The sequence below is a fragment of the Novosphingobium mississippiense genome, assembly GCF_044029535.1.
Classification (GTDB): Bacteria; Pseudomonadota; Alphaproteobacteria; order Sphingomonadales; family Sphingomonadaceae; genus Novosphingobium.
In genome coordinates, this window is the sequence record NZ_CP147001.1 from 3,566,264 (window position 1) to 3,622,129 (window position 55,866).

Annotated in this window: 54 protein-coding genes and 1 tRNA gene (1 of these 55 running past the window's edge); 28 read left to right on the plus strand and 27 right to left on the minus strand. The window is 65.5% G+C overall.

Features of this window, described 5'->3' with window-relative positions; all coding sequences use genetic code 11:
- Positions 1–56: 56 nt before the first annotated feature.
- Positions 57–902: an SDR family NAD(P)-dependent oxidoreductase gene (locus WBP06_RS16970; RefSeq protein WP_395330100.1), complete on the plus strand. Its 846-nt coding sequence runs from the start codon at positions 57–59 to the stop codon at positions 900–902.
- A 65-nt stretch (positions 903–967) separates the two neighbouring features.
- Here WBP06_RS16970 and WBP06_RS16975 read toward each other — a convergent pair whose 3' ends face one another.
- Entirely contained in the window at positions 968–2,167 is a 1,200-nt protein-coding gene (locus WBP06_RS16975) for a cation:proton antiporter (protein WP_395330102.1), read from the minus strand.
- A gap of 276 nt (positions 2,168–2,443) precedes the next feature.
- Between WBP06_RS16975 and WBP06_RS16980 the strand changes: the two genes are divergently transcribed.
- A complete protein-coding gene (locus tag WBP06_RS16980; RefSeq protein ID WP_395330104.1) occupies positions 2,444–2,746 on the plus strand; it encodes a hypothetical protein in 303 nt (100 codons plus the stop codon).
- A gap of 14 nt (positions 2,747–2,760) precedes the next feature.
- On the opposite strand, the gene metH is transcribed toward WBP06_RS16980, so the two are convergent.
- Genes metH through WBP06_RS17005 form a run of 5 tightly spaced genes read right to left on the minus strand, consistent with a single transcriptional unit; the run spans position 2,761 to position 8,936 of the window.
- Complete coding sequence (gene metH / locus WBP06_RS16985) at positions 2,761–5,412, minus strand: methionine synthase (RefSeq protein ID WP_395330106.1); 2,652 nt, start codon at positions 5,410–5,412, stop codon at positions 2,761–2,763.
- Between the two features lie 29 nt (positions 5,413–5,441).
- A complete protein-coding gene (locus WBP06_RS16990) occupies positions 5,442–5,975 on the minus strand; it encodes a GNAT family N-acetyltransferase (protein WP_395330108.1) in 534 nt (177 codons plus the stop codon).
- Between the two features lie 8 nt (positions 5,976–5,983).
- Positions 5,984–7,033 carry a homocysteine S-methyltransferase family protein gene (locus WBP06_RS16995; RefSeq protein WP_395334237.1) on the minus strand — a complete coding sequence of 350 codons (1,050 nt, stop codon included), beginning with the start codon at positions 7,031–7,033 and terminating at the stop codon, positions 5,984–5,986.
- A complete protein-coding gene (metF, locus tag WBP06_RS17000; protein ID WP_395330110.1) occupies positions 7,033–7,935 on the minus strand; it encodes a methylenetetrahydrofolate reductase [NAD(P)H] in 903 nt (300 codons plus the stop codon). The genes WBP06_RS16995 and metF overlap by 1 nt, the downstream gene beginning before the upstream one ends.
- A complete protein-coding gene (locus WBP06_RS17005; protein WP_395330112.1) occupies positions 7,932–8,936 on the minus strand; it encodes an ArsR/SmtB family transcription factor in 1,005 nt (334 codons plus the stop codon). Before WBP06_RS17005 ends, metF begins: the two co-directional genes overlap by 4 nt.
- Positions 8,937–9,103: 167 nt before the next feature.
- Here WBP06_RS17005 and WBP06_RS17010 point away from each other — a divergent pair, with 167 nt between their 5' ends.
- Positions 9,104–9,280, plus strand: coding sequence for a hypothetical protein (locus WBP06_RS17010; RefSeq protein ID WP_185928626.1), 177 nt, complete (start codon positions 9,104–9,106; stop codon positions 9,278–9,280).
- A 204-nt stretch (positions 9,281–9,484) separates the two neighbouring features.
- Complete coding sequence (locus WBP06_RS17015) at positions 9,485–11,140, plus strand: NAD+ synthase (protein ID WP_395330115.1); 1,656 nt, start codon at positions 9,485–9,487, stop codon at positions 11,138–11,140.
- 37 nt (positions 11,141–11,177) lie between these two features.
- Here the strand turns inward: WBP06_RS17015 and WBP06_RS17020 are convergent, their stop codons facing one another.
- A complete protein-coding gene (locus WBP06_RS17020) occupies positions 11,178–12,743 on the minus strand; it encodes a S10 family peptidase (RefSeq protein WP_395330117.1) in 1,566 nt (521 codons plus the stop codon).
- 166 nt (positions 12,744–12,909) lie between these two features.
- Here WBP06_RS17020 and gltX point away from each other — a divergent pair, with 166 nt between their 5' ends.
- The 4 genes from gltX (at position 12,910) to WBP06_RS17040 (ending at position 17,949) form a co-directional block, all read left to right on the plus strand.
- Complete coding sequence (gltX, locus tag WBP06_RS17025) at positions 12,910–14,241, plus strand: glutamate--tRNA ligase (RefSeq protein ID WP_395334239.1); 1,332 nt, start codon at positions 12,910–12,912, stop codon at positions 14,239–14,241.
- Positions 14,242–14,395: 154 nt separating this feature from the next.
- Positions 14,396–15,667, plus strand: coding sequence for an MFS transporter (locus WBP06_RS17030; RefSeq protein ID WP_395330119.1), 1,272 nt, complete (start codon positions 14,396–14,398; stop codon positions 15,665–15,667).
- Positions 15,668–15,784: 117 nt separating this feature from the next.
- Positions 15,785–16,855, plus strand: a complete 1,071-nt coding sequence (locus WBP06_RS17035) for a VOC family protein (RefSeq protein ID WP_395330121.1) — start codon at positions 15,785–15,787, stop codon at positions 16,853–16,855.
- Between the two features lie 116 nt (positions 16,856–16,971).
- Positions 16,972–17,949 carry a nucleoside hydrolase gene (locus tag WBP06_RS17040; RefSeq protein ID WP_395330123.1) on the plus strand — a complete coding sequence of 326 codons (978 nt, stop codon included), beginning with the start codon at positions 16,972–16,974 and terminating at the stop codon, positions 17,947–17,949.
- A 6-nt stretch (positions 17,950–17,955) separates the two neighbouring features.
- Here WBP06_RS17040 and WBP06_RS17045 read toward each other — a convergent pair whose 3' ends face one another.
- The 7 genes from WBP06_RS17045 to hisD form a co-directional block, all read right to left on the minus strand.
- Positions 17,956–18,942 (minus strand): MBL fold metallo-hydrolase, encoded by a 987-nt coding sequence (locus tag WBP06_RS17045; RefSeq protein WP_395330125.1) that lies wholly within the window; start codon positions 18,940–18,942, stop codon positions 17,956–17,958.
- 63 nt (positions 18,943–19,005) lie between these two features.
- Complete coding sequence (locus WBP06_RS17050) at positions 19,006–19,293, minus strand: antibiotic biosynthesis monooxygenase family protein (RefSeq protein ID WP_395330127.1); 288 nt, start codon at positions 19,291–19,293, stop codon at positions 19,006–19,008.
- Entirely contained in the window at positions 19,290–19,697 is a 408-nt protein-coding gene (locus tag WBP06_RS17055; protein WP_395330129.1) for a VOC family protein, read from the minus strand. The genes WBP06_RS17050 and WBP06_RS17055 overlap by 4 nt, the downstream gene beginning before the upstream one ends.
- Positions 19,690–20,736, minus strand: coding sequence for a Rieske 2Fe-2S domain-containing protein (locus WBP06_RS17060; RefSeq protein ID WP_395330132.1), 1,047 nt, complete (start codon positions 20,734–20,736; stop codon positions 19,690–19,692). Before WBP06_RS17060 ends, WBP06_RS17055 begins: the two co-directional genes overlap by 8 nt.
- Before the next feature lie 46 nt (positions 20,737–20,782).
- Entirely contained in the window at positions 20,783–21,934 is a 1,152-nt protein-coding gene (locus WBP06_RS17065; protein ID WP_395330135.1) for an alpha/beta hydrolase, read from the minus strand.
- 24 nt (positions 21,935–21,958) lie between these two features.
- Entirely contained in the window at positions 21,959–22,714 is a 756-nt protein-coding gene (locus WBP06_RS17070; protein WP_395330137.1) for an SDR family NAD(P)-dependent oxidoreductase, read from the minus strand.
- 2 nt (positions 22,715–22,716) lie between these two features.
- Entirely contained in the window at positions 22,717–24,048 is a 1,332-nt protein-coding gene (gene hisD / locus WBP06_RS17075; RefSeq protein WP_395330139.1) for a histidinol dehydrogenase, read from the minus strand.
- Positions 24,049–24,221: 173 nt separating this feature from the next.
- Between hisD and WBP06_RS17080 the strand changes: the two genes are divergently transcribed.
- Genes WBP06_RS17080 through WBP06_RS17090 form a run of 3 tightly spaced genes read left to right on the plus strand, consistent with a single transcriptional unit; the run spans position 24,222 to position 26,460 of the window.
- Positions 24,222–25,166: a fumarylacetoacetate hydrolase family protein gene (locus WBP06_RS17080; RefSeq protein ID WP_395330141.1), complete on the plus strand. Its 945-nt coding sequence runs from the start codon at positions 24,222–24,224 to the stop codon at positions 25,164–25,166.
- A complete protein-coding gene (locus WBP06_RS17085; RefSeq protein WP_395330143.1) occupies positions 25,163–25,711 on the plus strand; it encodes a cupin domain-containing protein in 549 nt (182 codons plus the stop codon). The genes WBP06_RS17080 and WBP06_RS17085 overlap by 4 nt, the downstream gene beginning before the upstream one ends.
- Positions 25,711–26,460: an SDR family NAD(P)-dependent oxidoreductase gene (locus WBP06_RS17090; RefSeq protein ID WP_395330145.1), complete on the plus strand. Its 750-nt coding sequence runs from the start codon at positions 25,711–25,713 to the stop codon at positions 26,458–26,460. Before WBP06_RS17085 ends, WBP06_RS17090 begins: the two co-directional genes overlap by 1 nt.
- A 221-nt stretch (positions 26,461–26,681) precedes the next feature.
- Here the strand turns inward: WBP06_RS17090 and WBP06_RS17095 are convergent.
- Positions 26,682–26,755, minus strand: a tRNA-Gln gene (locus WBP06_RS17095).
- A 142-nt stretch (positions 26,756–26,897) separates the two neighbouring features.
- On the opposite strand from WBP06_RS17095, the gene WBP06_RS17100 reads away from it, so the two are divergent.
- The 3 genes from WBP06_RS17100 to WBP06_RS17110 are packed head-to-tail and all read left to right on the plus strand — an operon-like array spanning position 26,898 to position 29,220.
- Positions 26,898–28,337 carry a Ppx/GppA phosphatase family protein gene (locus WBP06_RS17100; protein ID WP_395330147.1) on the plus strand — a complete coding sequence of 480 codons (1,440 nt, stop codon included), beginning with the start codon at positions 26,898–26,900 and terminating at the stop codon, positions 28,335–28,337.
- Entirely contained in the window at positions 28,334–29,005 is a 672-nt protein-coding gene (locus WBP06_RS17105; RefSeq protein WP_395330149.1) for an RlmE family RNA methyltransferase, read from the plus strand. Before WBP06_RS17100 ends, WBP06_RS17105 begins: the two co-directional genes overlap by 4 nt.
- Positions 28,960–29,220: an alpha/beta hydrolase gene (locus tag WBP06_RS17110; RefSeq protein WP_395330151.1), complete on the plus strand. Its 261-nt coding sequence runs from the start codon at positions 28,960–28,962 to the stop codon at positions 29,218–29,220. Before WBP06_RS17105 ends, WBP06_RS17110 begins: the two co-directional genes overlap by 46 nt.
- 226 nt (positions 29,221–29,446) lie before the next feature.
- Here the strand turns inward: WBP06_RS17110 and WBP06_RS17115 are convergent, their stop codons facing one another.
- Positions 29,447–30,094 carry a c-type cytochrome gene (locus tag WBP06_RS17115; protein ID WP_395330153.1) on the minus strand — a complete coding sequence of 216 codons (648 nt, stop codon included), beginning with the start codon at positions 30,092–30,094 and terminating at the stop codon, positions 29,447–29,449.
- A 121-nt stretch (positions 30,095–30,215) separates the two neighbouring features.
- On the opposite strand from WBP06_RS17115, the gene WBP06_RS17120 reads away from it, so the two are divergent.
- From WBP06_RS17120 to WBP06_RS17165, 10 genes are all read left to right on the plus strand, one after another.
- Complete coding sequence (locus WBP06_RS17120; RefSeq protein WP_395334241.1) at positions 30,216–31,109, plus strand: prephenate dehydratase; 894 nt, start codon at positions 30,216–30,218, stop codon at positions 31,107–31,109.
- Positions 31,110–31,198: 89 nt separating this feature from the next.
- On the plus strand, positions 31,199–31,894 hold the full coding sequence (locus WBP06_RS17125) for a hypothetical protein (protein ID WP_395330155.1): 696 nt from the start codon (positions 31,199–31,201) through the stop codon (positions 31,892–31,894).
- Entirely contained in the window at positions 31,891–33,216 is a 1,326-nt protein-coding gene (locus WBP06_RS17130) for a DUF4350 domain-containing protein (protein ID WP_395330157.1), read from the plus strand. Before WBP06_RS17125 ends, WBP06_RS17130 begins: the two co-directional genes overlap by 4 nt.
- Complete coding sequence (locus tag WBP06_RS17135; RefSeq protein WP_395330159.1) at positions 33,213–34,199, plus strand: AAA family ATPase; 987 nt, start codon at positions 33,213–33,215, stop codon at positions 34,197–34,199. Before WBP06_RS17130 ends, WBP06_RS17135 begins: the two co-directional genes overlap by 4 nt.
- 4 nt (positions 34,200–34,203) lie before the next feature.
- The gene (locus WBP06_RS17140) at positions 34,204–35,544 is read left to right on the plus strand and encodes a DUF58 domain-containing protein (RefSeq protein ID WP_395330161.1); all 1,341 of its coding nucleotides are present in this window, start codon (positions 34,204–34,206) and stop codon (positions 35,542–35,544) included.
- On the plus strand, positions 35,541–36,593 hold the full coding sequence (locus WBP06_RS17145; protein ID WP_395330163.1) for a stage II sporulation protein M: 1,053 nt from the start codon (positions 35,541–35,543) through the stop codon (positions 36,591–36,593). The genes WBP06_RS17140 and WBP06_RS17145 overlap by 4 nt, the downstream gene beginning before the upstream one ends.
- A gap of 11 nt (positions 36,594–36,604) precedes the next feature.
- On the plus strand, positions 36,605–37,531 hold the full coding sequence (locus WBP06_RS17150) for an RDD family protein (protein ID WP_395330165.1): 927 nt from the start codon (positions 36,605–36,607) through the stop codon (positions 37,529–37,531).
- On the plus strand, positions 37,528–37,995 hold the full coding sequence (locus tag WBP06_RS17155; RefSeq protein ID WP_395330167.1) for a GNAT family N-acetyltransferase: 468 nt from the start codon (positions 37,528–37,530) through the stop codon (positions 37,993–37,995). Before WBP06_RS17150 ends, WBP06_RS17155 begins: the two co-directional genes overlap by 4 nt.
- Positions 37,995–38,510, plus strand: a complete 516-nt coding sequence (locus WBP06_RS17160; protein WP_395330169.1) for a GNAT family N-acetyltransferase — start codon at positions 37,995–37,997, stop codon at positions 38,508–38,510. Before WBP06_RS17155 ends, WBP06_RS17160 begins: the two co-directional genes overlap by 1 nt.
- A gap of 9 nt (positions 38,511–38,519) precedes the next feature.
- Positions 38,520–39,371 carry a sulfurtransferase gene (locus WBP06_RS17165; protein WP_395330171.1) on the plus strand — a complete coding sequence of 284 codons (852 nt, stop codon included), beginning with the start codon at positions 38,520–38,522 and terminating at the stop codon, positions 39,369–39,371.
- A gap of 80 nt (positions 39,372–39,451) precedes the next feature.
- Here the strand turns inward: WBP06_RS17165 and WBP06_RS17170 are convergent, their stop codons facing one another.
- The 4 genes from WBP06_RS17170 to WBP06_RS17185 form a co-directional block, all read right to left on the minus strand.
- Positions 39,452–39,997 (minus strand): glutathione peroxidase, encoded by a 546-nt coding sequence (locus WBP06_RS17170; protein WP_395330173.1) that lies wholly within the window; start codon positions 39,995–39,997, stop codon positions 39,452–39,454.
- A 281-nt stretch (positions 39,998–40,278) separates the two neighbouring features.
- Positions 40,279–40,962, minus strand: a complete 684-nt coding sequence (locus WBP06_RS17175; protein WP_395330175.1) for a glutathione S-transferase family protein — start codon at positions 40,960–40,962, stop codon at positions 40,279–40,281.
- Between the two features lie 33 nt (positions 40,963–40,995).
- Positions 40,996–41,631, minus strand: a complete 636-nt coding sequence (locus WBP06_RS17180) for a CoA transferase subunit B (RefSeq protein WP_395330177.1) — start codon at positions 41,629–41,631, stop codon at positions 40,996–40,998.
- The gene (locus tag WBP06_RS17185) at positions 41,632–42,339 is read right to left on the minus strand and encodes a CoA transferase subunit A (protein ID WP_395330180.1); all 708 of its coding nucleotides are present in this window, start codon (positions 42,337–42,339) and stop codon (positions 41,632–41,634) included.
- An 87-nt stretch (positions 42,340–42,426) separates the two neighbouring features.
- On the opposite strand from WBP06_RS17185, the gene WBP06_RS17190 reads away from it, so the two are divergent.
- Positions 42,427–43,308 (plus strand): LysR family transcriptional regulator, encoded by an 882-nt coding sequence (locus WBP06_RS17190; protein ID WP_395330183.1) that lies wholly within the window; start codon positions 42,427–42,429, stop codon positions 43,306–43,308.
- Between the two features lie 120 nt (positions 43,309–43,428).
- On the plus strand, positions 43,429–44,211 hold the full coding sequence (locus tag WBP06_RS17195) for a universal stress protein (RefSeq protein ID WP_395330185.1): 783 nt from the start codon (positions 43,429–43,431) through the stop codon (positions 44,209–44,211).
- 124 nt (positions 44,212–44,335) lie between these two features.
- On the opposite strand, the gene WBP06_RS17200 is transcribed toward WBP06_RS17195, so the two are convergent.
- Complete coding sequence (locus WBP06_RS17200) at positions 44,336–44,527, minus strand: hypothetical protein (RefSeq protein ID WP_395330187.1); 192 nt, start codon at positions 44,525–44,527, stop codon at positions 44,336–44,338.
- 80 nt (positions 44,528–44,607) lie between these two features.
- Entirely contained in the window at positions 44,608–44,799 is a 192-nt protein-coding gene (locus WBP06_RS17205; RefSeq protein WP_395330189.1) for a hypothetical protein, read from the minus strand.
- Positions 44,800–44,893: 94 nt separating this feature from the next.
- Between WBP06_RS17205 and WBP06_RS17210 the strand changes: the two genes are divergently transcribed.
- On the plus strand, positions 44,894–47,206 hold the full coding sequence (locus WBP06_RS17210) for a CDC48 family AAA ATPase (protein WP_395330191.1): 2,313 nt from the start codon (positions 44,894–44,896) through the stop codon (positions 47,204–47,206).
- A 204-nt stretch (positions 47,207–47,410) separates the two neighbouring features.
- On the opposite strand, the gene WBP06_RS17215 is transcribed toward WBP06_RS17210, so the two are convergent.
- The 3 genes from WBP06_RS17215 to polA form a co-directional block, all read right to left on the minus strand.
- Positions 47,411–48,175 carry a glutaminyl-peptide cyclotransferase gene (locus WBP06_RS17215; protein WP_395330193.1) on the minus strand — a complete coding sequence of 255 codons (765 nt, stop codon included), beginning with the start codon at positions 48,173–48,175 and terminating at the stop codon, positions 47,411–47,413.
- Between the two features lie 41 nt (positions 48,176–48,216).
- A complete protein-coding gene (locus WBP06_RS17220; RefSeq protein ID WP_395330195.1) occupies positions 48,217–49,353 on the minus strand; it encodes a mechanosensitive ion channel family protein in 1,137 nt (378 codons plus the stop codon).
- Positions 49,354–49,576: 223 nt separating this feature from the next.
- Entirely contained in the window at positions 49,577–52,417 is a 2,841-nt protein-coding gene (gene polA, locus WBP06_RS17225; protein ID WP_395330197.1) for a DNA polymerase I, read from the minus strand.
- Between the two features lie 273 nt (positions 52,418–52,690).
- Between polA and WBP06_RS17230 the strand changes: the two genes are divergently transcribed.
- Entirely contained in the window at positions 52,691–53,017 is a 327-nt protein-coding gene (locus WBP06_RS17230) for a hypothetical protein (protein WP_395330199.1), read from the plus strand.
- 108 nt (positions 53,018–53,125) lie between these two features.
- Here WBP06_RS17230 and bla read toward each other — a convergent pair whose 3' ends face one another.
- Entirely contained in the window at positions 53,126–54,160 is a 1,035-nt protein-coding gene (gene bla / locus WBP06_RS17235; protein WP_395330201.1) for a class A beta-lactamase, read from the minus strand.
- Positions 54,161–54,502: 342 nt separating this feature from the next.
- Positions 54,503–55,866 carry the 3' portion of a chaperonin GroEL gene (groL, locus tag WBP06_RS17240; RefSeq protein ID WP_395330203.1) on the minus strand. The gene runs 280 nt beyond the window's last position, so the window shows 1,364 of its 1,644 coding nt (coding positions 281–1,644); the start codon falls outside the window, past its right edge — the gene reads right to left on this strand; the stop codon is at positions 54,503–54,505.

Sequence of the window (55,866 nt, forward strand, 5' to 3'; positions counted from 1 at the left end):
CTCGGGTAGTCGAGTTCGCAGTACAAAACGGCAATCGGATTGGTGGAGAGCAAGGCATGGCGCAGCGCGTGGCGGTGGTGACGGGGGCGAGTTCGGGGATCGGGCTGGAAACGGCGCGCGCGCTGGCGGCGCAAGGCTTCCGCGTGTTTGGCGTGGGGCGCGATGCTGCGCGGTGCGCGGCGGCGCAGGCCGAACTTGGCAAGGATGTCGAGATGCTGCGCGGCGATCTTTCGCTGCTGGCCGAGGCCGACCGGCTGGCGGACGAGATTGCCGGCAAGGTCGATCGCATCGACGTGCTGGTGAACAATGCCGGGGGCATGGCGCGCGAACAGGAAATGACGGCGGAAGGGTTCGAGGCGAACTACGTCGCCAATTTCCTGGCGCCGTTCGTGCTGACGGCGCGGCTGTTGCCGTTGCTGCGCAAGGCGGCATCCGATGCGCCAGCGGGCAGTGTGCGGATCGTCAACACCGCGTCCGATGGCAGCGAGATGATTCCCGGGATCAATCTGGGCGATCTGCAGAACCTGGGCAACTGGAGCCCCGGCGCGGCCTATTGCAGCGGCAAGCTGGCCAATGTGCTCCACGCCCGCGCACTGGCGCCGCGATTGGCGGCGGACGGGATCGTCGCCCATTCGGTCCATCCCGGCACCGTTGGCAGCAACTTCTTCTCGCACACGCCGGACAGCGTGCAGGCGGCCTATGGCGATGCGCCGAAGCTGACGAGCGAGCAGGGCGCGGATACGGTGATCTGGCTCGCTTCGGCGGATGAGCCGGGCCGGAGCAGTGGCGGCTACTGGTATGAACGGGCACCGCGAAAGCCGAACCCGCTGGTCGAGGATCCGGCCTTCGTCGGATCGTTCTGGACGGCGGCGGAGGCCCTGGCCGGACGCCCGGGCGTCTGATCGAAAAGAAAAAGGCCGCGTCCGAAGGTATTCCGGACGCGGCCTCTATCCTGCGGCGATCGGTATCAGCCCTCGTTCATGTCGATCTTCGCGAGGCGCGGCTTGACGATCGGCACGGTCATCATCGTGCTCATCACCGCCATCAGCAGCAGCGCGGTGAAGGTCTCCGCCGTGATGATCTTCTTGTCGAGCAGCACGTTGACGAAGATGATCATGATCAGGGCCTTGGTCTGGAGCATCCAGCCGATCACCGAGGCCTCACCCTTCTTCCAGCGCAGCAGTTTCCCGGCCAGATGCACGCCAGCCAGCTTGCCCACTACCGATGCGACCAGGAACAGCAGCGCGGCACCGATCACGGCGATGCCGGCCCCGCCGTCGGTTCCCCAGTTGGTACGCAGGCCGGTGCTGAGGAAGAACACCGGCATCACCGTCAGCAGCAGGAATTCGCGGAACCCGTCCAGCTTCTCACGCGTGAACCAATGCGCGTCGAGCACCACGCCGGCCAGGAAGGCGCCGACCATGAAGTGCAGGCCCGACCAGTCCGCCGCGAAGCCCACGGCTGACAGCCAAATCAGCGAGACGTACCAGCGGTCCTGTTCGCCGATGCGCTTGAACAGCGCGCGGATGACGAGCGAGGCGACCGCGAAGCCGACGAGGAACAGGCCCTGCCGGCTCACGCGTTCCCAGTCGACCAGGATCAGCGCCAGCACGCCCCAGATCGCCACGTCGTCCAGGCTGGCATAGCGCAGCAGGCGCTGGCCGAAGGGGGTGCGGAAGATCTCCAGCTTTTCCATCAGCAGCACCAGGATAGGCAGTGCGGTGACGGCGCAGGCCATGCCCACGCCCAGCACTGCCTGCGGATAGTTGCCGTTGGGGCCGATCCAGCCCGGCGAGCGGAGCAGCACGGCGGCCGCCGCCGCGCCGAACAGCAACGGGGTCAGCAGTGCGCAGGCGGCGGTCAGGCTGGTTTCTCCGCGCCGTTTCCACGCGTTCGACAGATCCAGTTCCACACCGGCGACGAACACGAACATCATCACCGCCCACCAGGCAACGCCGTTCAGTGCGGTCATCACTTGCGGGTTGAAGACGAAGGCATGAAAGTCGGGCGCGGCGCGGCCCAGCACGCCGGGCCCCAGCAGAATGCCGCCGATGATCTGCACGACCACCAGCGGCGCCCAGTGCTCGGTGCGGAGCAGGCGCCAGACCAGATAGGGCGCTGCGAGAATCACCGTCAGCGCGATCAGATAGATTTCAGTCAGGCCCATTGCGCCCGTGTTCCCCCATGGTTCTTTGGGCGAATGCATGACGCGCAGGCGATGCTTTCGCAATGGGGGCGCAAGGTCCGAAGCATCGGACTTGTGGACGCCTTTTCAAGACCATGCGCCCACGGCTGCGAAATTCCGTTGATCGCAGATGTTTAGGCTCTGCGCAGTTTTACACAGATCCGGCTTAGTGCCGCGTCGGAACTGATCGGCGTATTGGCAGTCCGGCAGCGGATACAAACGATTTCATGTCCGCGTTGCTTATAGGGAGAGCTTGTTATGGGACGGTACTTGCACGATGCGCCTGCCAGCCTCGAAGCCACGCTGGGCGCCAGCCCCAACGAATGCCGGATGGCGATGCTGAGCGAGTTGGAATTCGTCGATACCGCGCGCGTGTTGAAGACGCTGGCGCGCGATCGGGGGCATGATGAAGGCGCCGTGGTCGATCGGCTGGCTCGGTTCGGGCTGGACGCGGCGCTCGATCTTCTGGCGGGCGCGGAAGGCGCTGCCGTCAGCGACGCCTTTATGCGCCATCGCGCCCGCTGGCTGGGCGGCCGGTCAGCACGCGTCAAGGCGCACTGACCGGCGCGCGGCCATCAATCGAGGTTCGGACGCAGCCAGCGCTCGGCCGTGGGAAGCTCCACGCCGCGACGGCCGGCATAATCTTCCAGCTGGTCGCGGCCGATGCGGGCGACGCCGAAATACGATGCTTCCGGATGGCCGAAGTAGAAGCCGGAAACCGCCGCCGTCGGCAACATCGCCTGGCTTTCGGTCAGCACGATCCCGGCATTGTCCGAAGCCTTGAGCAGATCGAACAGGATCGGCTTCAGCGAATGGTCCGGGCAGGCGGGGTAGCCGGGGGCGGGGCGGATGCCGCGATATTCCTCGCGGATCAGGGCTTCGTTGGTGAACTGCTCGTCCGGCGCATAACCCCAGAGCGTGGTGCGCACGTGCTGGTGCAGACGTTCGGCAAAGGCTTCGGCGAAGCGGTCGGCCAGTGCCTTCAGCAGAATATCCGAATAGTCGTCGTGCCCGGCCTGGAAGCGTTCCAGGTGCGGTTCGATGCCGTGGATGCCCACGGCGAAGCCGCCCAGCCAGTCATTCTCGGTGTCGATGAAGTCGGCCAGGCAGAAGTTGGCGCGCCCTTGTCCATTTGGCCCGCGCGATTTCTTCACCTGCTGGCGCAGCATCGGGATGCGGGTGACGCCAAGATCGCCCGCCGCCAGCAGCACATCGTCGCCGTCGCGGTGGGCGGGCCAGAAGGCGCAGACGCCCTTGGCGGTCAGCCACTTCTCATCGATGATCTTTGCCAGCATGGCCTGGGCATCGGCATAGAGGTTACGCGCGCTTTCGCCGACCACTTCGTCGTTCAGGATGGCAGGGTAATTGCCTGCCAGTTCCCAGGCGCGGAAGAACGGCGTCCAGTCGAACGTCGCGGCCAGGTCGGCAAGGTCCCATTCCTCGAACACGTGCAGGCCCGGCTGCACCGGCGCGGCGGGCTTTTGCGCGAAGTCCGGCTTGAAGGCATTCGCGCGGGCATCGGCGATGGGCAGCAGATCGCTTTGCCCCTTGCCTTCGCGGGCGATGCGCACCTTCTCGTACTCGTCGGCGACCGAGGCCACGAAGGGCTCCGCCTGCGTGTCCGAAAGCAGCTGCGAGGCGACGCCGACCGCGCGACTGGCGTCGAGCACGTGGACCACCGGGCCCTTGTAGGCCGGATCGATGCGCAGCGCGGTGTGGACCTTGGACGTCGTGGCGCCGCCGATCAGCAGCGGGATGTTCATCTCCGCGCGCTGCATTTCCTCTGCCACGGTCACCATCTCGTCCAGCGAGGGGGTGATCAGGCCCGAAAGGCCGATGATGTCGGCATCGTTCTCGTTCGCGGATTCGAGGATCTTGCTCCAAGGCACCATGACGCCAAGGTCGATCACTTCATAACCATTGCACTGCAGCACGACGCCGACGATGTTCTTGCCGATGTCGTGCACGTCCCCCTTGACGGTGGCCATGATGATGCGGCCCTTGGCTTTGGTGCCCGCGTCCTTTTCCGCCTCGATGAAGGGGATCAGGTGGGCCACCGCCTTCTTCATCACGCGCGCGGACTTCACGACTTGCGGCAGGAACATCTTGCCGCTGCCGAACAGGTCACCCACCACGTTCATGCCGCCCATCAGCGGGCCTTCGATCACCTCGATCGGGCGACCGCCGCGCGCGGCGACCGCGGCGCGCGCTTCCTCGGTATCTTCCACCACATAGGCGTCGATGCCGCGCACCAGCGCGTGCTCGATCCGCTTCACCACGTCCCAGCCGCGCCATTCCTCGGCCGCCTTTTCGGCAACGGTTTCCTTGCCCTTGTAGCTTTCGGCGAGTTCGATCAGGCGTTCGGTGGAGGTCTTGCCATCCTCGCCCACGCCGGGGCGGCGCATCATGATGACGTCTTCGCAGGCCTCGCGCAGGGCCGGATCGATCTGGTCATAGACGTCGAGCTGGCCGGCGTTGACGATCGACATGTCGAGCCCGGCGGGGATCGCGTGGTAGAGGAATACCGAGTGCATCGCCCGGCGCACCGTCTCGTTGCCGCGGAACGAGAACGAGAGGTTGGAAAGACCGCCGGAGAAGTGGACGTGCGGGCAGGCGGCCTTGATCTCGGCCACTGCCTCGATGAAGTCCAACCCGTAGCGGTCATGCTCCTCGATGCCGGTGGCGACGGCGAAGACGTTCGCGTCGAAGATGATATCCTCGGGCGGGAAGCCGATGCCGGTCAGCAGTTCATAGGCGCGCTTGCAGATCTCGACCTTGCGTTCCTTGGTGTCCGCCTGGCCGGTTTCGTCGAACGCCATGACCACCACGGCAGCGCCGTAGTTCATGCACTTGCGGGCCTGCGCCAGGAACGGCTCCACGCCTTCCTTCATCGAGATCGAATTGACGATCGGCTTGCCGGACACGCACTTGAGGCCGGCCTCGATCACCTCCCACTTGGAACTGTCGACCATCACCGGCACGCGGGCGATATCGGGTTCGGCGGCGATCAGGTTGAGGTAGGTGGTCATGGCCTCGACCGCGTCCAGCAGGCCTTCGTCCATGTTGACGTCGATCACCTGCGCGCCGTTTTCCACCTGCTGGCGGGCCACTTCGATGGCGGCGGGATAGTCGCCGGCCATGATCAGCTTCTTGAACTTGGCCGAGCCGGTGACGTTGGTGCGCTCGCCGATATTGACGAAACGGGCGCCGGAAGCAGTCGAGGTCATGGGTCTGGTTCTCTGATTATGGGCCAGATTTACTGGGCAGCGGGCACGAGCGAGCGCGCCAGCACGAGGTCGTCATATGTCTTGCCGCCAACGTCGAACTGGCGGGTGCCGATCTGTTCGAAGCCATGCTTGGCATAGAAGGCGAGGGCGCGCAGGTTGTCGTCCTTGACGCCCAGCAGCAGGCGCTTTTGGCCTTCGGCCGCTTCCATCACGGTGCGCATCAGCGTGCCCGCCATCAGCGAGCCCTGAAAGCGCGAGAGGATATAGATGCGCTTCAGCTCGATATCGCCGTGCTCGGCCTGTTCGAGTTCCGGCGCGCAGATCATCGCATAGCCCACTGGCGCATCGCCCGGCTTCACTTCGGCCAGCCACGCCTTCGCGCCCTTGGCGAAATAGGCGCGGTAGGTCTCCGCCGAATGCGCGGTACGGCAATGTTCGATGATGCCGCCGCCATGGACCATCCCGGCGAAGGCTTCGAGAAACGTCGCCGCGCCGACCAGGGCCAGCGCCTCGGCATCGTCGGGGCCGGCCTGACGGATGCGCCAGAGGGGAATGTCGTTCATGATCCGTCTCAGTCCGCCGGCACCGCGAAGGGTTCCAGGCCGGCAAGCTTGGTTTCGGGCTTGAGGTCCGGAACCTGGCGCGGGGCCATGCCGGCAACCTTTTGCGCGATGGCGCCGATATGCGCCGGGGTGGAGCCGCAGCAGCCGCCCAGCACGTTGACCTGTCCCGCCACGGCCCATTCGCCGACGAAGCCCGCAGTCGTCTCGGGCATTTCGTCATAGGCGCCTAGTTCGTTGGGCAAGCCGGCGTTGGGGTAGATCATGATCAGGGTGTCGGCGATTTCCGACAGCGTCTTCACATGCGGGCGCAACTGGGTGGCGCCGAACGAGCAGTTGAGCCCGATCGTCACCGGATTGGCGTGGCGCACCGCGTACCAGAACGCCTCGACCGTGTGGCCGGAGAGGTTGCGGCCCGAAAGGTCGGTCAGCGTCATCGACAGCATGATCGGCACTTCACGGCCCAGGTCCGCCTCAAGCTGGCGCACGGCCATGATGCCGGCCTTGGCGTTCAGCGTGTCGAACACCGTCTCGATCAGGATGAAATCCGCCCCGCCTTCGACGAGGGCGGCGGCCTGTTCCTTGTAGACATCGACCAGCGTGTCCCAGTCGATCTCGCGGTAGCCGGGATCGTTGACGTCGGGGCTGAGCGAAAGCGTCTTGTTGGTCGGCCCGATGGCGCCGGCAACGAAGCGCGGGCGCCCGTCTTTCGCCTGATACTCGTCCGCTAGACGGCGGGCCAGCTTGGCCGATTCGACATTGATCTCGCGCACGAGATGTTCGGCGCCGTAATCGGCCTGGCTGATGCGGTTGGCCGAGAAGGTATTGGTTTCGGCAATATCGGCCCCGGCCTCGAAATAGGCGCGATGGATCGATTCCGGCACCTCGGGCTTGGTCAGCGCGAGGATGTCGTTGTTGCCCTTCTGGTCGTGGCTCAGGCCCAGGTCGCCGGCATAGTCGGCTTCCGACAGCTTCCAGTTCTGGATCTCGGTGCCGAAGGCGCCGTCGGTGATGAGGACGCGCTTGGCCGCCTCTTCAAGAAATGTCTTACGCGCGCTCATCATGCGCCCTCCGTGGGCCTCAGGCCGAGCAGCTGGCAGATCGCATAGGCCTGCTCCGCGCGGTTGAGGGTGTAGAAATGAAAATCGCGAACGCCGCCCTCGTAAAGCTTTCGACACAAGTCGGCGGCGGCAACCGCGGCGACCAGTGCGCGCGGACCCGGCCGCTCGTCAAGGCCTTCGAACATCGCTTCCAGCCAGACCGGAATCTCGGTGTTGCCGGACATGCGGCGGATCGCGGCGAAGCTGGTCACCGGCATGATGCCGGGCAGGATCGGTGCGGTGATCCCTGCGGCCTGCGCCTTGTCGAGGAAGCGGAAATAGGCATCGGCCGAGAAGAAGAACTGCGTGATCGCGCGGTTGGCACCGGCGTCGATCTTGCGCTTCAGATTGTCCAGATCGCTCTGGGCGCTCGCGGCCTCGGGATGCACTTCGGGATAGGCGGCGACTGAAATGTCGAAATCGTGGCGCGCCTTCAGGCCGGCTACCAGCTCGGCGGCGCTGGCATAGCCCTGCGGATGCGGGGTGAAGACGCCGCCCTGGCTTGGCGGCGGGTCGCCGCGCAGGGCGACGATGTGGCGGACGCCGGCTTCCCAGTACTGGTCGACGATCTTGTCGATCTCGCCCTTGCTGGCGCCCACGCAAGTCAGATGCGCGGCGGGGACCAGGCTGGTCTCGCGGACCAGGCGGGCGACAGTCGAATGGGTACGCTCACGCGTGGAGCCGCCGGCGCCATAGGTCACCGAGACGAACGAGGGGGCCAGCGGGGCGAGCTGGGTGATCGCGTCCCAAAGCTGCTCCTCCATCTTCTCCGTCTTGGGCGGGAAGAATTCGAAGGAGACGGAAATGTCGCCCGGCAGGCACCCGATTGCGGGGGCATGCGTCGGTCGTGAGGCAGACGTCATGGGGTCGCGGTCTTTCTGTCGTTGGATTCGGTGTCGTTTGCAGGTGTCGGCTGGTCGTTCCGGCGCGCTGTCCAAATTTTAACCGTCAGCGGATCGCCGGGCAGCGTGACCGGCGCTTCGGGCGCGAAGCCCGCATCTTCCAGCAGCGCGGCCATCTGATCGTCGGCAAAGCCAAGGCGTGCGTGGGCGTGACGCTCGCGCAAATCCTCGCGCTCATGCGCGGCAAGATCGACCACGGCGATTCGCCCGTCCTTGCGGGTGACGCGGGCGGCTTCGGCCAGCACGGAGGCAGGCTCCTGCGCATAGTGGAGCACCTGATGGAACAGCAGGGTATCGAAGGCCCCATCGGCGAACGGCAGCGCGGTGAAGTCGCCCTGCACCAGCGCGAGCCGTTCCGGTGGCAAAGATTGCAAGCGAGCGCGCGCAATGCGCAACATTTCCGGACTCTTGTCGAGCGCGGTGACGTGGCTGGACTTGCCGGCCAGAAGCTCGGCAATCCGGCCGGTTCCGGTGCCGACATCGAGCAACGCGCCCAGCTTGCTGCGGCCCAAGGCGGCCAGAAGCGCGGATTCGACCGGGCCATCGGCGCCGGTCAATTGGCGCAGCGTGTCCCATTCTTCGGCGTGACGCGCGAAGTACGCTTGGGCGTTTGCTTCGCGCGCGTCGCGGATGGCGGCCAGCTGGCGGCGATCTTCGCTGCAACGCGCCGCAAACGCGGGATCGTCGCGTTCGGCCACGGCCAGCAGGCGTGCGGCGGCGGCGGCCATCGGCGGTTCGCCACTTTCCTTTATGGCGCTGCGCAGGAAGACCCAGCTGCCTTCCTTGCGCCGCGCCGCAAGGCCGGCCTCACACAGGATTCGGATATGGCGCGAGACGCGCGGCTGGCTCTGCCCCAGCACTTGCGCCAGTTCGCCCACCGCCAGTTCCATATGTGCAAGCAGACGCATCATGCGCAGGCGCGTCGGCTCCGAAAGGGCCCTCAGAAGGGGGTCGATTTGCATGGGAGGTCATATAAAGATATCTTTATATGTGCGCAAGCCTGAGGAATTCCGGCGGTTTTGGCCCCCTTACTTCCTATTTGCGTTGCACAAACGTCTCGTCTAAAGAATGCCCCGCAGGCTTGCCTGCAAGCGTTGGCCTGTGCGCCAAACAATGCAAGGGGATTCGCATGAAGAAGATTGCTTTTGCCGCGTTCGCGTCGGCTGCCGCTCTGTCGCTCGCTGCTTGCGGTGGCAACAAGCCCGCCGCTGATGCGACTTCGGAATCGGTTGAAACCGTTCCTGAAGAAACCATGGCCGCTACCACCGACGGTGCGACCGACGCTGCTACCGCGGCTGCCGAGTAATCCGGCCGGGGGCTCGGCAATCGCCATTTCTGGCGAGGCGCCGGCCCCCAGTTGCTTTCCGCCCAAGGTTGCAAGCAACCGAAGGATCATCGGAAAGTCCGTTGAAAAACGGAAAAAGCCCTCCCCGATGGGAGGGTTTTTTATTGCCTGGAATACAGGCATCCCCTGTTGCCGAAGGGCCGGGGCAGGCGCATCAGACATGTGATGCCGGATACGCTCAAGATCACGCTGGCGCAGCTCAACCAGTCCGTCGGCGATCTCGACGGTAACGCCGAAGGCGTTCTGGCTGCCCGCGCAAAGGCGAAGGACGCCGACCTCGTCGTCTTTCCCGAACTGCACCTGGTCGGTTATCCACCGGAAGATCTGATCCTCAAGCCCGCGCTGATCGAGCGCGCCGCTGCGCGCCTGCAGACGCTGGCCGAAGCCACCGCGGCGGATGGCCCGGCGATGCTGGTCGGATCGGCCTTCGTGCTTGATGGTGCGCTGCACAACGGCGTGGCCCTGCTCGATCAGGGGCGCGTCATGGCCGTGCGGCTGAAGCACGAATTGCCGAACTACGGCACGTTCGACGAGATGCGTCTGTTCCAGCCCGGCCCCCTGCCGGAGCCGGTGATTCTGCGCGGCACCCTGATTGGGGTGCCGATCTGCGAGGATATCTGGCGGCCGGAAGTCTGCCGCCATCTGGCCGATTTCGGCGCCGAGATGTTCATCTGCATCAACGGCAGTCCCTATGAAATCAACAAGGATGCGTTGCGCATCGAAGGCGTGGCGAAGCGTCGCGCGGTCGATACAGGGCTGCCGCTGGCCTATCTCAACCGCGTGGGCGGGCAGGATGAGTTGGTGTTCGACGGCGCCAGCTTCGTGGTGAACGGCGATGGCGGATTGGCCGTCCAGCTTGCCGATTGGGAAGAACAGGTGGTGGAAACGCGCTGGACCCGCACGGCGCAGGGTTGGCGCTGCGATCGCGGCAAGCTGGAAACGCTGGCTACGCACCCGGAGGATATCTATTGCGCCATGGTTCTGGCGCTGCGCGACTATGTGAATCGCAACGGCTTTCCCGGCGTCGTTCTGGGCCTGTCCGGCGGGATCGATTCGGCCACCTGCGCGGCCATCGCGGTGGACGCGCTGGGGCCGCAGCGCGTTTGGGGGGTGATGATGCCCTCTCGCTTCACCAGCCGCCAGAGTCTGGACGATGCCGCCGCCTGTGCCGATGCGCTGGGCATCCGCTATTCGGTCCTGCCGATTGGTGAGGCGATTGCCGGCTTCGATTCGATGCTGGGTGAGAGTTTCGAGGGCACCAACCGCGACATTGCCGAAGAAAACCTGCAGGCCCGCATTCGCGGCACCGCGCTGATGGCGCTGTCCAACAAGTTCGGGCCGATGCTGATGACCACCGGCAACAAGAGCGAGATGAGCGTCGGTTATGCGACGATCTATGGCGACATGGCGGGCGGCTACAATCCGCTGAAGGATGCCTACAAGTCGACCGTTTTCGCGATCGCAGGGTGGCGCAACCGCCATGTCCCGCGAATCGGGCTGGGGCCGGCGGGGATCGTGGTTCCCGATTCGACCCTCTTGCGCGAACCCAGCGCCGAACTGCGTGCCGATCAACGCGATTCGGATACGCTGCCGCCCTATGCGGTGCTCGATCCGATCCTGCTGGGCCTGGTCGAGCACGACAAGAGCGTGGAGCAACTGGTCAAGGAGGGGTTCGATCGCGCCACCGTCCAGCAGGTGGAGCGTCTACTGCATATGGCCGAGTACAAGCGCCGGCAGGCATCGCCGGGGGTGAAGCTGACGGCGCGCAATTTCGGGCGCGATCGCCGGTATCCGGTCACCCACGCCTTCCGCAGCGGATGAAAAAGGGCGGCGCGCCGTCTGCGCCGCCCCCTCATTTTCAGCGCGCCGCTTTGGCGTAGAAGCGCTGCATGTCGAGGCGCATCTGGTGGAGTGCCTCGGGGTTCAGGTAGACCATGTGGCCCGCCGGATAGTAGTGGAACTGCAGGTTCTGCTGCAGCGGTGCGGGCAGCATCATGTGCTTCAGGTCACGCTCGGTGGAGAAGAACGGCGTCGCCATGTCGTAATAGCCGTTGAGCGACAGCACGCGCAGGTGCGGATTGGTGCGCATCGCGCTCGACAGGTCGACGGTCACGTCGGCGACGTTCTGGCGGCGGCCATTGCCCGAGGCCGGACTTTCGTGCGCCCAGTCCCACTTGAAGGCGCCGCCTTCGCTGGCGCTCAGGCGATAGTCGAGGTCGGTCCGGTAGCCCAGCTTGTTGCCCAGCAGATCGAGGAAGCTGGCGATGTAGAGCCCGCTGATCGCCGTATCCGAGGCATCGAATTCCGGCCCTTCGCCCGCCGAATCGGCATCGACGCCCAGATAGCGGCCGTCGAAGCGGCCCACCGTCTCCCGATCGCCGCGCAGCAGTTCCTTGCGGAAGCGGTTGAGGTCGATCCGCAGGTTGGCCTGCTTGATGTAGTCTACCGAAATGCCGGTGAAGCGGCTGAGCTGCTGGGCCACCGCGTCCAGTTCGGCGGGGGCAATGTCTTGGCCCTTGGCGAGTGCGCTGGCATAGGCGCCATTGGCGAACTGGCGGGCCTGCGCGACGAATTCCTCCACCGTGGCGGGGCGGTCGGCCACGCGGTTGTGATACCAGGCGACGGCGGCATAGGTCGGCAGGTAGCCGACGTAGATGTTGTCGAAGCCCGACTGGCGCACGCCATAGTTCATGATCGAGGACAGCAGCACCACGCCGTTCAGGGCCATGCCGCGCTGCTGCAGCTGATAGGCCAGCGCGCCGGAGCGGGTGGTGCCATAGCTTTCGCCGAAGATGTACTTGGGATCGCCCCAGCGGCCGTTCTTCGAAACGTAGCGGAAGATCGCCTTGGCAAAAGCGTCGACGTCCTGATCGACGCCGTAGAAATCGGCCGGCTTGGCATCGCCCAACGGGCGCGAGTAGCCGGCGCCGACCGCATCGATGAACACCATGTCGGTGCTGCCGATCAGGCTGTCCGGATTGGGGCCGACATCGTAGGGCGCGGGGGCGACCGCAGCGGGGTCGGTAGTGCGCACGCGTTCGGGACCGAAGCTGCCCATACGCAGCCACAGGCTCGCCGATCCGGGGCCGCCGTTATAGAAGAAGGTGAGCGGGCGGTGCTTACCCGGCGCGGTATAGGCCGTGTAGAACAGGCTGGCCGTCGGCTTGCCCTGTGCATCGCGAACGGTCAGTGTGCCGGCGGTGGCGGTGTAGGAAATCGCCTTGCCGTCGACCGAGACCGAACCGTTGGACGTCTTGGCCGCTTCCTCGACCGGGGCGCTGGCCCAACCATTGGCGACCGCTTCGGCGGCTTTGGCGGCGTGCTGCTTTTCCGCATCGGGCGCGTCTGCCTTCTGGGCGAGAACGGGCTGGGCGAATGCGAGGGAAAGAAGGGAGGCGAAAGCCAGCTTTGCGGGAAGCCGCATGGACGATCCTTTGTTTTTTCGCGGTTTCGGGGGTGCGAACCGGCCGGTATTGGTAATGCATCGGGCCTGTCGGGCAAGGGGATATGTTATACATTTTTGACAGCCGACCAGAGCCGACATGCCGGGGAAATTGACCTCTCGCCACGCGCGCCGTAATCGCGCGGGCATGACCGTCACGCGCTTCGCTCCTTCGCCCACCGGGCACCTTCACGTCGGCAATATCCGCACGGCACTGCACAACTGGCTGCTGGCTAAGCAGGCTGGGGGAAAGTTCCTGCTGCGCATCGACGATACCGACGCGGCACGCTCGAAAGAGGAATATGTCGACGGCATCCATGCCGATCTGGCCTGGCTGGGCATCGAATGGGCGGGCGAGGAGCGCCAATCCGCACGTTTCGCCCTTTATGAGCGTGAGTTCGAGCGGCTGAAGACCGCCGGCCGCGTCTATCCCTGTTGGGAAACCCCGCAGGAACTGGAACTGAAGCGCAAGGTGCTGCTGGGGCGCGGGTTGCCGCCGATCTACGATCGCGGCGCGCTGAGGTTGAGCGAGGAGGAGAAGGCCGGGAAGATCGCCGCCGGGGACCTGCCGCACTGGCGTTTCCTGCTCGATCATGAAGAGCCGATCGCGTGGGAAGACGGCATTCGCGGCGCGCAGAAGTTCGATCCGGCACAGATCAGCGATCCGGTGATCCGCCGCGCGGACGGATCGTGGCTCTACATGCTGCCCTCCGCCATCGACGATATCGACATGGGCGTGACGCAGATCCTGCGCGGAGAAGACCACGTTTCCAACACCGCGGCGCAAGTGCAGATGTTCACCGCGCTCGGCGCGCCAGTGCCTGCCTTTGCGCACGAGGCGCTGTTGGTGGGCACCGAGGGCAAGCTGTCCAAGCGCCTCGGCTCGCTGGGCGTCGCCCATTTCCGCGAGATCGGCATCGAGCCGCAGGCGGTCGTCGCGCTGCTGGGCCGATTGGGCACCAGCGATCCGGTCGATCCTGCGCTTGATGCGGCGGCACTGGCGGCAGCCTTCGACCTTTCGCACTTCGGCCGTGCTCCTGCACGGTTCGATGAGGCGGAGCTGGAGCGCGTCAATGCCGCCGTGGTCCATGCCCTGAGTTTCGACGCGGTGCGTGCGCGCCTGCCCGAAGGCATGGACGCAGCAGGCTGGGACGTGGTGCGGCCCAATCTTGCCCATGTTCACGAGGCGCACGATTGGTGGCGCGTCGTCACCGGCCCGGTGGCCGCGCCTGCGCTTTCGGACGAGGACAAGGCTTTCGCGGTGCAGGCCGCCGACGTGCTGCCTACGCTGGAATGGGACGAGGGTATCTGGAAGGCGCTGACCGGTGCGCTGAAGGATGCCACGGGCCGAAAGGGCAAGGCGCTGTTCCTGCCGCTGCGTCTTGCGCTTACCGGCATGGAGCATGGGCCGGACATGTCGGCGTTGCTGCCGCTGATCGGCCGCGATGCCGCGCTGGAGCGTCTGCGCGCGGCGGGCTGAGGTCCGGGCCTGAGATCCGCCCCTCGAAAAATGCGCGCCCGGCGGGTGTACTTGAGCATCAATTGCCGTAAATCCCCGCCGAATCGCAATTTTCGAAAAGGACGGGGCAAGTGACGGCAGATCAGGGTACTCGCGCAGGCTGGAGCGCGGGCCGGTGAACGAATACCGTCGCAATGCGCGCATCCTCACTGCCAGCCTCGTCGGCACGGCGGTCGAGTTCTACGACTTCTACGTCTACGCCACCGCTGCCGCGCTGGTGTTCGGGCCGCTGTTCTTTCCTTCGCACTCGGCATCGATCCAGCAGCTTGCCGCCTATGCCAGCTTCGGCGTGGCCTTCGTCGCCCGCCCGGTGGGCGCGACGCTGTTCGGCCATTTCGGGGACCGGATCGGGCGCAAGTCCACGCTGGTCGCCTCGCTCCTGTTGATGGGCGGCGCCACCGTCGCCATCGGCCTGCTGCCTACGTACGAGAGCGCGGGCTGGATCGCGCCGTTCCTGCTCTGCCTGATGCGCTTCGCCCAAGGCCTTGGCCTTGGCGGCGAGTGGGGCGGTGCCGCGCTGCTGGCGGTGGAGAACGCCCCGCCCGGCTGGCGCGCGCGCTTCGGCATGTTCCCGCAATTGGGCGCGCCGGTGGGCTTCATCGCCGCCAACGGCCTGTTCCTGGTGTTAAGCCTGACCCTGTCCGAAAGCGATTTCGTGCACTGGGGCTGGCGCATCCCGTTCCTGCTGAGTTCGGTGCTGGTCGGGCTGGGCCTGTGGATCCGCTTCCGCCTGACCGAAACGCCTTCCTTCGCGGCGATGCATGGGGAGCGGCCGAAATCGATCCCCATCGTCGAACTGTTCCGCACCCATTTGCACCAGACCCTGGCGGGCACGTTCGCGGTCGTCGCCTGCTTTGCGATCTACTACCTGACCACCGCTTTCGCGCTGGGCTACGGCACCAAGGAACTCGGCTACGACCGCCAGGCGTTCCTGGGCGTGCAACTGTTCGCGATCCTGTTCATGGCGGTGGGCATCGTGCTGGCCGGCTATGCGGCCGATCGCTGGACTTCGCGCGGGGTGCTGATCGCCGGCAGTGCGGGCGCCATCGTCGTCGGTCTGCTGATGGGGCCGATGTTCGCCGCCGGATCGCTGGCAGCCATCGCGGCCTTCCTCTCGCTCGGCCTGTTCACGATGGGCTTCGTCTATGGCCCGCTCGCTTCGCTGCTGCCGCAGCTGTTCGATGCGCGGGTGCGCTATACCGGATCGTCGATCGCCTTCAATGTCGGCGGCATTCTGGGCGGCGGCTTCGCGCCCGCAATCGCGCAGGGGCTGGTGGACAAGGGCGGCGTGCTGTTCGTCGGCCTCTATATCTCGGTGGCCGCCGTGCTCAGCCTGGTCGGCCTGCTTTGGGTGCCGCGCCATACCGAGGCGGCGTTCGCCGGCTGAACTCTAGCGGAATTCCAATTCGGCGCGCTCGATAGCTGCGATCCGATTCCATGCGTTTCTAATGGCTCTTCCAGCCGGTCATAACCCAGCTCTGGAAAAGTCAGGATCGAGACAAGCATGAGCATTCTGGGAGTTGAGAGCGTCCTGTTCGGCGTGGCGGACGTGGCCGAACATACGCGGTTCTGGACGGACTTCGGCCTGCCGCTGGAACATGCCGACGAGGATGAGGCGGTGTTCCACCTCGCCTCCGGCAGCCGCGTGATCGTGCTGCGGCACGGCGACGCGCGTTTGCCCAGCCCGGATCCGTTTCCTGGCGACGGGCTGAAGGAAACCGTCTGGGGCGTCGACACGGCGGAGAACCTCGAAAAGATCGCGGCCAGCCTCGCCACCGAAGTTGCCGTGACGCGCGATGCGGACGGCACCGTCCATGCCGTCTGTCCCGATGGCCAGCCGGTGGCGCTGCGCGTCTGGGCCAAGCGCGCGTTTCATTCGGAAGCCAGCCCGGTCAACACGCCCACCAGCTATCCGCGCTTCAACCAGCACCGCATCTGGCGCAGCAAGGCCGTGCCCAAGACGATCAACCATGTGGTGTTCTTCTCGCCCGATTACGTTGGCAGTTTTGAATTCTACGAACGCCACTTCGGCTTCCGCTATGTCGATCACTCGAAGGGATCGGGCATCTTCGCGCGCGCGGGCGGCACGTACGAGCATCACTCGATCTTCTGGGTGAACTGCGACCTTCCCATCGCGCCGGACCATTTCAAGTTCATGCACATCGCCTTCGGCATGGACGATATCGACGAAGTGATGCTGGGCGCCAACATCATGGAGAAGCGCGGCTGGAAGAACGAGAGCATGAACAGCTCCGGCGGGATTTCCCGCCACCGCATTTCCAGCGCGATCTACTATTACTGCGACATGCCCGGAAAGGCGGGCGAGGCCGAATATCACGCCGATACCGACTATCTGGACGATAACTGGGTGCCACGCGCCTGGGACTTCCGCTTCGGATCGCTGCTGTGGTCGAACAATGCGCCGCCGATCTTCCGGGGCGACAATATCCCGTGGGACATGGCCTTCGACGCCGACCGCGCCAGCTTCGAACCGTTCCGCAAGACCAAGCCCGGCAAACGGCCGATCGACGGCAAGCTCAGCGAACTGACCGAGGATGATGAGCACGCGATCTAGGCACGCGATCTAGGGATGGCATTTCATCGGGAATTCAACGCTGCGGCCGGCGTGCGTCTTGCACGCCGGCCGCAGTCGTATAAATTGGAATCATAATTCTTGATTGGGAGGGGCTGGTGCATTCACGCCGGAATTTCGTGGCGTCCTGCGGGGCGATCGTGGGGAGCGCGATGCTTCCGGGGCTGGCCCGCGCGGCGGCCTATCGGCAGATTCCGCAGCGCGCTTCGGCTCGGGTGATCATCGATAACGATTTCGCCGGCGATCCGGACGGCCTGGTGGCGCTGGCGCACCAGTTGCTGACGCCCAAGACGCGCACCGTGCTGGTCACGTCCTCCGCGCTCGACCCCAAGCTGGTGGGCAACGTACCCGCCGGAAACACCGCCGCTGCCGGGCGCGCGACCGCTGAGGAACTGATCCGCCGCGCCGGGATAAAGTCTCCGCCGCCGGTAAAGGCGGGATCGGAAGTGCTCGGCGCTGCCCAGCCTGAAGCCAGCGAGGCGGCGCGGGCGATCGTGGCGGAGGCGATGCGCGACGATCCGCTGCCGCTGTTCTTCACATGCGGCGGGCCGCTCACCAATCTGGCGGCGGCGTTGCGGCTGGAACCGAAGATCGCCACGCGCATGACGGTGATCTGGATCGGCGGCGGCGCCTATCCGGCGGGCGGCTGGGAATACAACCTCTCCGCCGATATTCCCGCGGCCCGTGCGGTGATCGAGAACTCGAAAGTGCCGCTCTGGCAGATCCCGCAGGACGCCTATCGCCAGATGCAGTTTTCGGTTGCCGAAATGGCCGAGCAGCTTCGCCCGATCTCGCCCTTCGGCGAATGGCTTTATGACAAGTTCACCACCCCGCCCTCGTTCGTCGATGTGGGCGGAAGTTGGCCGTTGGGCGATAGCCCCACGGTGCTGCTCAGCGCGATTTCGCAGGAGAGCAGCACACATGTGGACTTGGCCGCGCGGCGCATCAAACCGGATTGCACTTATGGCGAGGAGATCGCCGGACGGACGGTGCGCGTGTTCCGGACGCTGGATGCACGGCTGACCTTTGGGGACTTCTTCGCCCTGATGCGCCTTCATGCCAAAGGCGAAGTCTGACCTTCCCTAGTCGAAGTTGGCCCATTCGCCCGGCAGCAGCGGGACGAAGGCGGCCGGATCGATCCCGCGCTCCGCCAGACCTGCGCGCAGGCGCTGTGCGGGGTCTTCGCGGGGTTCGTCGGTCAGCTTGAAGGTGCCCCAGTGCATGCCCACGGCGGCCCGGGCGCCAAGGTCCAGCATGATCTGGATCGCCTCTTCCGGATCGGTGTGCTGCGCGGCCATGAACCAACGCGGATCGTAGGCGCCGATCGGCAGCAGGGCGACATCGGGCGCGCCGAACGCTTCGCGCAGGCGGCGGAAGATAGTGCCGGTGCCGTATCCGGTATCGCCCGCGAAATAGACCAGTCGCTCTCCGGCGCGCAGCATGAACCCGCCCCATAGCGCCATTCGCCGGTCGCCCATTCCGCGCGATGACCAGTGGAGGGCGGGGACAATGTGCGCCTGCACGCCGGGTGCGATGGCGAAGGCATCGCCCCAGTCCCCGGCGGATACGCGCGCGGTAGGGATGTGGCGCAGGATAATGCGATCGTTGCCCAGCGGGGTGACGATCAGTGGCTTGTGCCGGTCATGCAGGACCTTGAGCGTGGCCACGTCGAGGTGATCGTAATGGTTGTGCGAAAGCAGGATCGCATCGATCGGCGGCAGGTCTTCGATGCGCACGCCCGGCGCCGTCACCCGCTTTGGCCCGGCGAACTGCACCGGGCTCGCCCGGTCCGACCATACGGGATCGGTCAGAACGTTCAGCCCGCCGATCTGGATGAGCATGGTGGCATGGCCGACCATGGTCACGCGCAGGCCTTCCACCCGATCCTTGGGCACGGTCGGGGTGACGGGCACGCTTTTCGGCCATTGGGTCGATGGGGCGGTACGCCGCCAGCGCAGGATATCGCCAAAGGACCGGTCGGTTTCGGGCTCACCAGAGGGGTTGAGAAAGCGTGTGCCGTCGAAATGATCGGTGACGGGCCCGGCGTAGTAGCAATTGCGATCTGGCATTTGGGGGCGACCTCCGCTGGCCATGTAGGAACGGCATGCGGAAGTGCGAGGGGCGGAACTGCATTAAATCAAGGTGAAGTGCTCGACCGAGGGCGCACCAACGAAGAACGGTGCGGCCAGCGCACGCCAGGCCTGGAAGCCTTCGGATTCGCGGAAATCGACCATGTGCGCCTCCACGCTCTCCCAGCCGACGACGAGGTGATAGCGTTCCGGGGTTTCCACCGAACGATGCAGCGCGAAGGAGACGAAGCCCTTGGCCGCTTCGAAATGCGGTCGGGCCTCGGCCACGGCGGCTTCGAAATCGGCAGCGCGGGAAGGGTCGATGGTTAGAGTGGCGACTTCGTGGATCACAGGTTCGGCTCCTCGACGAATTCGATCAGGTTGCCCGCGCAATCGCGGATGAAGCAGCCCTTGCCGAAGGCCTCCCGCACGACGAAGGCGATGTCGACCTGCTTCGCTTCCATCTCGGTCAGGAACTCCTCAAGGTCCTCGACGCGGAAGGCGACGTGCTTGTTGCCATGGGTCTTGAGGTCGCGCGGCGGGAAGCGGCGGTCTTCGGGCAGGGCGGCGGCGCCCTCCACCTCGAAGATCTCGAACCGCAGCGGGCCCTTGCGGACCATGGCGGTGTGGGCCTTCGCGGCTTCGATGTAGAACTTCTTCTCGACCTCGAAGCCCAGCACGCGGCCGTACCAGTCGATCGCCTCGTCAAGACTGGGGACGGAGACGCCCCCGTGGTGGAAGGTGAATTCAGCCATGGTTCTTCTCTCTGGAAATATTCTGTTCTTGCGCAATGAAGCGTTCCAGCAGTCGCCGCGCGCGCGTGCCGCCCTGGTCGATGCCGAGTGAGAGCGGCTTCTCGCTCCAGAAATCGCGGCCCTTCACATTGGCATAGGCCGCCTCGATCATCGGCTTGTCCTCCAGATCGAAGGCTTCGCCGAACAGCGCCTTGAGCGCCTCGTCGGTCTCTTCGGAATCGAGATCGTCGTAGCGGGTGGAGGACCAGAAATAGTGGGTTTCGTGTTCGCTGGCCGGCGTCAGGATATGCGCCTGCGGAACCTCGAAGCCGCTTTCACGCCCCGCGCCGTGCGGGCAGACGCCAACGATGAGGCGCATCGCGGCCGGCGCGTTCCAGCGCATGTCCAGCCAGTGATCGACTTTGGCATCAGCCGGGAAATGTGGCCGCGCGACCGAGGGCGGGGGGATATCGGGCATCCACCAGTTGGAATGGAGTGTCCGATCCTCGACTTCCACCGCGTGCTCGCCTGCGAAGATCACACCCTGACCGGCAAAGGTGCCTTTGTGGACGAATTCGATGTGCGAGAGGTCCAGCAGGTTGTCGGTGCCGTATTCGTAGTTCGCGTGCATAAGCGTGTAGCCGCGCACGGTGCGGCTGTGCTGGGTATCGGGCACGAAGGCGAAGTCGGGGATCAGGGCCGGGTCGGCCGTGTCCGGATCGCCACCCCAGAGCCAGACGATGCCGTCCCGCTCGGCGGTGGCGAAGCGGGGTATGGTCGATCCGGCGGGGATGCGATCGGCAAAGGGATTGCGCACGCAATGCCCATCTGGGGCGAAGGCGAGGCCGTGGTAGCCGCAAACCACCACGTTTCCCTCGCGCGAGCCCTTCGATAACGGCGCGAAGCGGTGTGGGCAGCGGTCCAGCAGCGCGGCCAGCGAACCGTCTTCCAGCCGGTAAAGATAGACCGGCCGGTCGAGAATGCGGCGGGACAGGCCGGTTTCTCCGACTTCGTCGGACCAGCCTGCCATGTACCAGCAATTGCGCAGATAGCGTTCCATTTCGCGGCCTCTCCCCGGCCATTCCTATTGTTGTTCGGGCGATGGATCAGCCCATCTCCGCGAACGTCTCCGCACACCAGTCGGCGATGTAATCGCGCATGCCGGTGCCGTTGTCGGCGCCGCAGTGCTCCACTTCGAAATCCTTTTTGGTGAAGACGCGAAGCGTGCGCTTGGGGCTGTTCACCGCCTGATCGTAACTGAGTTGCGCGTTGAAGGCGGGGATTTGGCGGTCGTTCTCGCCGTGCGTGATGAGGAAGGGCACGCGGATGTTCTCCACCTGACCGTCCAGCGTGATCTGGTCGGCATATTCCAGGAAGGCATCGCGGTCTTCGATCCCGAACACCCACATGACGTGGTCCCAGTAGTGCGGCACCGGGTTCTCACCCTCGTTGGCGACGCGTTCGCGCTGGCGGCGGCCCCAGACGTGGTTGGCGCCCATCACCGCACAGAGCGCATAACGCGGCTCGTTCGCGGCAATGCGCGGGGCGTGGTAGCCGCCGAAGGAGAGGCCGAAAATGCCGATCCGGTCGTGGATCACGTCGTCGCGCGTCAGCAGGTATTCCAGCGCCGGCGTGCCCCAGCGCTCGGCATCGAACACGGCGGGCAGGCCGCGCTTGCGGATCGCTTCGCCAGTGCCGGGCTGGTCGATGAAAAGGGTGTTCATCCCCCGCTCCAGGTTCGACTGGCCGTGGCCCGCCATGCAGACCTGTTCCTTCATCGAATCCAGCCCGTTGACCGAAACCAGCGTGGGGCGCGGCGTGCCCGAGCCGTCGTGGACGAAGATGCCGGTATAGGCCTGCCCTTCGTAGGGAATCTCTACTTTGTCGACATGCAGCCCGCGCAGCTTGGCGCCCTTGTGGAAGAGTTCCAGCCCCTTGTCGTAAGCCGCCCAGCGCGGGGCATAGTCGCGGCTCTGCATGCGCTCGGCAGCAAGGTAGTAGCCCGAGGCGCGCAAGTACTTGGTGCCGGCGGAAAGCAGATAGCCGGCGGCCTCGTCCGCTTCGGCATTGGCGCAGACCTGATCGGCCACGGCGATCCAGCTATCGAACATCTGCGCGGAACCGGCATCGGCGCCGGCCTTGCTCGCTTCCATGATCGGGCGGTTGGCCTCGTCGATCTCGCCATAGTTGCCGCCGCAGGCGAGCGCGAGGTTGGTGGCGAGGTTCCAGACGTAGTTTCCGGGGAACGGTTCGAACATGATCTATCCTGCAAATATAAAGAGTTATTCGGCAGTCCAGCCGCCATCGACGACAAGGCTGGTGCCGGTCATCAGCGCGGACGCGTCGGAGGCGAGGAACAGCACCGCGCCCATCAGATCCTCCACCTGGCCGATGCGGCCGAGCTTGATCTTGGCAAGGACGCTGGTCTTGAACGCTTCATCCTCGAAGAATGGCTTGGTCAGCGGCGTTTCGATGAAAGTGGGCGCGATGGTGTTGGAACGGATGCCGTGGGGGGCGAGGTCCAGCGCCATGGCCTTGTTCATGCCTTCCAGCGCCCACTTGCTGGCGCAGTAGAGCGAACGGTTCGGCCCGCCCACGTGGCCCATCTGGCTGCCCATGTGGATTAGGCTGCCCTTGGTGCCGGTATCGATCATCCGCTTCACGCAGGCCTGCGCCACGAAGAAGGCGGACTTGAGATTGAGATCGAGCACGGCGTCGTAATCGTCCTCGCTCACCTCCCACATCGGCTTGGGCCGGTTGGTGCCGGCATTGTTGACGAGGACGTGGAACGGCGCACGCTCTGCGAAGAACGCGGCGACGACGGCGAGGTCGGAGACGTCGAGCGTCGCGGCCTTGGCGCCATTCCCGATCTCGACGGCAGCCGCCTCGATTTCCGTCGAGGTGCGGGCAACGAGCGTGACTTCCGCGCCCGCAGCCGCCAGCGCGGCGGCGGCGCCGAGGCCAATGCCCCGGCCCGCGCCCGTCACCAGCGCCCGGCGTCCATCAAGGCGCAGGCTTGGCGTCTGCGGCAGGTTCATCCTCAAGCCGCCGTTTCGGGTGTCGGTTCGGCCTGCCCAGCATAGGGTACGTTGCGCCCGCCAAAGCGGCGAACGCGGATATTGGCCTGCTCGCCATGGCCCGCGAAGCCTTCCAGCGCGCAGAGGCGCGAGCAGTATTCGCCGATCAGCGCCGAAGCCTCGTCAGTGGTGACGCGCTGGTAGGTGCAGGTCTTCAGGAACTTGCCGACCCAGAGGCCGCCCGTGTAGCGCGCGGATTTCTTCGTTGGCAGCGTGTGGTTGGTGCCGATCACCTTGTCCCCGAAGCTGACATTGGTGCGGTTGCCCAGGAACAGCGCGCCGTAGTTGGTCATGTTCTTGAGGAAATAGTCCGGATCGGCGGTCATCACCTGCACGTGCTCGCTGGCGATCTCGTCGGCGACCTTGACCATCTCCTCGTAGCTTTCGGCCACGATTACCTCGCCGAACGTCTCCCACGCCTTGCGGGCATGGTCGGCGGTGGGGAGGATTTCGAGCAATCGGTCGATCTCGGCCATGGTCGCGCGGGCGAACTTTTCCGAATTGGTCAGCAGCACGCCGGGGCTGTCCGGACCGTGCTCGACCTGGCCGAGAATGTCGGTGGCGGCGATTTCGGGATCGCAGCCGATCTCGTCGGCGATGATGAGGGTCTCGGTCGGCCCGGCGAACAGGTCGATGCCGACGCGGCCGAACAACTGGCGCTTGGCCTCGGCGACGAAAGCGTTGCCGGGGCCGACCAGGATATCGACCGGATCGATGCTCTGCGTGCCGATCGCCATGGCGCCCACCGCCTGAATGCCGCCCAGCGCATAGATCGCGTCGGCCCCGGCCATGGCCTGCGCGGCGACGATGGCGCGCGCCGGCTGGCCCTGGAACGGCGGGGCACACGTAATGACCCGCTTCACGCCCGCCACCTTGGCAGTGATCACCGACATGTGCGCAGAGGCGAGCAGCGGATACTTGCCGCCGGGAACGTAGCAGCCCGCCGAATTCAGAGGGATGTTCCTGTGGCCGAGCACGACGCCGGGCAGCGTCTCGACCTCCACGTCCTTCATGGAGTCGCGCTGGATCTGCGCGAAGTTCTTCACTTGCGCCTGCGCGAACTCGATGTCCTTGCGTTCCTGCGGGGTCAGGCTGTCGACGCAGGCATCGATCTCGGCCTGGCTGAGGCGATAATCATCGCGGTCCCAGCCGTCGAACTTGATCGACATGTCGCGCACCGCTTCATCGCCGCGCTTCTCGATATCGGCGAGCGCCGCCTCGACGATGTCGCGGACCTTGCGGTCTGCGTCTGCCTTTGCCTCGGCAGTGGCGCCGCGCTTCAGCCAGGTGGCCATGCTATTCTCCCGATCCGGTGTGACGTGATTTTCATCGGACCTAGCGCCGGGGAGCGAGCGGGGACCATCGCATGTTATCGATGCCTTGCTATCGATCCTATGCCGTTGTTGCCGCAAGGGGGCTTCGCTAGCCGTTCTTCCAAGCAAAGAGTATTTCGGGAGAACAAGGAACAATGCGCCTCGCCACTCTCGATGACGGCACCCCCGACGGGCGCCTCGTCGTCGTTTCGCCCGAGGGCGACCGTTTCGCGCCCGCGCCAGTAGATACGTTGCAACAGGCGATGGAAAACTGGGCCTTCGTCGCGCCCGTTCTGGCGGAAATTTCGGAGTTTCCCGAAGCGCTCGACGCCGCGCTGCTGCGCGCACCGCTGCCGCGTGCGTGGCAGTGGCTCGATGGTTCGGCTTTCGCCTGCCACGGGGAACTGATGGACAAGGCGCTGGGCGTGGTGCCGGTGAAGACCGGCAAACCGCTGATGTATCAGGGGACTTCGGACAAGTTCTACGGCCCCGCCGAAGATGTGCGCTTTCCTACCGAGGATTTCGGCATCGATTTCGAAGGCGAGTTCGGGGTGATCGTCGATGCCGTGCCGATGGGCACTTCGGCCGAGGACTGCCTGAAGCATATCCGCCTGATCGTGCAGATCAACGACTGGTCGCTGAGGAAGCTTGCCGGGCCGGAAATGAAGACCGGCTTCGGCTGGGTTCAGGCCAAGCCGCCGTGCTCCATGGCGCCCTTCGCGGTCACGCCGGAGGAATTGGGCGGTCAGTGGCGCAATGGCCGCGTCTGCATGGACCTGCTGGTGGACTGGAACGGCAAGCGCTTCGGCGCCGCCAATGGCGAACCGATGGGGCATGGCTTCCACGAACTGGTCGCCCACGCTTGTGCCACGCGCGATCTGGTGGCGGGCACGGTGATCGGATCGGGCACCGTTTCCAACGAGAATTACCGAGAGATCGGCTCCTCCTGCATTGCCGAGCGGCGTGGGATCGAACTGGTCGATTTCGGCGAGCCGCGCACCGAATTCATGCGCTTTGGCGACAGCGTGCGCATGCAGGGCACCCGTGCCGACGGCCGCGCGCCGTTCGGCGTCATCGAACAGAAGGTTGTGAAGGCATGAGCGAAGTTCTTTCCGATTCCGGCCTCCCGGCGATCCAGCGCGTCGTCACCGGGCATGATGCGGATGGCCGCGCCGTGTTCCGTTCCGAAGACGTTACGCCCACGAAGATGATCCCCTCGGGCGATGCCTCGTTCCTGACGATCTGGACCACCGCCACCGTCCCCGCCGACAACAACGACGAGACGGAAGGCCGCGAACGCCCCACCGGCACTACGCTGGAGGGTGGATCGGTGATCCGGGTGGTGGATATGCTGCCGGGCAAGCAGAGCCCGATGCATCGCACCAACTCGATCGATTACGGCATCGTGATGAAGGGCGAGATCGAGCTGGAGCTGGAGGATGGCCGCAAGAAGACCGTGCGCGAAGGCGGGATCATCATCCAACGCGGCACCAATCACCTCTGGCGCAACACCAGCGATGAAGTCTGCCGCATTGCCTTCATCCTGATCGAAGCGCCCGCCTACCTTCACAACGGCGTACCGCTGGATGAGGCCAAGCCCGAGCAGGTCGATCCCGTTTATGACGAGGCCGCAGGAAAGGCGTGATGTTCGACCTTTCCGGCAAGGGCGCGATCGTCACCGGCTCCACGCGCGGGATCGGCCGTGCGATTGCCGCGGGGCTGATCGCGCAAGGCGCGCGCGTGGTGATTTCCAGCGAGGACGCGGAGGACACCGCGCGCGTCGCTGCTGAACTGGGAATGCCGGGACAGGCTTGTGACGTAACCGACGATGACGCGCTCGCCGCGCTGGTCGATCGGGCGGTGGCGGAATTCGGCGGGTTGGACGTGTTGGTCTGCAACGCCGGAATCACCGGCAAGGCGGGGCCTTTCGCCGAACTCGACATGGCCGATTATGCCGGCGTCATGGCGATCAACCTCACCAGTCAGGTTTCGCTCTGTAATCTCGCCATGCCGAAGATCGCGGCGCGCGGCGGAGGTGCGGCGGTGTTGGTGTCCAGCCTTTCGGGCCTGAGAGGCAATGGGCGAATCAATGCCTATGCGCTCGCCAAGGCGGGCGTCGCGCAACTGGCGCGTAATCTGGCGGTGGAGTGGGGACCGCGCGGCGTGCGCGTCAATGCGATTTCGCCCGGTTTCATTGCCACGGAATTGTCGGGCCCGTTGCTGGCCGATGAGACATTCATGGCGCGCCGCATGGCGATGACGCCGCTGCGCCGTCCCGGCACGCCGCACGAGGTGGCAGGTGCAGCGGTGTTCCTGGCTTCCGACGCGGGGGCTTTCGTCACCGGGCACAATCTCGTCGTCGATGGCGGGACACTGATTACGGACGGCTCATAAGCGCGCAAACTGCGAATCGGTTCGTCGCACGCCGGGGCTGGATCAGCGCCATGACGAATGCCGCAACCGTCTGCGGCCGGATCTACGATGATCGATGATTCGCGGGTGGCTTGCCGTATCCGCCATGCGTCCGCCTCGCCATGACGGCCAGCGGCGGAAACGCGCGCCATGCGTCCGAACTCCGGGGAAATAACCCGCAACTTCAGCGATTTATGGAAAATTGGATGCCCCGCGAGGATTCGAACCTCGATAGACGGAATCAGAATCCGTAGTCTTACCATTAGACGACGGGGCATCGGGAGGCGCCCCTCTAGTAGCGGTCGTGATTCGGGTCAACACCCTTTTTTACCGGCCCTTGCTCCTTTCTCGTGGGGGCGTTAGCATCGGCGCATGTACCCGCCCGCATGGCGGCAGATTTTTTGAAGAGATTAGTAATCATGGCGGAGCACGATCCGCCGGCAGCAAGAGTCGACGTGTCAGGCCGCCCCAGCAGGCGGCGCAAGGCGAGGAGGGGCAAATCGCGCCCATCCGGTCCCGGCACGGCCAAGGCGAAGGTGCAGGCAAAGGATGCCGGCGCCGTCGCGGCAGGCGGAGCGCCGCGCGAAGAATCAGCGAATGGAGCGCCGGCACCACCGCGCCGCGCGAAGTCGCGCACGGCCCGGAAATCGGGGAAGTCACGCAAGCCCGGCAAGAACCTGGCGGCGCAACCGCGTCCCGCCGAGGCGCGCCGGCCCGAATCGGCGGTTGCCGAATCGCGCAGTGCAGAGGCGCACAGCCTGAACGTACGTGGGGAACTGCGCGGCGGCGCCGGTTTCGCCACCGCGAAGGACGCGATGCTGCCCCGGCAGCATCCGCGCCAGTCCTATGCCGCGATCGACCTTGGCACCAACAATTGCCGCCTGCTGATCGCGCGCCCCTCCGGCGAGAATTTCACGGTTATCGACGCGTTCAGCCGCGTCGTCCGGCTGGGCGAGGGGCTGGCGCAGTCCGGCCGCCTGTCCGACGCGGCGATGGAGCGCACGCTGGGCGCGCTGCGCGTCTGTGCAGACAAGCTGATGCGCCGCAACGTCTACCTGGCCCGCTCGGTGGCGACGGAGGCCTGTCGTCGCGCGGTCAACGGGCCGGAATTCATCGAGCGCGTACGGCAGGAAACCGGCATCGCGCTGGATATCATCAGCGCGCGCGAGGAAGCGCGACTGGCGGTGCTGGGTTGCCACGTCCTGCTCGAATCCGGGCTGGGTCCGGCAATGATCTTCGACATCGGCGGTGGCTCGACGGAACTGGTCCTGATTGAGAGCACCGGCACGGTGCCGCGCATCCTGGATTGGCAATCGGTGCCGTGGGGCGTGGTTTCGCTCACCGAAAGCTGTCCGCCCGAAGGGGCGACGCTGGAGGAGCGGCTGGCCCGCTACAAGCACATGCACAGCCTGGTGGCGGACAGCTTCGCGGGCTTCGCCAAGCGCGTATCGCCGGCGCGGGAAAGTGCGGCGCAGACCGGGCCATTGCGGCTGCTGGGCACCAGCGGCACGGTGACGACGCTGGCGAGCCTCCATCTGGAACTGCCGCAGTACGACCGCCGGATGGTGGACGGGCTGATCGTTCCGGCCGAATCGATGCGTGGGATCAGCGCACGCCTGTCTTCGATGTCGATCGAGGAGCGGCGTGAACTGAACTGCATCGGCCGCGAACGCGCGGACCTTGTCGTCGCCGGGTGTGCTATCCTGGAGGCGATTCTCGACCTGTGGCCGTCCGCGCGCCTCGGCGTCGCGGATCGCGGCATTCGCGAGGGGATCCTGCGCAGCCTGATCGCCTCGCACACATCGAACAAGACCATGCTCGCCACGGCGGGCGCACAAGCATTGGAGACCCGGCCGTGAGCCGATCCGGACGCGATCCCAAGGAGCGGCTTCGCACCGCCAAGAAGCGCACGACCAGCTCGGCGCGCTGGCTGACCCGCCAGCTCAACGATCCATACGTGAAGAAGGCCAAGGCGGACGGCTATCGCAGCCGCGCGGCCTACAAGCTGATCGAACTGGACGAGAAGTTCGACCTGTTCAAGGGTGTGGAGCGCGCAGTCGACCTTGGCATCGCGCCGGGCGGCTGGAGCCAGGTGCTGCGCCTGAAGCGGCCGCAGGCCAAGATCGTCGGCATCGACTTGCTGCCCACCGACCCCATCGAGGGCGTGACGATCTTCGAGATGGACTTCATGGCCGATGAGGCCCCCGCCGCCCTGGAAGGCGCGCTGGACGGCGCGCCGGACCTGGTACTGTCGGACATGGCGGCCAATACCGTGGGCCACAAGCAGACCGACCACTTGCGCACCATGGGCCTGGTGGAAACGGCGGCGGACTTTGCGATCCAGTCGCTGGCGCCGGGCGGAACGTTCGTCGCCAAAGTCTTCGCGGGCGGCACCGATACCGAACTGTTGAACCTGCTGAAGCGCCGCTTCACCAGTGTGAAGCACGCGAAGCCGCCGGCCAGCCGCAAGGATTCGTCCGAATGGTATGTGATCGCCAAGGGGTTCAAGGGGCGCGAGGAAGTCTGAGCACTTATGTCGTCCTGCCGGGCATCGGCGGTTCCGGTCCGGCGCACTGGCAGACGCTGTGGGAACAGGCCGATCCGCGCATGCAGCGCTTCGCCCATCCACCGATATCGCCGCTACGGTTTCCCGGTGTGATCGTCGCCAGCAGCGATGATCCCTACGGCCCCGTCGATCACGCCAGCCTGCGCGCCGGGCAATGGGGCTGCACTTTCGTCTAGGCAGGGCCGGCGGGCCATATCAACGCCGCCAGCGGTCTGGGAGACTGGGCCTGGGGCCGCGATCAACTCGATTGCTTCGCGGGCGCGCTTGCCGAAGCGGGCGTCTGACCGCACCGTTTCCGATCGGATCTCGGTTTCCGCATGACGAAAGCGGCCCGCAAGGCAACTCGGTGAAGCCTTGCGGACCGCTTTCTGCCGACCGAAGTCGGATTTCTTTACGCGATGATCAGTGCGCGGCGGTGCTGGCTTCCGCAGCCGGAGCGGCCGAGGCATCGGCAGCGGGGGCCGCACCCTTGCCGGCGGCAGCATCCTTGCCGGGGGCCGGCGCCGCGCCGGCGGCGGGCGCGGCCGGAAGCGGCAGGTTCGATCCCTGCGAATTGAGGTAGACGATCACGTTGGCGCGGTCTTCCGGCTTGGGAAGGCCCGCGAAGGTCATCTTGGTGCCGGGGGCCATGGCCTTCGGGCTTTTCAGCCACTGGTTCAGCTTGTCGAAGTCCCACTTGCCGCCCACGCCCTTCAGCGCGTCGGAGAAGGCGAAGCCGCCCACGCCCTTGCCGATTTCCTCGCCGACGACGCCGTGGAGGTTCGGGCCGATGCCGTTGGCACCGCCCGCGTTGATCGTGTGGCACGACTGGCACTTGGCGAAAGTGGCCTGGCCCTTGGCCGCGTCGGCCGTGGCGAGAAGCGCCTCGATCGGCGGTTCGGCGGCGCCGCCTTCGGCCGTCGCTTCAACACCCTCGATCGCATAGCCCATCGTTTCGGGACGGTTGTGCTTGTCTGCGCGAAAGTAGTGTGAGCTGATGCTGGTAAGACCTAGACCGACGATACCGGCGAACAGAGTCCACCCGGCAATGGTGTTGAAACGATCGTCCATGTCCTGACTGCCCCGGGTATTGTTATGTTGATCCTCTTGGCTTCGAGGTCCTAATGTTGCCCGCAAGTTAGCGCAAGAGCCATTGCGGTTGAACGCAATGCCGCTTAAGCGCGCCATCGTCATGAATTCCTATCCCAAACCCGCGCTCGACCTCGTCTCCCGCATGGTGGAGGCTGCCGCCGCCGATCCCGCCCGGGCGATGGCGCTTCAGGGTGCGCCCGGATGCAATTCGCACCGCGCCGCGCTGGAGTACGATTCCCAGTCCCTGCCGCTGCCGTGCTTTTCGTTCGAGGATGCGCTGGATGCGGTGAAGGAAGGCCGGGCGGAGCGGGCGATCATCCCGATCGAGAATTCGCAGCACGGCCGCGTGGCGGATATCCACTTCCTGCTGCCCGAAAGCGGGCTGTCGATCGTGGGTGAGCACTTCATGTCGATTCACCATGCCTTGATGGCGCTTGGCGATGGGCCGTTCTCGGCCGCGTACAGCCACCCGCAGGGCCTGGGACAGTCGCGCCACTATCTGCGTGAGCGCGGGATCGTGCCGATGGCCTATGCCGATACCGCCGGCGCCGCCGCGCTGGTGCGCGAACTGGGCGATCCTTCGGCCTGCGCGATCGCCCCCAAGCTGGCCGCCGAGCTCTACGACCTCAAGATCGTCGAGGACAATGTCGAGGACGCGGCGGACAACACCACGCGTTTCGTGGTGCTGGCGCGCGAACCGCTCGATCCCTTCGCGCTGAAGGGCGAGAAGGCGATGACCACCTTTATCTTCGAGGTGAAGAACATTCCCGCTGCGCTCTACAAGGCGCTGGGCGGCTTCGCGACCAATGGCGTCAACATGACGAAACTGGAAAGCTACCAGATCGGCGCCAGCTTCGCGGCGACGACGTTCTATGCGGACATCGAAGGCGCGCCGGGCGATCCGCGCGTCGATTCGGCGCTGCAGGAACTGGCCTTCCACTGCAAGTACGTGCGTCCGCTGGGCACCTACCGCCAGGCCCGCCCTCGCGGCTGATCGGTTTGTCGCAGATTTCGTTCGGCCAGCGGAAAATCGCTGGACGGACAGATTGTTAACGCAGCGCGGCTTGTCTGACGCGGCAGGCCGTGCCAATCACCCCCGCCGTGGCAATCGGTGGGGTACAAGTGGCGGGTGCGACCGCAGCCCGGAGTTCGGCAAGCGACGCAGCTGCCGATTGGGCGGCCGTGCGCGGCTCCGCGGATATCCAGTATTCGCCGTTGCATCCGGTGCGCACGCCGATCCCGACGACGCCGGACTGGCTGCGCAAGCTGGGTGAGTGGCTGGAAGCGGTGTTCGGGCCGATCGGCAGGATGCTTGGCATGTCCTGGCCGGTGTTCCAGTACATTCTCATCGCGCTTGCGGTCCTGCTGGTCCTGTTCGTGGTCTGGCGCCTGTTCGGTCCGATGATCTTCGATCGCGTGGCCCGGCCTGCAGAGGAGGCCGTGGAGCAGTGGGTACCCGATCAGGCCGACGCCAACGCGCTGCTTTCGGACGCCGATCGGCTTGCCGCCGAAGGGCGCTTTGCCGAAGCGACGCACCTGCTGCTTCGCCGCAGCGTGCAGCAGATCCGCGCCAGCCGGCCGCAATGGCTCCATCCCGCCAGCACCGCACGCGAGATCGCCATGTTGCCGGCGTTGCCCGAGCAGGGGCGTCATGCCTTCGCCACGATCGCCCAGCGGGTCGAGCGCAGCCGGTTCGCGCTGCGCGATCTTGATGCGCAGGATTGGGCGGCGGCGCGCGCTGCCTATGCCGAATTCGCGCAAGTCCGGTTTTTCGCGTGAACGGCGCCGATCCGCATCACGAGACGGTGGCGGTAGGCGCCAACCCGTTCTCCCGCTGGTCGGTGCTGGCGATCGTCCTGCTTGGCTGCGCCTTGTTCGTCGCGTTGCTATGGATGATCGGCACCGGCACCGGGTTCAGCGAGACCAACGACGGGAAGGCCCATGCCGAAGGGCGCGGCCTGAACGGCTATGCGGCGATGGCGGGCTATCTGGAACGTCGCGGCTATGCCGTTCGCAAATCCCGCAACGTGGGCGCGCTGGACAAGCCGGGCATGCTGGTGCTGACGCCGCCGGTCTACACCAAGGGCAAGGACCTTCAGAAGATCGTCTCGCAGCGCCGCCGTGTCGGGCCCACGCTGATCGTCATGCCGAAGTGGTACGCTTATCCCGCCACGGCCGGTCAGTTGAAAAAGGGCGCGCAGAAGGGCTGGGTCAATCTTGGCGGCACGCAACTGGCCGAGTGGAAGGGCTTTCTGGACGACGTCACCGTAGGCCAAGTCCCGGTCAAGGGTGGCGGGGCGCGACCCGCGTGGAGCGGGCTGGGGCTTTCCGGCGCGCTTCCCGGTAACAGCATCAGCTGGGGGCAGGGCGACGACGTGGCACCGCTGGTGCGCGACGATGGCGGGCACATCCTGGCCGGGTTCATCGCCGACGAGGGGCGCTACCCCAAGCTTGAACGGGCATCCGGCGTGTCGTCATCGATAGAGGAGCCTGACGAAGGTCTCTATCCCATCATTCTGGTGTTCGAGCCGGATCTGGTCGACAATTGGGGCATGGCGGACGTTCGTGCCGCCAGGCTGGTCGATGCGCTGGCCGCCGCGGCTGATCTGCGGCCCGGCGATACGATCACCTTCGACCTTACGTTCAATGGCTTCGGCCGCTCTCAGAACCTGCTGACGCTGGCGTTCACGCCGCCCTTCCTTGCGGGCACGCTGTGCCTACTGCTGGCGGCGCTGGTGTTGGGCTGGCGGGCGTTCCTGCGCTTTGGACCGGCGCAGGCAAGCGATCGGGCAATCGCCTTCGGCAAGCGCGCGCTGGTGGCCAATGCCGCGGGGCTGGTGCGCCGCACCCGCCGCCTGCACCTGATTGCGCAGCCTTACGCCGATCACGCGCGGGAACGACTGGTCCGCGCGCTGGCACTGCCGCGCACGCTCGACGGCGCCGAGGCGGATGCCGCCATCGACCGCGCCCTGCATTCGCGCGACCCGTCCGCCGAACCCTTTTCCGCGATCGCCGCCCGCCTTCGGCAGGCGCGGCGTCCGCAAGACCTCGTCAAGGCAGCGCGCGATCTCCATGCGCTCGAAAGGATGTTGACCCGATGACCGATGCCCAGACTGCCGACTATGGCAGCGACCTTGCGCAAGTCGCCGCGATCGCGGCCGACATTCGCGCGCAGATCGCCAAGGCGGTGGTCGGCCAGGCCGAGACTGTCGAACACATGCTGATCGCGCTGATGGCGCGCGGGCACGTGTTGCTGGAAGGCCCTCCGGGTACGGCCAAGACGTTCCTGGCGCAGTGCTTCGCCGCGTCGCTGGGGTTGGATTTCGGCCGCATCCAGTTCACGCCGGACCTGATGCCGGGCGACATCCTGGGTTCCAACCTGTTCAACTTCCAGACCAGCCAGTTCACGCTGACGCGCGGGCCGATCTTCTGCGACCTGCTGCTGGCGGACGAGATCAACCGTACCCCGCCCAAGACGCAGGCCGCCCTGCTGGAAGCCATGCAGGAGCGTCACGTCACACTGGACGGCACCGCGCACCAGTTGCCTGACCACTTCATGGTGGTTGCCACCCAGAACCCGATCGAAAACCAGGGTGTCTATCCGCTGCCCGAGGCGCAGCTGGACCGCTTCCTGTTCAAGCTAGATGTCGCCTATCCCAGCCACGACGAGGAACTGCGCATCGTTTCCCGCTTCGGTGAGAATCGCGGCGCGCCGACCCCGGCCGAATGCGGCGTGGCGCCCGTGGTCAGCCGCGCCCTGCTGGAGACAGCCACCCGGGCCGTGTCGCAAGTGAAGCTGGCCGAAAGCGTGATCGACTATGTGGTGCGACTGGTGCGCGCCACGCGCGAAAGCCCGGACCTTGCCAGCGGTGCTTCGCCCCGCGCCGCGGTGCTGCTGGCCGGGGCGGCTCGCGCCCGCGCGGCGCTGGACGGGCGCGACTATGTGGTGCCCGATGACGTCAAGGCGCTGGCGCCCAGCGTGCTTCGCCACCGTCTGCTGTTGAGCCCGGCGGCCGAGATCGAGGGCAAGCAGGTATCGACGCTGGTCGCGCAGCTGATCGACCAGACCGAGGCACCGCGCTGAACCGATGAGCCTTCGCTTCGCCCCTCTGGTCCCCACCGTGCGCGCGGGGGCGCTGCTGGCGCTGGCGGCGCCGGTCGCGCTGGTCATCGGCGCGACCCGACCGGAAGCGTGGATCGTCGCGCCGATCGCGGGGCTGGTGGTGCTGGCGCTGGTTTTCGTGGATGCGCTGCTGGCGGGACGGCTGGAAAACTTCCGTGTCACAGTACCAAGCGATGTCGAGGTGGGCGCCGAGGCGGCCTTGGAAGCCGGGGTAGACTTGCGCGGGGGACGTCCCTCACGCGTCGACGTGGCGCTCGCCTGCGATCCGCGTCTGGTGGCCGGCGGCCGCGCGAACTTTGCGCTGGAAAAGCGGGACTCCTCCGCCGAAGCGGGCTGGCACGGGCAATCGCTGTTCCGCCCGTCGCGCCGTGGGACCGGCAAGGTCAGCGGTACCTGGCTGCGCTGGACCGGGCCGCTGGGGCTGGGTGCCAGGCAGATCGCCGGGGATCTGGACGAGGACGTGCGGGTCTGGCCGAACATTTCGGCAGTCCGCTCTCCGGCCTTGCAGATCCTGCTCAAGAACGCGCAGTTCGGCCTGCTCGCGCGGCGCATCCGGGGCGAGGGGACGCAGTTCGAATCGCTGGCCGAATATGAGCCGGGGATGGACCGCCGCCGTATCGACTGGAAATCGTCGGCGCGGCACGTCCATCTCTATGCCAAGGAATACGAGACCGAACGCAACAACCAGATCGTCTTCGCGTTCGATTGTGGCCAGTCGATGTGCGAGCCGGTCGACGGCATGCCCCGGCTGGATCGCGCCGTCTCCGCAGCGCTGGCGACGGGCTATGTCGCGCTGAAGGGTGGCGACCGCGTGGCGCTGTTCGGCTTTGCTTCCCGGCCGGAAGTATCGACGCCCTTCATCGCCGCATCGCGCGATTTCTTCCGGTTGCAGCGCGCTGCGGCCGGGCTGGAATACCGTTCGGAAGAACCGAACTTCACGCTGGCGCTGGCCACGTTGGCCGCCCGGCTGGAACGCCGCTCGCTGATCGTGGTGTTTTCCGAATTCGCCGATCCCACCAGCGCGCAGTTGATGATCGAATCGATCGGCCGGCTGGTCGCGCGGCATCTGGTGCTGTTCGTCAGTATCGCGGACGAGGAGCTGGAAGGCATCTCTGCCGCCTCGCCCGATGATATGGAGACGCTGTCCATGGCGGTTTCCGCAGACTCGTTGTTGCGCCAGCGCGAACTGGTCACGCGCCAACTGCGCCAGATGGGCGTGGAGGTGATCGAGGCGCCGCATGGGGCGATCGGCACGCGGTTGATCGACGCCTATCTTGCCATCAAGCGTTCGGGAGCGATCGGATGAACGCGATCTCCGCCACCTCTTCCACCGCCGAAGCCAATGCGATCGCCCGCGCCGCCTTGCGTTCGGACCGTTTCCGGCTGGAGCGTGAAGCGGACTGGCAGCGGCTGGAAGCCATCGTCACGCGGATGGAAAAGGGCCGATATCGTCGTCTTTCGGATGACGATCTGCTGGCCCTGCCCGGGCTCTACCGCACGGTTGCCTCCAGCCTCTCGATCGCGCGCGAAACCTCGCTCGACGCGGCGACGCTGGCCTATCTCGAAGCGCTGGTGCAGCGCGCGTGGTTCGTCGTCTACGGCCCGCGTTCCTCGTTGTGGGACTGGTTGCGCGGCTTCCTGGGCGGTGGCCTCAGCGCCGCGGTGCGCTCGATCTGGGTCGACGTGCTGATCGCGCTTGCGGTCATGGTGGCCGGAACCGTGGTCGGCTGGCTGCTGGTCGCCCACGATACCGAGTGGTATTTTTCGCTGATGTCGCCGGACATGGCCGGAAACCGTGTGCCCGGCGCCAGCCGGGCGGTGCTGCATGCCTCGCTTTTCGGAAATTCCGGGCAATCGGGGATGAGCGTCTTTGCGGCGCAGCTATTCAGCAACAACGCGCAAGTGTCCATCCTGGCCTTCTCGCTCGGCTTCGCGCTCGGGGTGCCGACGCTGCTGCTGCTGGTGCAGAATACCGCCAGTCTGGGGGCCTTGCTCTGGCTCTACAACGGCAAGGGGCTGCTGATCGATCTGATCGGCTGGCTGGCGGTCCACGGCACCACCGAACTCTTCGCGATCCTGCTGGCGGGTGCGGCCGGGCTTCATGTCGGGCGCTCGATCGCGTTTCCGGGCAACCGCACGGTCCTGCGCGCAGCGTCCGAGGCGGGGCGGCGCGCCGCCGTGGTGATGACCGGCGTGGTGCTGATGCTGGTGATCGCCGCGCTGCTGGAAGGGTTTGCCCGCCAGATGGTGGACCAGACGTTCGGGCGCTTCGTGATCGGCGGCTTCATGCTGGCGGCGTGGTGTGCCTACTTCTTCGCCTTTCGCGGCGGCGCGAACCGGGTGCGCCGGGCATGAGAGCGAAAGCCATGCGCCGCCGTAGTTCCACCCGCGATCGCCTGCTGGTGACGCCGGAGGGGATCAGCCTGCCGATCACGGTCGCCAGCCGGGGATCGCGGATCGGTGCGCTGGTCATCGATTTCATCGTGATGATCGTGCTGATGGTCGCGACGACGGTGGGGCTGGTCTACATCGCCGGCGGGGCGGCAAAGATCGATCGCACGCTGGAGACGAACAGCGCGCTGGGCCATGCCATGCAGTTTCTGGTGATCGTCTGGGTGGTGGCGATATTCCTGTTTCGCAACGCCTATTTCCTGTTCTTCGAACTGGGGCCGCGCGGCGCGACGCCGGGCAAGCGCCTGGCGGGAATCCGCATCGCCGCCCGCGACGGCGGACGATTGACCGCAGAGATGGTGATCGCCCGCAACCTGCTGCGCGATATCGAGCTGTTCCTGCCGATCGTCTTCATCATGACGGCGGGCGTCAGCAGCGGCGCCGGCTGGCTGACTGCGGCGGGCTGGTTCGCGATCTTCCTGCTGTTCCCGCTGTTCAACCGCGACAGCCTGCGCGCGGGCGACGTGATCGCCGGATCCTGGGTGGTGGAACGGCCACGCCGCAAGCTGGAGGCGGCGCTGTCGATTACCGCGCCGCCAACTTTGGGCGAGGATGAGGACCTGCAATCCGCGCCCACGCGGGCCTATCGCTTTACCGAGGCGGAACTGGCGGTCTACGGCGAATACGAGCTTCAGGCGCTGGAGCGTGTGCTGCGCGATAATCGGGAGCAGGCGCTGGAGAGCGTCTACCAGACGATCGCGCACAAGATCGACCGCAATGACGGCTGGAACGACGAACGCGCGTTTCTGGAAGCCTACTACACGCAGTTGCGCGGCCGGCTGGAAGCGGGCATGCGCATGGGCCGCCGCAAGGCGGACAAGCATTCCGGGGACAGTTCTTGACGCTTACGCTGACCATCATCGAAGACGACCTGTCCGGTCGTGCCGTGCTCGATCTCCTGCAGTTCCATCTGGACGAGATGCACAAGTGGTCCCCGCCCGAAAGCGTTCACGCCATGCCTGCAGATCGGCTGCGTCAGCCGGATGTGACGTTCTTTTCGGCGTGGGACGGTGATCGACTGGCCGGATGCGGGGCGATCAAGCATCTCGACGATGGCCATGGCGAACTGAAATCGATGCGCGCCGATCCGGCCTATCGCGGCAAGGGCGTGGGCAAGGCGATCCTGCTGCGCCTGCTGGAAGAGGCACGTGCACGGGGCTATGCGCGGGTCAGCCTGGAGACCGGCAAGCCGGAACCGTTTCATCCCGCCCATGGCCTCTATCGCGCCAACGGCTTCGCGGAATGCCCGCCTTTCGGCAATTATGTGGCCGACGATTTCTCGATCTGCATGACGAAGGAACTGTGATGGATCTGCGTCCCGCGATGCCCGCGGATGCGGCCGCACTGGCGGATCTGGGCGTGCGCAGCTTCGTCGCCAAGTTCGGGCATATGTACACGGCGGTCGATCTCGCCAACTTCCTAGCCGAATCGCATAGCGAAGCGAAGATCGCCAAGGAGATCGCCGATCCCCGGATGCGGGTGATGCTGGCAGAGGCGGACGGCAAGCTGCTGGGTTACTGCAAGCTGGTGATGGACTGCGGCTGGCCCGAACATGCGCGCGGGCAGCGCGTGATCGAACTCAAGCAGCTCTACACCGATCCCGATACGACCGGGCGAGGCATCGGTGCCGGCCTGATGAACTGGGCGCTGGAAACCGCGCGCGATCACGGTGCGGACGAGGTCCAGCTTTCGGTCTGGAGCGGCAACGAAGGCGCGCAGAAGTTCTACGCCCGTTATGGTTTCGGAAAAGTCGCCGACATTCACTTCATGGTCGGTGAACAGCGGGACGAGGAGTTCCTTTTCGCCCGCCTGCTCGGCTAAGAGGCCGGAATGGCTTACGAAACGCTCATCTCGGTTTCCGATCTCCACGCCTTGCTCGCCGCCGGCGAGGATGTGCTGATCCTCGATTGCGAATTCGAACTGGGCGCGCCGGACAAGGGGCGGGAAGCCTATCGCGCCGGGCACCTGCCGGGTGCGCGCTACGCCCATCTGGACGATGATCTTGCCGGACCGCCGGATGGCCGCAACGGACGCCATCCTTTGCCCTCGCGCGTCGCTTTCGCGGCATGGCTGCGGGCGCAAGGGTTGCGGCAAGGGCAGCAGGTGGTTGCCTGCGATTCGAACGGCGGCGCATGGGCCGCGCGGGCGTGGTGGTTGCTGCGTTGGGCGGGCCACACCCCGGTTGCGGTGTTGGACGGCGGCAAGCAGGCCTGGGTCACAGCGGGGCTTCCGATGGAAACCGGGGGTGCCGGACCCGCGCGGCCGGGTGATTTTCAGGCGGGCGAACCGCTGGTGCCGGCTCCCGTCGATGCCGATGGCGTGCTGGCCAATATCGACGGCGCTGCCGCGCAAGTGCTGGATGCGCGCGATCCTTCGCGTTTCCGCGGCGATCCCAATCCGATCGATCCCGTGGCTGGCCACATTCCCGGCGCGCGCAACCGCTTTTTCCGCGACAATCTGGGGCCCGATGGTCATTTCCGACCGGCAGATCAGCTGGCCGCCGACTTCGCCGCGCTGCTGGACGGCAAGCCGGCGATCCTGTCTTGCGGATCGGGTGTGACGGCGTGCCACAACGCCCTTGCCATGGCCCACGCCGGTCTCGCCGGTGCGCGCCTCTATCCGGGGTCGTGGAGCGAGTGGATCGCCGATCCCGCGCGTCCGGTCGCGACCGGCGCGGGCTGAGCAGCGAGAATTGAGCAGCGAGAATTGGGCAGCGAGGATTGAGCAGCGAGGGTTGAGCGCTCAACCCTCGCCGCGCACGCTCACTTCGCCAGTTGCGCTTCGATCGCGTCGACCAGAAGGGGATCCTGCGGCGCGGTGCCGGGCGCAAAGCGGCCGACGACCGAACCGTCGCGAGCGATCAGGAACTTTTCGAAGTTCCACAGCACTTCGGGATCTTCATTCGGCGTCATGCCATAGCCCTTGAAGCGTTCCTTCATGCCGTCGACATCGCCCTGTTTGGTGGGGATGGCGCCGGTCAGCGCGACATAGAGCGGCTGCTTGGCGTCACCGGTGACATCGGCCTTGGTGAACAGCGGGAACGAAACCCCGTAGTTCAACTGGCAGAACTCGACGATTTCCTCATCGGTTCCGGGTTCCTGCGCGCCGAAGTCGTTTGCCGGGAAGCCCAGCACCTCAAACCCCTTGGTCTTGTAGTCTTCGTAAAGCTTTTCCAGCCCTTCGTACTGCGGCGTCAGCCCGCATTTGGAAGCGACGTTGACAACGAGCAGGACATTGCCCCCGTGATTGGCAAGGCTGTCGGCGCTGCCGTCGATGCGGGTCAGCGGGATCTGGGCGAGATCGGTCATGCGGGCTTCTCCCATGGATTCGGGCGTGGATTTCGGGCCGGAGACTGCGCCAGCTCCATGACGCGGGCAAGACGCCGCGTTCGGATTGCCTGCCCCAGCACGGGCGATATCCGTTCCGGATCATCGGCATAGGGCCGGGGATCGCTCCGGCGAAGCGCGTTCAGCACGCCGGCAATGTCGGTCCGGGCGCCAGCCCAGCGGGGGCTCCGCCTTGGCGGAATCTTAGATCCGCTCAATCGTTCGGGCCGACGACATCGTGCTCCTGCATCGTCGGTACTAGCTCAGCCCGCATTGCGGTAATCGGCGATCACTTCTCCAGCCTCGGCAAGTTCCGCCTCGTGCCCTTCCTCGCGCCAGGTTTCGGCCAGCGCTTCGGCTTCCCATTGCTTCATCGCCGGATGGGCGAGCACGGTATCGACCCAGGACTGGCACGTTCCGACGTCGAGGCCATATGTACGGATACGGAAGGCAACCGGCGCGAAGAAGGCATCCAGCGTGGTGAAGCTTTCCCCGGCCAGCCACGGGCCGCCGAAGCGGGAGAGCCCCTCGCTGAAGATCTCGCGCAGACGGGCGACATCGCGCACCAGCGCCGGGCGCATCGCCTTGGGCCGCACGCGCACGCCGACGTTCATCGTGCAGTCGTTGCGCAGGGCGGAAAAGCCGCCGTGCATCTCGGCAACGGCGCATTGCGCGAAGGCACGGGCAGCCTCGTCGGTGGGCCAGACGCCGGGGTGACGGTCCGCCAGATAGAGCGTGATGCCCAGAGAATCCCATACCGTCCGATCGCCGTCGATCAGTGCGGGAACCTGGCCGGTGGGCGAGAAGCTGCGGAATGCCTCGTAGTTGGTGGCGGCGAAGGGCTCGATCCGATCGGCAAAATCGATGCCGAGCGCCTTCATCAGCAGCCACGGCCGCAGCGACCAGCTGGAGTAGTTCCGATTGGCGGTGATCAGTGTGTAAGCCATTCGGAACTCTCCTTTGCGCCGGTGTCGCGACCCTCAGGTCACATAATGCGCCGTGGTCTTAGCGGCGACTTCGTCGGCCGTCACGTCCGGAGCCAGTTCGATCAGCTTGAACGGGCTTTGATGATCGGGGCGCTGGAACACGGCGAGATCGGTGACGATCATGTCGACCACGTTCTTGCCGGTCAGCGGCAGGGTGCAGGCCGGGATGAACTTCGGATCGCCGTTCTTGGCATTGTGCTCCATGACGACGATGATCTTCTTCACGCCGGCGACGAGGTCCATCGCGCCGCCCATGCCCTTGATCATCTTGCCGGGGATCATCCAGTTGGCGATGTCGCCGTTCTCGGCAATCTCCATCGCGCCCAGCACGGCCAGGTCGATATGGCCGCCACGGATCATGCCGAAGCTGGTGGCGCTGTCGAAATAGGCTGATTGCGGCAGTTCGCTGACGGTCTGCTTGCCGGCGTTGATCAGGTCCGCATCGACTTCATCGGGATAGGGGAACGGCCCGATGCCCAACATGCCGTTTTCGGACTGGAGCGTCACCGTCATGCCGGCCGGCACATGGTTCGCCACCAGCGTGGGGATGCCGATGCCGAGGTTCACGTAGAACCCGTCCTGCAGTTCCTTCGCTGCGCGGGCGGCCATTTCGTCACGAGTCCAGCTCATTTAGGCGGTCTCCCTTTCGCGGGTAGTCGTGAATTCGATCTTCTTGTCGTAAGGCGCACCCAGCACCAGGCGCTGGACGAAGACGCCCGGCAGGTGGATGCCGTCCGGATCGAGCGCGCCGGTGGGGACGATCTCTTCCACTTCCACCACGCAAACCTTGCCGCAGGTGGCGGCGGGCACGTTGAAGTTGCGCGCGGTCTTGCGGAACACGACGTTGCCGCTTTCGTCCGCCTTCCATGCCTTCACCAGGGCGAGGTCGGCGAAGATGCCTTCCTCCAGGATATATTCCTCACCCCGGAAGACCTTCACTTCCTTGCCCTCGGCGATCTGGGTGCCGACGCCGGTCTTGGTGTAGAAGCCGGGAATGCCCGCGCCGCCGGCGCGCATGCGTTCGGCCAAGGTGCCTTGCGGGCAGAATTCGACTTCCAGCTCGCCCGAGAGGAACTGGCGTTCGAACTCCTTGTTCTCGCCCACGTAGGACGAGATCATCTTGGCCACCTGCTTGGTGCGCAGGAGCTTGCCGATGCCTTCGTTGTCGATGCCGGCGTTGTTGGAGGCGAACGTCAGGTTCTTCACGCCCGAATCGCGCACTGCGTCCAGCAGCCGCTCGGGGATGCCGCAAAGGCCGAAGCCCCCGGCGGCGATCAGCAGGCCATCCTTCAGCAGCCCATCCAGCGCGGCATTGGCGCTGGGGTAGATCTTGTTCATGCTGTTCTCCCGTTTGGAAGCGAACCTAGACAGCCAATCCCATTACGAATAGCGATTGTTTTTTATCGGATTCGATAATCAGGCATTATGAAACGTATCGCCCTCTTCCACCTCGAAACGCTGATGTGGATCGATCGGCTCGGCACGTTCGCAGGTGCAGCGCAAAGACTCAATACCACGCAGCCTGCGATCTCTGCCCGCGTGCGCGAGATCGAGGAGCAGCTCGGCGTGCCGTTGTTCCAGCGCGACGGTAGGCGCATGGTGCTGACCGCGCGCGGGCGCCGGCTGGTGGAGGCGGCCGAACCGCTGCGGCAGGGGCTGGAACAGGTCCTGCTGGAGGCCAGCGATTTCGCCGGGGCGACCGGCAATGTACGGATCGGCTCGGGCGAGATCGCGGCGGCCACCTGCCTACCCGGCTTCATCGCCGCAGTGGAGCGCGAAAGGCCGGGGGTGACCATGGAGATCGAGCTGGATCTCACCGCGCGTCTGCTGCAGCAACTGCTGGCCGGCACGCGCGATATCGTGTTCCTGGCCGGGCCGGTGGCAAGTCCCGGCATCCGCATCGCCCCGATCGGTGCGGTGGAGCTGGTCTGGGCGGCGAGCCCCGCGGTGGCGGCGGCGGGCGGGTTTTCCAGCCCGTTGCCGGTATGGTCGCTGCCCGATCATTCGCCGCTCCATGCCGTGACATTGGCGGCTTTCGCGGCTGGCGGGCCCACGCCCCTATCGCTGAACACCTGCAACAATGTGAGGACGTTGATCGAGATCGTCTCCTGCGGGCAGGGCGCCGCCGTACTGCCCGAAACCATGGTGCGGGGGGAACTTGCCCGCGGCACGCTGGTTGAAATCCTGCCCCGGCCGACGCGACGCATCCATTTCGAAGCGGCGATCCGATCCCGAGAGCGCGAGGCCGTCGTGCTCGACCTGTTCGGGCGGGCCGCGCAGCTTTCGATCGACGGCGTGCCGAGTTGAAAAAGCCCGATGCTCAGGCGGATGCGGGAAAATCGGCCGGGGCGATTGAGGCTTTGATCTCGGTCATGGCGGCGGCATATCATACGCCTAAGCTGGACCGGATAGAGACGGAGGAATGCCATGCGCTCGATACTCGTGAACGCCGACCGCAAGCCTGCAAGCGACGCCCGCGTCGATACTGCCATCGAACTGGCGCGGCAGCTTGGCGGCCATGTCACCGTCCTCGTCGACACCCCGGTCTCGCGCTATATCGCCATGGATCCGATGGGCGGCAGCTATGTGATCAGCGAAGCGCTGGATCGCGCCCGTGCCGACGACGATGCCGCCGCGGAAGCGGTGGAAGCCCGGCTGACGCGCGGCGACGTGCCTTTCGAAGTGGTCCGCAGTGAGGATGATCCGGTGCCTGCGCTGGCGGCAGCGGCGCGGCTTGCCGATCTGGTGATCGTTTCGCGATCGAGCGGTATGGTGGGCGAAGTGGCGCTGACCGCCCGCGCGCCGGTGCTGGCGCTTCCCGATGAGCCGAGAGGTAGCCTGCCGATCCGCTGCGCGGTGATCGCATGGGACGGCGGTGAGCAATCGGCGGCCGCGCTCAGGGCATCGATCCCGCTCCTGGCCAGTTGCCCGTCGGTGAAGGTAGTGACGGTGACGGAGAAGCCGGGCGGCTTCCCGGCGACCGATGCGCTGCGTTATCTATCGCGCCACGGCATCCAGGCCGAGTTCGAGGAACTGGCACGGCACGGTTCCACCGAGGAGACGCTGGCCACCGCCGTGCGGCAGGCCCAGGCGGAACTGCTGGTGATGGGCGCCTATGGCAAGAGCCGGATGCGTGAATTCCTGTTCGGCGGGGTTACCGCCTATTTCCTGGCCGATGCCGGGGCGCCGGCGCTGCTGTTCGCGCACTGATTCAGCGCCATTTCGATAAAGCCGGTTCCGCCCGGGCGGGGCCGGCTTTTTACGTGGGGAATCGCCACACAGAGATTGCTCCCGATTCGGTTGGGAGCCGGTGGGAAGCGATTGTGGTGGCATGTCAGATACTAAGCCAGGCAAGGAAATTGCGCGCCGCAGCAGACAACGCTTTCCCACGACGACCACACCCATCGTCATCCATCGCCCTGTCGATTGCGATCGCGTCAATCGTGAGGCTCGATTCACTTTCCAAATGGCTATAAATACGTGATTTTTCTTGAATTACGCAGTGTAGTTCGATGTCGCGCAACATAGGTTGATAGTTTTGCAACTAGAAAATGGCCATTTCGCACTTGCACAATTGGCCGGCCCAAGGCATACAGAACCTGCCTTTCAGGCATCCTCTCCCAAAACTTCCACGGCCCGGTCGGCAACGTCCGGGTCTTTTTTTGTGCCCGGCAGACAGGCCCATTTCCGGCGAAATGGATGCGGTTTGCGTCGCGTGGAGGTTTTCCCGGCGTCATTGCCCGGTATCATGGCCTTATTATTCTTGGGCCTGACCCGTTTGAAATCCTGAAGCCGCATACCTAGCTCCTTGATCACGTTCCCATCGCATCGGCCTTGCCCATCCGGGGGGCCGAGGCGCCAGGACCAGCATCGGGAACTTGAAAGGACACACATGGCGGAAGTCCCAACCCAGGTGGACGAACGGGTGGCCAAGCTGCAAGTCGCGGCGGCCCGTCAGGAAGAAAGCGGCCAGGGCATCGCCCGGCTGTCGCGCGGCTCGCTCTCGGCAATCGGGGCGATGGAAGGCGATGTGCTGGAAGTGACGGGCAAGACCGCGACGGTCGCCCGGGCGGTGCTGGCCTATCCGGAAGATGAAGGGCTGGAAGTGATCCGGCTGGACGGGCTTCAGCGCGTGAACGCGGGGGTCGGCTCGGGCGATCATGTTTCCGTTCGCAAGGCGGAATCGCGGCCCGCGCAACGCGTGGTCTTCGCGCCCGCGCAGAAGGAAATGCGCCTGCAGGGGCCGTCCGCCGCGCTGAAGCGCAACTTCTTCGGCCGTCCGATGGTGCAGGGCGATATCGTTGCCACCACCGGCCAGCAGCAGGTCGCGGACATTCCGCCCGAACTGCGCCGCATGTTCAACGCACCGGCTTTCGCGCTGACGCAGATCCGCCTCAACGTCGTTTCCACCACGCCGCGCGGCATCGTCCACATCGACGAGAATACCGAAGTCGAGCTGCGCGAACTGTTCGAGGAAGCCGACGCTGGGCGCGGCGACGTCAACTATGACGATGTCGGCGGAATGGGCGATACCATCCGCCAACTGCGCGAGATGGTGGAACTGCCGCTGCGCTATCCCGAGCTGTTCACTCGCCTTGGCGTTGCCCCGCCCAAGGGCGTGTTGCTGCATGGCCCGCCGGGTACCGGCAAGACCCGCCTGGCGCAGGCCGTCGCCAACGAGAGCGAGGCCAACTTCTTCTCGATCAACGGGCCCGAAATCATGGGCTCCGGCTATGGCGAGAGCGAGAAGGCGCTGCGCGAGGTGTTCGACCAGGCCGCCAAGGCGGCGCCGGCGATCATCTTCATCGACGAGATCGATTCCATCGCCCCCAAGCGCGACCAGGTTCATGGCGAGGCGGAAAAGCGCCTTGTCGCGCAACTGCTTACGCTGATGGACGGGTTGAACAGCCGCGCCCACGTGGTCGTCATTGCCGCCACCAACCGGCCCGATGCCATCGACGAGGCACTGCGCCGGCCCGGCCGCTTCGATCGCGAGATCGTGATCGGCGTGCCGGACGAGAACGGCCGCCGCGAAATCCTGGGCATCCATACCCGCGGCATGCCGCTGGGCGACAAGGTGGACCTGAAGGAACTGGCACGCACCACGCACGGCTTCGTCGGCGCCGACATCGCCGCGCTGGCGCGCGAAGCCGCGATCGAGGCGGTGCGCCGGATCATGCCCCGGCTCGATCTGGAAGCGCGCACGATCCCGGCCGATGTGCTGGAAAGCCTGCAGGTGATCCGCGAGGACTTCGTGGAGGCGCTGCGCCGGGTGCAGCCGTCCGCGATGCGCGAAGTGATGGTGCAGGTGCCCGATATCGGCTGGTCCGACATCGGCGGCCTCGACGAGGCGCAGCAGAAGCTTCAGGAGGGGATCGAACTTCCGCTCAAGAATCCCGAAGCCTTCCGCAAGCTGGGCATCCGGCCGGCCAAGGGCTTCCTGCTCTATGGCCCTCCCGGCACCGGCAAGACGCTGCTGGCCAAGGCCGTGGCCAAGGAGGCGGAGGCGAACTTCATCTCGATCAAGTCGTCCGACCTCCTGTCCAAGTGGTATGGCGAAAGTGAGCAGCAGATCGCCCGCCTGTTCGCCCGCGCGCGGCAGGTGGCGCCCTGCGTGATCTTCATCGACGAGATCGACAGCCTGGTGCCCGCGCGTGGCGGTAGTTCGATGGGTGAGCCGCAAGTCACGGCACGAGTGGTGAACACCATTCTGGCCGAGATGGACGGGATGGAGGAACTTCAGTCGGTCGTGCTCGTCGGCGCTACCAACCGGCCGACCCTGGTCGATCCGGCGCTCCTCCGCCCCGGTCGCTTTGACGAACTGGTCTATGTCGGCACGCCCGATGAAGGCGGGCGCGTGCATATCCTGGGCATCCACACGGCGAAGATGCCGCTGGCGGACGACGTTTCGCTCAAGGACATCGCTTCGCGGACCGAGCGCTTCACCGGTGCCGATCTGGAAGACGTGGTGCGCCGCGCCGGCCTGATTGCCATCCGCAAGCGTGGGGCCGACGTGGAATCGGTGAACCAGGCCGATTTCGATGAGGCTCTGGAAGACAGCCGCGCCACGGTGACCGAGGAAATGGAATCCGAATACGCGCGGATGAAGGGCGAGTTGAAGAAGCGCGCCATGGAAGTGGTGCCGCTGGGCTTCATTTCGCCGGGCATGGTGGAGCCGACCCGGCCGAAGAAGCACGGCGAGTAACTGGAGGGCAGGGGGCGATCAGCGTCCCCTGCTTTCTCCTGTTTCTGCGACCAATTCCGTTGCCATACATACCCCGTCATCCCTGCAAAGGTGGGGATTCCGCTTGTTCCTGAGAGGGAGCGTGAAGGCAGCGGGGCGCCCGGCTTCGCGAGGGCGACGAGGTTCGTGAACCTCTATCTTTGGAACCTGCCGCCCGTCAGCACCTTACGGGCACATCGGCGTGATCTGGTAGATCCCGTACCAGTTCTTGCCCGTTACCAGGATACGCTTGCCCTTGGCGTCCCAGGCGATGCCGTTCAGCACGGCATCCATCCCGGAAGCACCATCCCCCCGGCGCAGGCCGGAGAAGTCCACCCATGCGGTGACGTGGCCGGTCGCCGGGTCGATACGCGCGACGCGGTCGGTCAGCCAGACGTTCGCCCAGATTTCGCCGTCGATCCATTCCAGTTCGTTGAGATTGTCCACCGGCTTGCCGTCGGCGGTGACCGGGAGACTGGCGGTCTGGCGCATGGTGGCGGGATCGCGCAGGCGCAGGCTGGACGAACCGTCACTTTGGTAGATCACGTTGCCGTCGCGCGTCATGCCCCAGCCTTCGCCTTCGTAGCTGAACGTGCCGATCTGCTTCAGCGTCTTGCGATCCCAGCGGAAACCCTGCCCACCCCGCCAGGTGAGGCTGATGATCTGGTCCTTCCAGTCGATGATGCCCTCACCGAACAGTGCGGGATCGATCTGTGCCTCGTTCAGCGGCTTGGCGTCTTCCAGGGTGCGCACGACGATGCGCGATGCGCCTTCGCGACCGGTGCTCTCATAGAGCAGGCCGTTCGAATAGAAGAGGCCTTCGGTGAAGGCGGTGGGGTCGTGCGGAAAGCTGGCGTCCACGCGGTAGCTGCAGGTCGGCACCGGCGCCGCCTGCACGGGCGTGGTGGCAGTGAGAAGCAGGGCGAGGAGGGCTACGGCGGGGCGGATCATGTGCCAGCGAGTGCCGCAGTCCCACCCGTCTCGCAAGTTCTTTAGCGGGAGGCCCGGCGATCCCCCAGATCGGCCACGGCTTCGGTGATCGAAGGACCGGCCGCCAGTTCCACCGGCGCGACCGGCAAGGTGCGGCGGCGCACCAGCGCCTCGGGCATTTCGCGGCGGATCCAGTCGAGCATGTGTTCGCGCATGGCGCAGCGCAAATCGAACAGCGTCGGCCCGTTACGCGCGCTCATCAGCAGGCGCACTTCCATGGCCTCTGCGCTGTGGTCGGTCACCTGCAAGACCTGCGCGCGGCCATCGAACAGCTGATGGCCGGTGACGGCACGGGTATATTCCTGTCGGATCGGGGCGAGATCGGTGGCGGGATCGAGGTAGATCATCACCGTGCCCAGCAATTGCGATGTGGTCTTGGTCCAGTTCTGGAAGGTATCCTCCAGAAAGCGGGTGGTGGGCACCACCAGTCGGCGCTGGTCCCACAAGTTGACCACCACGTAAGTCGTTCGGATCTCCTCGATTCGGCCCCATTCGCCATCGATGATGACGACATCGTCGATGGTGATCGGCTCGGTCAGCGCCATTTGGAAGCCGCCGATCAGCGCCTTCAGCGCCGGCTGCGCCGCAGCGCCCACCGCCAGGGCGGCAAGGCCGGCGGAAGCCATCAGCGTGGCGCCCACCTTCATCACCCCGGGGATCGAAAACAGCATCAGCGAGACCATCAGGAACACGATCACGAACGTCGCAATGCGGTTGACGATGGCCAGCCGCGTGCGGCGGCGGCGGGCGCGGCGGTTGTCCTCCACGGTGATGTCGGCGCGCAGGGTCATCGCGTCCACCAGCGAATGGAGGATGGCGATGGCGATCCAGCCGACCAGCAGCGGCATGACGAAGCCTGCCACCCGCTCCCAGAAATCGCTGAGCGCGGGCGTCTGCCGGGCGGCGAGGACGATTCCCATGGCCACGAAGGCCCAGCGTGTCGGGCGGACGAGGCGGGCGACCAGAATGTCGTCGGACTGGCTGGCGCTGGACCGGACGATGTGCCGCAATATGCGGAACAGTACGGTATGGGCGACAAGGGCGATGGCGGCGCCGATGGTTCCGGCGATCAGGGCGATCAGGACCTGGGCCGCCCAGTCAGGCAGGGCGCCGACATAGCGTTCGAGAAGCGCGATCATGGAGAAGGAACTATGTTGCAGTGCAACAGTTTCCTCGGATTGCTCATTTCGTCCGGGTTTTGGCCCGATTTACAGACGGCCATCGCCCAAATGCTTCGTCATCCCGGCGAAGGCGGGGATCCCGCTTGTGCTTTGCGAGCGTGGCAAAAGAAAGCGGGGCCCCCGCCTTCGCGGGGGCGACGGAGTGTTGCGGCATCGGGAACCGGTCAGGATCGTAAAGGGCTCAGTGCGCGGCGCCCCAGCTTGCGCCGTGGCCGATTTCCACGCCCAGCGGCACATCCAGCTTCACCGCCGGTTCCGCCGCAGTGGCCATGACGGTGCGGATCACCTCCGACGCCGCCGCCACGTCGCCTTCGGGCAGTTCGAATACCAGTTCGTCGTGCACCTGCAGCAGCATCCGGACATGGCCCAGGCCGGCGTCGGTCAGTGCCGGGACCATGCGGGTCATGGCGCGTTTGATGATGTCGGCGCTGGTGCCCTGGATTGGCGCGTTGATCGCTGCGCGCTCGCTGCCCTGGCGCTCCGCCTGATGCTTCGAATTGATGCGCGGGAACCAGGTCTTCCGGCCGAACAGCGTTTCCGAATAGCCCTTGGTCCGCACGGATTCGAGCGTCTCGTGGATATAGCGCTGGATGCCGGGGAAGCGGTCGAAATAACGGTCGATCATCGCCTGCGCCTCGTCCGCCTCGGTGCCGAGACGGCCGGCCAGGCCCCAACGCGAAATGCCGTAGAGGATCGCGAAGTTGATCGTCTTGGCGCGCCCGCGCGTGTCGCGGTCCACCGTGCCGAACATCTCCATCGCCGTGCGGGCGTGAATGTCCTCGCCATTGGCGAAGGCTTCCTTCAGGCTGGGCACGTCCGCCATGTGCGCGGCAAGCCGCAGTTCGATCTGCGAATAGTCGGCCGACATCAGCACGTTGCCCGGCTCTGCCACGAAGCAATCGCGGATCTGACGGCCGATCTCGGTACGGATCGGGATGTTCTGCAGGTTCGGATCGGTGGACGAAAGCCGCCCGGTCTGCGCGCCGACCAGGCTGTAGCTGGTGTGGACGCGCTGGGTCTTCGGGTTGATCGCGGCCTGAAGCGCCTCGGTATAAGTGGAGCGCAGCTTGGAAAGCTGGCGCCATTCCAGCACCTTGGTGGCGACAACCTCCCCTTCGTTCGCCAGCTTTTCCAGCACCGACTGGTCGGTGGAATACTGGCCGCTCTTGCCCTTCTTGCCGCCCTTGTAGCCCAGCTTGTCGAACAGGATATCGCCCAGCTGCTTGGGGCTGCCGATGGTGAATTCCTGGCCCACCTTGGCGAAGATCTCCGCCTCCAGCGCGCCGATGGCTTCGGCGAACTGGCTGGAGAGGCCGGCCAGCTTTTCACGGTCCACCTTGATGCCGTGCCGCTCCATCTGGGCGACCACCGGGATCAGCGGGCGATCCACCCGCTCATAGATGCGCGTGCCGCTCTCGTCCGAGAGGCGCGGCTTCAGCAGCGCGTGCAGGCGCCAGGTGACATCGGCATCCTCGGCCGCATATTCGGTGGCGCGGACCAGCGGCACTTCGCCGAAGGGGATCGCCTTCTTGCCGGTGCCGCAGATTTCCTTGAACGTCAGCGTCGTGTGGCCAAGGTGGCGTTCTGACAGCTCGTCCATGCCATGGCCGCCGCCGATCCCGTCCAGCGAGCGGCCGGCATCGAGGCAGAAAGAGACGATCATGGTGTCGTCGATCGGCGCCACGTGGATGCCGTGGCGCGCGAAGACGTTAAGGTCGTACTTGATGTTCTGGCCGACCTTGAGCACTGCATCGCTTTCCAGCAGCGGTTTCAGGCGGGCGAGCGCCTCGCCCATCGGCACCTGTTCCGGCTTTTCGGCGAACATGTCGGTGCCGCCGTGGCCCAGCGGGATGTAACAGGCATCGTTGGGGCCGAGCGCAAGGCTGATCCCGGCAAGGTCCGCCTGCATCGAATCGAGCGCCGAAGTCTCGGTATCGATGGCGAGAACGTGGGCGGCGGCGGCGCGGGAAATCCATTCCTCCAATGCGGCCATCGTGGTGACGCAGGCATAGGCGCTGCGGTCTACGGCCGGCCATTCGGGCATCGGCTGTCGCGCGGCACCTTCGGCGGGGCCGCTGGCGGCGGTCACCGGCTTGGATGGGTTGAGCTGGGTGTTGCGTTCGGGGCTGCCGTGGCCGCCGTCCAGACGCTTCAGCAGGCTGGTGAAGCCATGGCGGCCCAGGAACTCTGCCAGCGGTGCGGGCGGGATCGCGTCCAGCTTGAACTGGTCGAGCGCCATCGGCAGCACGCAGTCTTCCTTCAGCGTTACCAGCACCTTGGACAGCCGGGCCTGCCCGGCCTGCTCGATCAAGCGCTCCTGCAGCTTCGACTTCTTCATCGAAGGCGCGGCGGCGAGCGCGGATTCGAGGTCGCCATAGTCCTGGATCAGCTTCGACGCGGTCTTGGGGCCGACGCCGAAGACGCCGGGCACGTTATCGACTGAGTCCCCCATCAGAGCCAGCACGTCGCCCACCTTTTCAGGCGGCACGCCGAACTTTTCGACCACTTCGGGAATGTCGATCCGCTGGTTCTTCATCGTGTCCAGCATGTCGACGCAGCCGCCGCCGACGCCGCACTTGCCGACCAGCTGCATCAGGTCCTTGTCGGAGGAGACGATCGTCACGTCCCAGCCCTGCGCGGTGGCAGCGCGGGCATAGGATGCGATCAGGTCGTCCGCCTCGAAGCCCGCTTCCTCGATGCAGGGCAGCGAGAACGCGCGGGTGGCGTCGCGGATCAGCGGGAACTGGGGGACCAGATCTTCGGGTGGCGGCGGACGGTTGGCCTTGTAATCCTCATAGATGTCGTTGCGGAACGAATGGCTGCCGGCATCGAGGATCACCGCAAGGTGCGTCGGTCCGTCGGCCTTGTTCAGGTCTTCGGCCAGCTTCCACAGCATCGTCGTATAGCCGTAGACCGCGCCTACGGGCGTTCCTTCCGGGTTGGTCAGCGGCGGCAGGCGGTGATAGGCGCGGAAGATGTAGGCCGAGCCGTCGACGAGATAGAGATGCTGCTTGGAATCCATAGGCAACCCGTAGCAGTGCCGGCGCGGCGCGTCAGCAGGGCAGTGGCGGGCACCCACTGCAATCTTCGCCGGAATAATCTTCGTGGATCAATCGTCATGGGGCGGGGAACCACGCGTCGATTCCGCCGTTTCGCTGCGAATGCTTGAAACGCGACGTGTCGCGGCTTAATCCTGCGCGTCCTGAATGGGAGCGAGATCGGCCCCCCACGCCGCGCCGTATCCGCGGACGGCATCCGGAATCGACGACTTCAGCAACGAGGGAAGACTGAAAACATGCGCAAGACCCTGATCGCCGTGACTGCCGCCGCCGCGGCCCTTTCGCTGGCCGCCTGCTCGCAGAAGACGCAGGATGCCGCCAGCGATACCGTGACCTCCGCTGCCGAGGACGTGTCGCAGGCTGCCGACGATATGGGCGATGCGGTCGACACCGCCGGCGACAAGGCCGCGCAGGCTGCCGACGACACCAAGGGTGCCGCCAGCGAAGCCGCCAAGAGCGCCGAGAAGACCCTTGACGACACCGCTGCCGACGCGGCTGCCGCTGCCGCCGACGTCACCAATGCCGAGGGCGAGCCGCACGATTCGACTGCGCCTCAGCACTGAGGATGACAGCCCGGGCTTCGGCCCGGGCCACGCCTCAAGGGAATGGGGCCAAACGAAAAGGCCCACCGGAGCGATCCGGCGGGCCTTTTCGTTTGGTGGTGTCGCGTCTCAGCGAGAGGCGGATGCGGTCCGGCGATAACTGCCGGCGTCGGCCAGGTAGCCTTCGTAGACGGTGCGCGCGATGCTGGCGATGCGGGCTTCGCGGGCCGGGCGGCTGCCCTGTCCGGTCACGTAGATCGCCACGGCATAGGCGCGGCCGTCGGACGTTTCGATGAAGCCGATGTCGCTGGAGGTGTTGTTGAGCGAACCGGTCTTGTGCGAGACGCTGACGCCGCTGGGCAGGCCGGCGCGGATGCGGTTGCGGCCGGTGACGCAACGGCTCATCGCGCCCATCAGCACGCTGCGGCTTTCGGGGGTCAGCCACTTGCCCTGATAGATGCCGGTCAGCAGTTCGACCATGGCGAGCGGCGTGGCGCTGTCGCGCTTGTCGACCACCTTGGCAGGGTTGATCGCGCCATCGTCACGTACCAGGGTGGCGATGTCATGGTCGATATGCCAGTCGTCGATCCCGGCACGGCGCACCCACGCGTTGACCGCGGCCGGCCCGCCGACGACTTTCAGCAGTGCGTCGGTCGCGTAGTTGTTGGAGCGGGTGATCATCAGTTCCATCAACTGGCGCGCCGACATGTAGGCGCCGGGGCGAACCGGGGCGACTGCGCTGGAAAACGGTGCGGAGGCAACCGGGATCATCAGCGGATATTCGCTGGAGAGGCTCCACTTGCCCTTGTCCACGCCTTCCAGGAACGTCGCGGCGATGGCGACCTTGCTGGTGCTGGCCATGGGGAAGCGCTGGTTGCCCATCACGTCCACGATCCGTCCGGTCGAAAGGTCGACGGCGGCAACGCCGATGCGGCCCTGCGATCCTTCGGCAACCCCGGCAAGGCGCCGTTCGAAATCATCCGGCGTGCGCGGCGCGCGCAATTCGGTGCCGAACACCGAATCGAACGAATCCTGCACATCGCTCATGTTGCCCGCATGGGCAGGCGCCAAGGAAACCGCGCCAGCGGCGACGATGGTTGCGACCTTGATGAAGCGCTGCGTGCCGGCAAGGCACCGCGTCAGGAGTGTGTCTGCCCCGATCATGCAGAACCCGCCCTTACCTTTCTGATTTTCCCGCAGGGTTAACCCACCGGTGAGAATAATTCGAATTCGATAAAGCGCCAGCGTTGCGCGACGAATTGCATGGCCCATGCGGGCAATTGCGGGAACTCGTTCAATCCTATCATCGCAAGGACCGATTCAGATTCGTTTGAATCAGTTTAAAAATGCACATTCGACGATTTCGTCGCCGCACCGTTCCAAGATTACGCGGGCCTGTTCTTGCCGAAAACGGGGGAGGGGCAGGGGGCGCTGCCGCAATAACGAAAAGGGCCGGAAGGATCGCTCCTTCCGGCCCCAATTCGCGTTGGTGACGCGGGTGGCTTTTTAGAAGCCGCCCATGCCGCCCATGCCGCCCATGTCGGGCATTGCCGGCATGGCGGGCTTGTCGTCGGCCTTTTCGCTGATCGCCGCTTCGGTGGTGATCAGGAGACCGGCGACCGAAGCCGCATCCTGCAGCGCGGTGCGCACGACCTTGGTCGGGTCGATGACGCCGGCGGCGACGAGGTTTTCATAGACGTCGGTCGCGGCGTTGAAGCCCAGCGATTCGTCCGAACCGTCAAGCAGCTTGCCGGCGACGACGGCGCCGTCGTGGCCCGCGTTCTCGGCGATCTGCTTCAGCGGCGCGGTGATCGCCTTGCGGACGATGTCGACGCCACGGGTCTGGTCGTCGTTGGCGCCGGTCAGGCCGTCGAGGGCGCGCGTTGCGTAGAGCAGCGCGGTGCCGCCACCGGGGACGATGCCTTCTTCAACGGCAGCGCGGGTCGCGTGGAGAGCGTCGTCGACGCGGTCCTTGCGTTCCTTCACTTCGACTTCGGTCGCACCGCCGACCTTGATGACGGCCACGCCGCCAGCAAGCTTGGCCAGACGCTCCTGGAGCTTCTCGCGGTCGTAGTCGCTGGTGGTGACTTCGATCTGGGCACGGATCTGCTCGACGCGGCCCTTGATGTCGTCAGCCGCACCGGCGCCGTCGACGATGACCGTGTTGTCCTTGTCGATGGTGACCTTCTTGGCCTGGCCGAGCATGCCGAGCGTGACGCTCTCAAGCTTGATGCCGAGGTCTTCCGAGATCATCTCGCCGGCGGTCAGCGTGGCGATGTCGCCCAGCATGGCCTTGCGGCGATCGCCGAAGCCCGGAGCCTTGACGGCAGCGATCTTCAGGCCGCCACGCAGCTTGTTGACGACGAGCGTGGCAAGGGCTTCACCCTCGATGTCCTCGGCGATGATGAGGAGCGGACGGCCCGACTGCACCACGGCTTCCAAGATCGGAAGCAGCGCCTGGAGCGACGAGAGCTTCTTTTCGTGGATGAGGATGTACGGGTTTTCGAGTTCGACCGTCATCTTCTCGGGGTTGGTGACGAAGTAGGGCGACAGGTAGCCGCGATCGAACTGCATGCCTTCGACGACATCGAGTTCGAATTCGAGACCCTTGGCCTCTTCGACGGTGATGACGCCTTCCTTGCCGACCTTTTCCATGGCTTCGGCGATCTTTTCGCCGACTTCCACGTCACCGTTGGCGGAGATCACGCCGACCTGGGCGATTTCCGAAGAACCGGCAACGGCCTTCGAACGGCCCTTGATGTTCTCGATGACCTTGCCGACGGCGAGGTCGATGCCGCGCTTCAGGTCCATCGGGTTCATGCCAGCGGCAACCGACTTCATGCCTTCGCGCACGATCGCCTGGGCGAGAA

Bases quoted from the DNA above. Each gene is read 5' to 3' on its own strand.
- WBP06_RS16970 (WP_395330100.1), top strand. From the start codon at position 57: ATGGCGCAGCGCGTGGCGGTGGTGACGGGGGCGAGTTCGGGGATCGGG.
- WBP06_RS16975 (WP_395330102.1), bottom strand. From the start codon at position 2,167: ATGGGCCTGACTGAAATCTATCTGATCGCGCTGACGGTGATTCTCGCA.
- WBP06_RS16980 (WP_395330104.1), top strand. From the start codon at position 2,444: ATGGGACGGTACTTGCACGATGCGCCTGCCAGCCTCGAAGCCACGCTG.
- metH (WP_395330106.1), bottom strand. From the start codon at position 5,412: ATGACCTCGACTGCTTCCGGCGCCCGTTTCGTCAATATCGGCGAGCGC.
- WBP06_RS16990 (WP_395330108.1), bottom strand. From the start codon at position 5,975: ATGAACGACATTCCCCTCTGGCGCATCCGTCAGGCCGGCCCCGACGAT.
- WBP06_RS16995 (WP_395334237.1), bottom strand. From the start codon at position 7,033: ATGAGCGCGCGTAAGACATTTCTTGAAGAGGCGGCCAAGCGCGTCCTC.
- metF (WP_395330110.1), bottom strand. From the start codon at position 7,935: ATGACGTCTGCCTCACGACCGACGCATGCCCCCGCAATCGGGTGCCTG.
- WBP06_RS17005 (WP_395330112.1), bottom strand. From the start codon at position 8,936: ATGCAAATCGACCCCCTTCTGAGGGCCCTTTCGGAGCCGACGCGCCTG.
- WBP06_RS17010 (WP_185928626.1), top strand. From the start codon at position 9,104: ATGAAGAAGATTGCTTTTGCCGCGTTCGCGTCGGCTGCCGCTCTGTCG.
- WBP06_RS17015 (WP_395330115.1), top strand. From the start codon at position 9,485: ATGCCGGATACGCTCAAGATCACGCTGGCGCAGCTCAACCAGTCCGTC.
- WBP06_RS17020 (WP_395330117.1), bottom strand. From the start codon at position 12,743: ATGCGGCTTCCCGCAAAGCTGGCTTTCGCCTCCCTTCTTTCCCTCGCA.
- gltX (WP_395334239.1), top strand. From the start codon at position 12,910: ATGACCGTCACGCGCTTCGCTCCTTCGCCCACCGGGCACCTTCACGTC.
- WBP06_RS17035 (WP_395330121.1), top strand. From the start codon at position 15,785: ATGAGCATTCTGGGAGTTGAGAGCGTCCTGTTCGGCGTGGCGGACGTG.
- WBP06_RS17045 (WP_395330125.1), bottom strand. From the start codon at position 18,942: ATGCCAGATCGCAATTGCTACTACGCCGGGCCCGTCACCGATCATTTC.
- WBP06_RS17055 (WP_395330129.1), bottom strand. From the start codon at position 19,697: ATGGCTGAATTCACCTTCCACCACGGGGGCGTCTCCGTCCCCAGTCTT.
- WBP06_RS17060 (WP_395330132.1), bottom strand. From the start codon at position 20,736: ATGGAACGCTATCTGCGCAATTGCTGGTACATGGCAGGCTGGTCCGAC.
- WBP06_RS17065 (WP_395330135.1), bottom strand. From the start codon at position 21,934: ATGTTCGAACCGTTCCCCGGAAACTACGTCTGGAACCTCGCCACCAAC.
- WBP06_RS17070 (WP_395330137.1), bottom strand. From the start codon at position 22,714: ATGAACCTGCCGCAGACGCCAAGCCTGCGCCTTGATGGACGCCGGGCG.
- hisD (WP_395330139.1), bottom strand. From the start codon at position 24,048: ATGGCCACCTGGCTGAAGCGCGGCGCCACTGCCGAGGCAAAGGCAGAC.
- WBP06_RS17080 (WP_395330141.1), top strand. From the start codon at position 24,222: ATGCGCCTCGCCACTCTCGATGACGGCACCCCCGACGGGCGCCTCGTC.
- WBP06_RS17085 (WP_395330143.1), top strand. From the start codon at position 25,163: ATGAGCGAAGTTCTTTCCGATTCCGGCCTCCCGGCGATCCAGCGCGTC.
- WBP06_RS17090 (WP_395330145.1), top strand. From the start codon at position 25,711: ATGTTCGACCTTTCCGGCAAGGGCGCGATCGTCACCGGCTCCACGCGC.
- WBP06_RS17100 (WP_395330147.1), top strand. From the start codon at position 26,898: ATGGCGGAGCACGATCCGCCGGCAGCAAGAGTCGACGTGTCAGGCCGC.
- WBP06_RS17110 (WP_395330151.1), top strand. From the start codon at position 28,960: ATGGTATGTGATCGCCAAGGGGTTCAAGGGGCGCGAGGAAGTCTGAGC.
- WBP06_RS17115 (WP_395330153.1), bottom strand. From the start codon at position 30,094: ATGGACGATCGTTTCAACACCATTGCCGGGTGGACTCTGTTCGCCGGT.
- WBP06_RS17120 (WP_395334241.1), top strand. From the start codon at position 30,216: ATGAATTCCTATCCCAAACCCGCGCTCGACCTCGTCTCCCGCATGGTG.
- WBP06_RS17135 (WP_395330159.1), top strand. From the start codon at position 33,213: ATGACCGATGCCCAGACTGCCGACTATGGCAGCGACCTTGCGCAAGTC.
- WBP06_RS17140 (WP_395330161.1), top strand. From the start codon at position 34,204: ATGAGCCTTCGCTTCGCCCCTCTGGTCCCCACCGTGCGCGCGGGGGCG.
- WBP06_RS17145 (WP_395330163.1), top strand. From the start codon at position 35,541: ATGAACGCGATCTCCGCCACCTCTTCCACCGCCGAAGCCAATGCGATC.
- WBP06_RS17150 (WP_395330165.1), top strand. From the start codon at position 36,605: ATGCGCCGCCGTAGTTCCACCCGCGATCGCCTGCTGGTGACGCCGGAG.
- WBP06_RS17160 (WP_395330169.1), top strand. From the start codon at position 37,995: ATGGATCTGCGTCCCGCGATGCCCGCGGATGCGGCCGCACTGGCGGAT.
- WBP06_RS17165 (WP_395330171.1), top strand. From the start codon at position 38,520: ATGGCTTACGAAACGCTCATCTCGGTTTCCGATCTCCACGCCTTGCTC.
- WBP06_RS17170 (WP_395330173.1), bottom strand. From the start codon at position 39,997: ATGACCGATCTCGCCCAGATCCCGCTGACCCGCATCGACGGCAGCGCC.
- WBP06_RS17175 (WP_395330175.1), bottom strand. From the start codon at position 40,962: ATGGCTTACACACTGATCACCGCCAATCGGAACTACTCCAGCTGGTCG.
- WBP06_RS17180 (WP_395330177.1), bottom strand. From the start codon at position 41,631: ATGAGCTGGACTCGTGACGAAATGGCCGCCCGCGCAGCGAAGGAACTG.
- WBP06_RS17185 (WP_395330180.1), bottom strand. From the start codon at position 42,339: ATGAACAAGATCTACCCCAGCGCCAATGCCGCGCTGGATGGGCTGCTG.
- WBP06_RS17190 (WP_395330183.1), top strand. From the start codon at position 42,427: ATGAAACGTATCGCCCTCTTCCACCTCGAAACGCTGATGTGGATCGAT.
- WBP06_RS17195 (WP_395330185.1), top strand. From the start codon at position 43,429: ATGCGCTCGATACTCGTGAACGCCGACCGCAAGCCTGCAAGCGACGCC.
- WBP06_RS17200 (WP_395330187.1), bottom strand. From the start codon at position 44,527: ATGTTGCGCGACATCGAACTACACTGCGTAATTCAAGAAAAATCACGT.
- WBP06_RS17205 (WP_395330189.1), bottom strand. From the start codon at position 44,799: ATGCGGCTTCAGGATTTCAAACGGGTCAGGCCCAAGAATAATAAGGCC.
- WBP06_RS17210 (WP_395330191.1), top strand. From the start codon at position 44,894: ATGGCGGAAGTCCCAACCCAGGTGGACGAACGGGTGGCCAAGCTGCAA.
- WBP06_RS17215 (WP_395330193.1), bottom strand. From the start codon at position 48,175: ATGATCCGCCCCGCCGTAGCCCTCCTCGCCCTGCTTCTCACTGCCACC.
- WBP06_RS17220 (WP_395330195.1), bottom strand. From the start codon at position 49,353: ATGATCGCGCTTCTCGAACGCTATGTCGGCGCCCTGCCTGACTGGGCG.
- polA (WP_395330197.1), bottom strand. From the start codon at position 52,417: ATGGATTCCAAGCAGCATCTCTATCTCGTCGACGGCTCGGCCTACATC.
- WBP06_RS17230 (WP_395330199.1), top strand. From the start codon at position 52,691: ATGCGCAAGACCCTGATCGCCGTGACTGCCGCCGCCGCGGCCCTTTCG.
- bla (WP_395330201.1), bottom strand. From the start codon at position 54,160: ATGATCGGGGCAGACACACTCCTGACGCGGTGCCTTGCCGGCACGCAG.